Here is a 53727-nt window from a genome sequence, read left to right on the forward strand (position 1 = left end):
CAGCTTGTAGATGCCGCGCTCGACACGCCAGTGCTTGCGCGTGGTGAGCACGTAGGCGATGTAGTCGCCCAGCGGCCGGTAGGACAGGGCCAGCAGCGCCACCAGGGCGAAGGCCTGCAGAAAGCCCGCGAGGGTTGGGTTCACTAGAACTTCTCCGGACGGATCAGAGCCGCGACGAGGTAGCCGACCAGGAGGACCGACACGATCAACCCGACGATGTTGTCAGCGCTCACAGCCGCTCCACCCCCTTGACGATCAGGGCGAGGATCGCGAACACCACGACCGTCACCCCCACAAAGAACAGGTCCTGCACGGGAATCGCACCCCAATGTCGAAGATGTGTCTTGATCCGCCGGACAGATCCGGTGGCGCCGCCCGGTGGCGGCCTACGAAAGGAAACCGCACGTCAGGGGGGTGTATGTGCTTCCTTGACGGCCTCCTTGCGGGCTCCTCGGGAACCTTTGCGCCCTCTTAGCGCCGGCCCGATCGGCCGCCTCGCCGCCCGCCGTCAAGGCCGCGTCAAGGCCGGACGCGGCGGCATCAGAGCCGCGTCAACGGCCCTTTGCGCAGCTCAGTGGCGGAGGTGCACTGAAAGCACGAGATGAAACCGAGGTGCGCCATGGCTGAGCTGCATGAATCCGCCCGGATCGCGCGCGTGATCGTGGGCGTTCGCGACGAGGTCGGCGCCGTGGCGCTGCTGCACCGGGCGGCCGCAGAGGCGCGGCTGCGGCACGCGGTGCTGGTACCGGTGATGCTCTGGTCGCCCGCCGCCTACCTTGTGCTCGACGAGCTCGTGACCGACACCTTCGGGCCCGAGGAGCCGGTGCGGGTGCACCCGCTCGTGGTGCGGGCCGCGAGCCTGCCCGCCGCGGTGGCCTCGGTCGCCACCGACCCGGCGGATGTGGTCTTCGACGGGCCGGAGCACCCATCCCTGCGGGACCGGCTGCACCTGCACCCTCACCGCCCGGCGATGGCGGGCTAAGAGGGCGTAAAGAGCTCTCGCGACCGCGTCAGGACTCCATCAGGAGTGCTTCAGGGCAGGTCACAGGGTGGGGAGAGTGTGTGTTCGGCTCCGGCCCCGTCTGGTCGAGCTCCGGCACGGAACCCCGACTCCCCCACCTGAACGGAGAACTCCTATGGGCCTGCTCGAACTGGCCGCTCTACCCGTCATGATCGCCCTGCTGCTGCTCGCCCTGGGCGGCGTCCTCGCCCTCGCCCCCTCCCGCGCGCTGCGCACCCTCGGGGACGGCTTCGGCTTCGACGGCTCCGCCGCCACCCGCACCGCGGCACGCCGCGTCCCGGCGCGCGTCGTGGGTCTGGCCCTCGCCGGCTACGGACTCTTCCTGATGGCCAACACCGTCGGGCTGTTCCGCGCGTTCCACCTCTGACCGGGTCGCCCGCCCTCAGAGGTCGGTTCCGCTCACGTCAGGAACCTGGCGAGGTCCGCCGGTGTCGTGGTGAAGCGCAGCTCCAGGTCACTCTCCCCTGCAGGCCACCGACGCTCGCACTGAAGACGAGGTGCGTGGCGTGGACGGGGAGGACCAGTTCGAAGTGGGCGGCGGCGTCCGCGAGGGAGAGGTTGTTGCCGCCGGTCTGCGGGCAGACGCGGGAGTCGGTGGCCGCGATCGCCAGTCGTCCACGCGTCCTCAAGGCCGGTGCGCTCCCCCGTGAGTGATGCAGAGCAGGCTCGGGGTCGTGGCGACGCCCCGGGCGCCGATCCAACCCCACCGACCGCATCGCGGCAAGGAGCCCTCGGCCTGCACCGGATCTCGCGCACCATCTGTTCTCACAACGCCCGCGCACTACCCAGCGACCAGAAGGCCGCCTTCGTGCTGGAGGGCATCCGCGGTCATCCCGACCGCGTCGGGTCTTCTTCTCCTCCTTTTTCTTCTGCCCCTTCGTCTGCTCATCGGCGGACTCCGTTAGGTTGGCTCAAGGACACGGCGCCTCCAGGGGGTTGAGCGCTCGCCCGGCCGGGCGAGCGGTCGCCGGTGCGGCACCGGCGATAAGGCAACCCTACGCTTGACGGTGAACAGACAACCAGAGGGAATTTCTGATTCTTCCGTGTGATCCGTCGCACACTTTGCGTGACCGAGCAATTCGTCTAAGTGGCCTACGCCATGGGTACGTGCGCGCGCACGCGCGGCGCGCGCCCCTGACGTGAGGGGCCGTCAGCCGCGTTCCGTACCGATCCGCCAGGCCTCGGAGCGCTCCGCCGGGAAGGGCCCGAGGGTCGGCCAGCGGTCGAGCATCGCGGCCCGCAGGGCGGTACTGAGCCGGCCGAGCGCGGGGAGCCGCTCGGCCTCTGCCGACATCCGGCCGACCACGTCGAGACGGTGGGCCAGCCGCTGGCGGGCGGTGCCGGAGCCCCACCACCAGTCACGCCGTGGGAGTCGGGCCAGTTGGTCCTCGGTACCGCGTCGGGCCCGGGGCACGAGGGCGTCGCCGCGCAGCAGCCAGCTCGCACAGGCATCGAGCAGGTCGCCCTGGACCTCGGTGCCCGTCGCCTCCCGCCACGCGCAGCGGTACGCGGACTCCGCGGCGTCGAGCCGGTCGGGCGGCGGAACGCTGACACACCAACAGGTGGGGAACCCGATCCGCAGGTAGGCGAGTTCCATCAGACCGTTGCCGAGCGACGCCTGCTCGAAGTCGATGAAACGCACACCGTCGGTGGTGTACAGGTCGTTGCCGGGGCACGGATCACCGTGCAGCAGCGCGAGCCGGCCCGGCGTCTCGGCCAACCGCTGGACCAGCGCGGCGAGTTCGTCACGGACGCCGGTGGTCTCGGCGACCCCCAGCCGCGCCGCGAGGCCGAGGAAGGCCTTGATGTCGGCGGCGCCGGGGCCGGACCACGCGGGGAGCGGACCGTCGATCCCGGCGGCGGCCGTCGCCGAGGCGTGCAGGCGGGCCAGCGTCGAGGCGTACTCGACGAGCCGATCCTCCCCTGACTGCTGCTCCGTCACGTGCTCCAGGACCAGCACCCGTTCCACCGGTTCGGTGCCGAGGAGCCTCGGCACCACCGGCGGGTCGACGCGGGAGGCGAGCGTCAGCGCCGCGACCTCGCGGGCGTAGCGCTCGTCCGCCTCCGGCCCGTCGACCAGTTGCTTGACCACGACCGGCACGCCGGACAGCTCCGCCCGCCACACCCGCGACCGCGGGCTGCTGCCGAGCCTGCGGGCCCGGCAGGGAGTGCCGAGCTCCGCCCGCAGGCCGTCCCCGAACGGCGGTCGTGATCCCATCCCGCGATCGTCGCACGGGCACGGACGAGGACTCGACCGATTTTGTCCCCGGGCCGGGGGATGTCAGCGGGCGAGCGAGGCGAGGATCTGGTCCACCGCCTCCTCGGTGATCCCGGGGTGGACGAACGCGAGGCGGGCCACGGTCTCACCCTCCCACACGGTCGGCGCGAGGAAGCCGACGCCCTGCCGGAGCAGCCGGGCGCACCAGGCGTGGTGGTCGGCGGCGCTCCAGCCGACACGGCGGATCAGCACGACGGAGAGCTCGGGCTCGCGCACCAGCTCCAGGCCGGGCGTGCGGGCCACGCGTTCGGCCGCGTGGCGCGCCATCCGCAGGCCGTGCTCGACGGCCTCGCGGTAGGCGTCGGTGCCGTGGACGGCGAGGGAGAACCAGAGCGGCAGGCCGCGGGGGCGCCGGGTGAGGTGGTAGGCGTAGTCGCTCGGGTTCCACTCCGCGTCGCCCTCGGCGTGGATGGCGTCCAGGTAGGAGGCGTCCTGGGTGTGCACGGCGCGGGCCAGGCGCGGGTCGCGGTAGAGCAGCGCTCCGCAGTCGAAGGGCGCGAAGAGCCACTTGTGCGGGTCGATGACCAGCGAGTCGGCGTGCTCGATGCCGCGGTACTTCTCCCGCAGTGAGGGGGCGAACAGCCCGGCGCCGCCGTAGGCCGCGTCCACGTGGAACCAGAGACCGTGCTCGCGGGCCACCTGGGCGAGACCGGCGAGGTCGTCGACGAGGCCGGCGTTGGTGGTGCCCGCGGTGGCCACCACTCCGATCACCAGGCCGAGTTCGTCGCCTGCGGCCTGGTCGGCGAGCAGCGCGGCACGCAGCGCGGCGCCGGTGAGCCGGTGGTCCTCGGTGGGGACGACGAGCGGGTCGACGCCGATGATGCGCAGGGTGTTGGCGACCGACGAGTGCGTCTGATCGCTGACCGCGATCCGCAGCGGCGCGCGGGTGTCGAGGCTGAGGCGGGCCCGGGCGGTGTCGCGGGCGACGACGAGGGCGGAGAGGTTTCCTGCGGAGCCGCCGCTGACGAAGGTGCCGCCCGCCTGCTCCGGCATCCCGGCCAGGTCGGCGAGCAGCCGCAGTGCCTGGTTCTCCGCCTCGATGGCCCCGGCGGCCTCCAGCCAGGAGACGCCGTGCAGCGAGGCGGCGGAGACGACCATGTCGAACAGGGCGGCGGCCTTGGTGGGCGCGCCGGGTATGAAGGCGAGGAACCGGGGGCTGTCGCAGGAGATGACGGACGGTTCGATCTGTTCGGTGTAGCGGCGCAGCACCTCGGCGGGGTTGTTGCCGGCGGGGCCGAGCAGGCCCTTGAGGGAGGCGCGGAGTTCGGTCTCGTCGGCCGGGCGGCCGAGTGGGGCCTCGGCGAGACCCATACGGGTCCCTACGAGATCCAGCAGCAGGCGGGTCAAGGCCGGGTCGGGCTCGTGCATGAGCGCGGGCTGGGCTGGCCGTGGCTGCGGGACTTCGGAACAGTGCGCGTCAGGGCGGGGCATACGTGATCCTCCTAAGTATTGGATCCACTTTGGATCCAATACTTAGCCCGCGGACGCGAAGCGGTCCAGCAGCACCAGGAACTGCGTGTGCGCCTCGCGGAGGTGCGCCCGCATGCCCTCCTCGGCGCGGGCGGCGTCACCGGCCAGCACGGCGAGGGCGATGCCCAGGTGCTCCTCGCGGAAGACCTGGCCCAGGTCGCGCTCGGGCGGGTAGACCAGATGCCAGTCGGCCTGCAGCCACAGGGCGTTGCCGCCGACGAACATCTCGGTACGGGCGCGGGCCACCGCCTCCTGCAGCACCTCGTTGCCCGCCGCCGCACCGAGGCCCAGATGGAAGCGCGAGTCCAGCCGGTGGTAGTCGGCCAGGTCCGCGACGGGCTCGTCCAGCAGCTGCAGCAGCGCACGGCGGTCGGCGGTGCTGCCGCGCTCGGCGGCCAGCCGGGCCGTCGTCGCCTCGATGGCCTCGCGGTACTCCATGTAGTCGCGCAGCGTCGCACGCAGCGAGGCGGCGACGGCGCTCCGGTGCCGCCCGTCCAGGTCCGGCACCGCGGGGCCGGCCGGCGGGCGCACCCGGGTGCCGCCATTGCGGCCCGGCTCGGTCTCGACCAGGCCCTCCTCGGCGAGCAGGCGCAGCGCCTGACGCACGGTGTTGCGCCCGACCCCGAGCGAGGCGGCCAGCTCCCGCTCGGTCGGCAGCCGGTCCCCCGGCTCGAACCCGCCGAGCGCGATGCGCTGGCGCAGCGCGTCGGCCAGCAGCACATGGGACGGGGCGCGCAGTTCGCTGCGCTTGCTCGAAGCGCCCATGAGGACCTCAATCGCTCGACGAATGGGCTCATTGTAGATCCATACAAGGGCGTTCGCGTTTTTGGGGGCCAGGGCGACGCCAGATGAACGGCGGACAGCCGGCTCAAGAAGTCCAAAGTGGATCAACCCTGCCCACTTGTCGTGACCTTGACTCGTCGTCACAATCCCGTATGGCTCCATGCACGCGCGTAGATTTCGTGCGCCCAGGCGCGCGCCCTCGACTCGGGAGTGCCATGAGAAGATCCAGAAAACTGCTGCTGACCGGTGTCGTCAGCCTCGCCGTGCTGGTCGGCGGGGTGGAGGGCGTGGCCAACGGCGCCGGTGTCCACCCCGCGACGGGCCTCGGCTCGTGCACACTGAAGGGATACAACCCGGCGACCAGCCCGCCGAACGCCAAGAATCTGCCGGTCGGCCACCGCCCGCAGTCGTACAAGCCGGACGACTTCGACTGCACCGGCGCGAAGTTCGCCGCACCCGGCGTGGAGTTCGCGAAGTTCCCGCAGCCCAAGAACTTCAAGATATCCAACAAGACCGTCGTGAAGACGGTCGCCGGTCATCAGGCGGTCGTGGGCCAGCCCACCGCCGCGGTGAACCCGACGGCGCCGTACTTCCCGCCGTTCCAGCACTTTGTGATCATCTATCGCGAGAACCACACCTTCGACGACTACCTCGGCGACTGCGCCACCACGATCGCGGCCGGCTGCAACGGCCAGGTGGAGAGCACCAACCACATCAGCTCCGTGCCGAACCTGCACAACCTGGCGAAGACCTACTCGCTGTCCGACTCGTACAGCACCGGCGTTCAGCCGCCCTCCGGCCCCAACCACTGGTTCCTGTTCTCGGGGCAGTCCTCGTCCAGCAGCCAGCAGCAGTCGTACCCGTCGAACGGCACCCAGTTCGACCGGTTCCTGCAGAACTCCAACGGCCCCACGGACGAGGGCACCAACGCGTGCACCCCGCCGTCCGGCAGCAGCAGCGGCTCCAGTCCGTTCTCGATGATCGTGAACGGTGACATCTACTGGATGCTCAACTCCGGCAGCGGCTACTGGAAGAACCCGGCCGACGGCAAGGTCGAGGTGCTGCCGCCGAACCGTCCGGGGACGACCATCCCCGAGGAGCTGCACACCAACGAGTACACCTGCAACAACCAGAGCCTCCCCGACAGCACCATCTCCGGGGACTACCTCAACTTCATCAACCAGTACGGGATGCCGACGTACAACTACGTCGAGCTGTTCAACGACCACCCCGGTACGTACCAGGACATCCCCGGTAACGACACCGCGACGAACAACATCGTCAGCTCGATCATGAACAACGCGAACTACAAGAACAACACCCTGATCATCGTCACCGAGGACGACACCCAGAACGGCAGCAACGGCGCGGACCACGTCAGCAACACCTACCGCGTGCCGCTGCTGGTGATCGGGAACCCGGCCTACGTCAAGCAGCACTACCTCTCGCACGTGGCGTACACCACGGCGAACGTGCTGGCGGCGATGGAGCGCACGATGAACAACGTGCACTCCGGGGTCATCGACCCCAACAACAACCTGGGCGCGTCGACGTTCCCGATGACGACCGCTGACCAGGCGGCCCTCGGCGACCCGCTCGAGGACTTCTGGGTCCAGGGCTCGACCCCCCTCTCCGCCAGCGCCACCGGGTCCCCGACCACGGGCAACGCGCCGCTGACGGAGAACTTCACCGGCTCGGCCACCGGCGGCACTGCGCCGTACAGCTACAGCTGGAACTTCGGCGACGGGTCCACCAGCACCACCCAGAACCCGAGCCACACCTACAGCACCGCGGGCACCTACACCGCGACACTGACCGTCACCGACAGCGCCTCCCCCGCCAACACCGCCACCTCGCAGGTGACGACCACGGTCAACGCGGTCGGCAACCCGCTGGCGGCCAGCGCCTCGGCCACGCCGACCTCCGGTCAGGTGCCGCTCAACGTCGCCTTCACCGGCACCGGCACCGGTGGCACCCCGGGGTACAACTACAGCTGGAACTTCGGTGACGGCTCCGCCACCAGCACCACCCAGAACCCGAGCCACACCTACAGCACCGCGGGCACCTACACCGCCACGCTGACCGTCACCGACAGCGCCTCCCCGGCGAACTCCGCGACCTCGACGGTGAGCATCACGGCCTCCCCGATCGCCGCGACGGTACCGGGCGCACCCACGGGCTTGACGGGCACGGCCGGAACCGGGCAGGTCTCGCTGAGCTGGACGCCACCGTCCAACACCGGCGGTGAGAACATCACCTCGTACAAGGTCTACCGCGGCACCAGCAGCGGTGGCGAGACGCTGCTGACCAGCGGCGGCTGCAGCGGCCTGGGCTCGGTGACCTCGTGCACCGACACCGGGCTGACCCCCGGTCAGGCCTACTACTACACCGTCACCGCGGTGAACGGCGTGGGCGAGGGCGCGGCGAGCAACGAGGCCACGGCCACCCCCACGGGCAGCACCGGCTGCAAGGCCGGTCAGCTGCTGGGCAACCCGGGCTTCGAGAACGGCAGCGCCAACCCGTCCCCGTGGACCGTGACCTCGACGCACAGCCCCGTCGACGTGATCAGCAACAGCAGCTCCGAGCCTCCGCACAGCGGCAGCTACGACGCGTGGCTCGACGGCTGGGGCAAGACCACGACCGACACCATGGCCCAGAGCGTCACGCTGCCCAGCGGCTGCAGCAACTACAACTTCAGCTTCTGGCTGCACGTCGACACGGCGGAGACCTCGACCAGCACGGCCTACGACACCCTCAAGGTGCAGGTGCTGAACAGCTCCGGCACCGTCCTCGGCACCCTGGCCACCTACTCCAACCTCAACCACAACACCGGTTACGCGCAGCACACCTTCAACCTGAGCTCGTACGCGGGCCAGCAGGTGACGCTGAAGTTCACCGGCGCCGAGGACTTCGAGTACCAGACCTCGTTCGTCGTCGACGACACCGCGCTGAACGTCAGCTGAGTCTGACGCAGCACACACTGGCGGCCGGTCGGGCAGTAGCCCGGCCGGCCGTTCGCGTGGCACAGGTCACGGAACCGGATCCGGACGATCAGCGTTTCGCGGGCGACGCCGATCGGGTACGCCACCGCCGAGCGGCGGACGCCGCCCTCCTTCCGTCCCCTCAGGAGCACCACGTGACACCCCCTGCCGCCGCCCGCTTCGCGCAGCAGCTGCTCGACCCCGGTAGCTGGATCGGCTGGGACGCCCCGCCGCGCGGCAACCCGGTCTCCGGCCCCTACGCCGACACGCTGGCCCGCGCGGAGAAGCGCAGCGGCGGCGCGGACGAGTCCGTGCGGACCGGCGAGGGCCGGATCGACGGTCACCGGATCGCGCTCATCGTGGGCGAGTTCGACTTCCTCGCCGGCTCGATCGGCGTCGCGGCCTGCGACCGCCTGGTCCGCGCCGTCCACCGCGCGACCGCCGAGCGGCTCCCCCTGCTGGCCTGCCCCGCGACCGGCGGGACCCGCATGCAGGAGGGCACCCCCGCCTTCGTCGGCATGGTCCCCATCGTCACCGCGCTCGCGGCCCACAAGGCCGCGGGGCTCCCCTACCTCGTCCATCTCCGCCACCCGTGCACCGGCGGCGTCCTCGCCTCCTGGGGCTCGGTCGGCCAGATCACCACGGCGGAGCCCGGCGCCCTCATCGGCTTCCTCGGCCCCCGCGTCTACGAGGCCCTCTACGGCCACGCCTTCCCGGAGGGCATCCAACGGGCGGAACACCTCGCCCACTTGGGCGTCGTGGACGCCGTCCTCACCCCGGACGCCCTCCGGACCGGACTCGCCGACCTGCTCCCCATCCTGTCCGCCAACCGCGCGGAGCGCGGCCTGCCGGCCGGACCCGAATCCGGGGGTCCGGAGACGCCCACGAGCCCGGTCGCCTCGTCGCAGCCGCACGCGGAGGGCGGCCCGTGGGGCGACGCCGAAGGGTCCGGCGCGGAGCGCGGGGGCGATGTCTGGCGGTCCGTCGGGGTTACGCGTTCGCCCTCGCGACCTGGGCTGCGGGAGGTGTTGGCCACCGCCGATGGCGTGGTGCGGTTGTCCGGGACGCAGGACGGGCAGCGGGACGAGGCGCTGAGCGTGGCGCTGGCGCGGTTCGGGGAGGTGGGCTGTGTGGTGGTCGGGCACGACCGGGCCGGGGCGGAGGAGCAGGGTGAGGATGTCGGTCCCGGCGGGCTGCGCGCCGCGCGGCGCGGGATGAGGTTGGCGGCCGAGCTGCGGCTGCCCCTGCTGACCGTCATCGACACCGCCGGGGCGCGGCTCAGCCGGGCGGCCGAGGAGGGCGCGCTCGCGGGCGAGATCGCCCGGTGCCTGCAGGATCTGACGACGCTTCCGGTGCCGACGCTGAGCCTGCTGCTCGGCCGGGGCACCGGCGGTGCCGCGCTCGCGCTGCTGCCCGCCGACCGCGTGCTCGCGGCCGAGCACGCCTGGCTGGCGCCGCTGCCGCCGGAGGGCGCCTCGGAGATCCTGTACCGGACCACCGAGCGCGCGCCCGAGCTCGCCGTCGCCCAGCGCATCGGCGCAGCCGAGCTGCTGCGCGCCGGAACCGTGGACCGGATCGTCCCGGAGCCGGACACCGCCGACGCGTTCGTGCGGGCGATGAGCGACGCGCTCCGCGCGGAGCTGGCCGCCCTGCCAGAGCTCGCCGACCTCCACCCGGCCCGGCTCGCGGAGCAGCGGGGTCGGCGCGGCGCGCCTCTGGTGTGACCGGCTCAGCCGGCGAGGCACCGGTCGAGCCCGGGGCGTAGCCGGCCCGGCCCCAGGGCGTCGCTCACGCTCGACGCGATCGTGACCGCCGGCATCGAGCTGGTGGACGACCGCGGCGGCCCTGCACCCTCCATGCGCGCGGTCGCGGACCGGCCCGGGTGCACGCGACTGGACCCGCGCGCTGGCCGCGCTCTACGCCGACCACCACTGGCAAGCCGACGTCTCCTGGGCGCGGCCGGGCCGGAACCCTCGCCTCGGCGCTGTTCGCGCTGGCGCGCAACACCGGCCGGATGGTCGCCGACGCCCGGCACGCCGAGCGGACGGCGGGGCTGTCGGAGTGGGAGTGGTGGCAGCGCCAGTCCGCGGCGAGGACGGAGCTCGTCCCGGACTTCGCGCAGCGCTTCCCGCTCAGCGCGGGGCTCGGGGCACCGTGGCGGAGGACGATGCCGAGCGCCCCGCTCCCGAGGTGGGCTATCTGGAGCACGCGCCGTGGACGCAGCTCACCCGGTCCGTGGACCTGCTGCTCACGGGCGCGACCAGCGCACCCGAGACCGCCTCACCCGAGCGCCAGCCTGACGGCCAGTGCGATGATCACGGCGCTTGAGACGAGCGAGGTCCACAACCGGCCCTGAGGGCCTGTCAGCACCCGGCCGAGAATCGCCCCGCCACCGGCCAGGAACAGCTGCCAACTCGCGGACGCCGCGAACGCGGCGACGACGAAGAGCGTCTTGGCGACCCGGTCGGGCACGGCCCCGCCCTCCCCGGCCAGGACCAGCGCGGCGAAGTAGACCACCGTCATCGGGTTGAGCAGGGTGATCCCGAGGAAACCGAGATAGGCCCGCCCGGGGCCGGTCGGCGTCCGCGTCTCCCGCTGGGCGAGCGCCCGTTCCCGGTAGTGGCGCACGGCGGTCCGGGCAGCGTGCAGGGCGAGTGCGAACAGCACGACGACCGCACCCCAGCGCAGTACGCCCGCGAGGGGTCTGATCACGGGCGCGAGCGCCGCGCCGCCGGCCATCGCGACCGTCGCGTACAGCCCGTCCGCCGTGGCCACCCCGAGCGCGGCCCCGGCTCCCACCCGCCACGAGGTCCGTGCGGTCAGCGCCACGAGCAGGGCCCCGACGGCCCCGACCGGCATCGCGATCCCGTAGCCGGCCACCACGCCGGCGAGGACCGCGTTCACCCGCGCGGCCTGGTCGCTCCCCCTCCCGTGACGCGCTGCTGTCGGCCGGTGACCGCCACGAAGGAGACGGACGGCAAGGAGGGCAGCAAGCACGGAGAAGTCATGCGGCGATGGTGCAACCCGCCGACCGGACCGGGCAACGCCTTTTCCGCGCATCCGCGTGCGCGCGCCTCGCTTGCGTCGCACCCCCGGTGACCCCAGGGTGTTCCTGTGTCCTCCCCCACCGCCGACCCCACCGGCGCCCCCGTCAGCGCCACCGACACCGAGGCCGTCCGGCTCGTCGTGCTGCGCCACGCCAAGTCCGCGTGGCCCGACGGCGTGCCCGACCTGGAGCGCCCGCTCGCCGAGCGCGGGCAGCGCGACGCGCCGCGGATGGGGACGTGGCTGCACCAGGCCGGCGTGCGGCCTGGGCTGGTCATCTGCTCACCGGCGCGGCGGACCCGGGAGACCTGGGACCTGGTGGCGGGGCCGCTCGGCGGCGAGCCGATCGTGGCGATCGAGCCGCGCCTGTACGGCGCCGAGGTCGAGGAACTGCTGGAGGTGCTGCGCGAGGTCCCCGCGGGCGTCGGGACGGTGCTGATCGTGGCCCACTTTCCGGGTGTGCAGGGCCTGACGCTGGAGCTGGCCGCCGCGCGACACGGCGGGCACCGACACGACCTCGAGCGGGTGCGCGAGAAGTTCCCCACGGCCGGCGCGGCCCTGCTCACGCTCCCCACTGGTTGGGCCTCACTGCGGCGCGGCACGGGCACGCTGACGGCCTTCTCGGTGCCCAAAGAACTGCCCGCGGACTGACCGCGGACCGCCGGCGGACCGACTCCGGGCCGACTCCGGGCCGACTCCGGGCCGACCGCAAAACCCATATGACCTGCATAAACACCCATCCCGGTGATTTCGTGCCCCGTACACCCACACGTCTGGTCGCGCGCATAAAGCCGCCGTAAAGTTGAAGAGTGTGAGGTCCTGATCGAGCCGCTGGGAAGGGTCACGACCATGAGCAACGAATCCCCCACGCCGTCGAGCAGTCCGCTGACGGCAACCGCTCCCACTTATGCCGATCCGGCCGCTCTGGGCCTGGCCGGCTTCGCGTTGACCACGCTCGTGCTTTCGTTCGTCAACGCCAACCTCATCAAGGAGACGGCCGCGATCATCGTGGTACTGGGGCTGGCCGCGTTCTACGGAGGCCTCGCCCAGTTCATCGCCGGCGTTCTGGAGTGGCGGCGTGGCAACACCTTCGGCCTGATGGCGTTCTGCTCGTACGGCGCCTTCTGGCTGTCGTACTGGTGGCTGGTCACGCATCTGCCGCTGCGCGCGGATGTCCACCAGGCCGTCGGGTTGTACCTGATCGGCTGGTGCGTCATCACCGCCTACCTGACCCTGGCCTCGCTGCGGACCAACCTGGCGGTGACCGTGGTCCTGGTACTGCTGACCATCACGTTCCTGTTCCTGGCCATCGGCGCGTTCCAGAACGGCCTTCCCGGACCGGACACGATGACCAAGGTGGGCGGGTGGTTGGGCATCTTCACCGCCGCTGCCGCCTTCTACGCCTCGGCCGCCGTGGTGGTCAACGCCACGCACAAGCGGGACGTGCTGCCGCTGCCCACGCTGCCCGGCCGCTGACGTCCGGATCCGTCCGACAGGAGGGAGCACACAGACATGGCTGCGGAAGAGGCGGCACCCGGCACCCCGCAGGGAGCCGGAGCTCAGGAGACCCTCTCCAACCTGCTGCACGAAGGGCGCCGCTTCGCTCCGCCCGCCGCGCTCGCCGAGGCCGCGAACGTCCGCGCGGACGCCTACCAGGCGTCCCGCGCGGACCGTCTCGGCTTCTGGGCGGAGCAGGCCCGGCACCTGCACTGGGACCGCGAGTGGGACCAGGTCCTGGACTGGAGCGGGGCGCCGTTCGCCCGCTGGTTCACCGGCGGGCGGCTCAACGTCGCCTACAACTGCGTGGACCGCCACGTCGAGTCGGGCCACGGGGACCAGGTGGCCCTGCACTTCGAGGGCGAGCCCGGCGACCGACACTCCGTCACCTACGCGGAACTGCAACGCGAGGTCTGCCGCGCCGCGAACGCGCTGACCGAGCTCGGCGTGCATGCCGGGGACCGCGTCGCGATCTACCTGCCGATGATCCCCGAAGCCGTGGTCGCGCTGCTCGCCTGTGCCCGCATCGGCGCGCCGCACTCGGTGGTCTTCGCCGCCTTCTCCCCCGGCGCGCTGCGCTCGCGCATCGACGACGCGCAGGCCAAGGTGCTGATCACCGCCGACGGCTACCACCGCCGCGGCTCGGTGGTGCAGCTCAAGCCCAATGCCGACGAGGCCCTGCAGGCCGACGGCGGGGCCCAGAGCATCGAGCACGTGCTGGTGATCCGCCGCAGCGGTCAGGAGGTGCCGTGGACCGAGGGCCGGGACCTGTGGTGGCACGAGACGACGGAGCGTCAGTCCGACCGGCACACGCCGGAGGCCTTCGACTCCGAGCACCCGCTCTTCATCCTCTACACCTCGGGCACGACGGGTAAGCCGAAGGGCATCCTGCACACCACCGGCGGCTACCTGACCCAGGTCTCCTACACCCACCGCGCGGTCTTCGACCTGAAGCCGGACACGGACGTGTTCTGGTGCACGGCCGACATCGGCTGGGTGACCGGCCACTCGTACATCGTCTACGGGCCGCTGGCCAACCGGGCCACGAGCGTCCTCTACGAGGGCACCCCGGACACCCCGAACCAGGGCCGCTTCTGGGAGAACGTGGACCGGTACGGGGTCAGCATCCTCTACACGGCGCCGACCGCGATCCGCACCTTCATGAAGTGGGGCACCGAGATCCCGGCCCGCTACGACCTGTCCTCCCTGCGGGTGCTGGGCAGTGTCGGCGAGCCGATCAACCCCGAGGCCTGGATCTGGTACCGGGAGAACATCGGCCGCGAGCGGTGCCCGATCGTGGACACCTGGTGGCAGACCGAGACCGGCGCCATCATGATCAGCCCGTTGCCCGGCGTCACCGAGACCAAGCCCGGCTCCGCGATGCGGCCGCTGCCCGGCATCTCCGCGGAGGTCGTCGACAGTGACGGCAACCCCGTGCCGAACGGCGCGGGCGGGCTGCTGGTGCTGGACCAGCCGTGGCCGTCCATGCTGCGCGGCATCTGGGGCGACGAGGAGCGCTACCGGCAGACCTACTGGGAGCGCTTCGCGGACCAGGGCTACTACTTCGCGGGCGACGGCGCGAAGAAGGACGAGGACGGCGACATCTGGCTGCTGGGCCGGGTGGACGACATCATGCTCGTCTCCGGCCACAACATCTCCACCACCGAGGTCGAGTCCGCGCTGGTCTCCCACCCGGCGGTCGCCGAGGCGGCGGTGGTCGGCGCGACGGACCCGACGACGGGTCAGCGCATCGTCGCCTTCGTCATCCTGCGCGGCGGCAGCGAGGAGGTGGCCACGCTCGCCGAGGAGCTGAAGACACACGTCGCCAAGGAGATCGGACCGATCGCCAAGCCTCGGCAGATCCAGGTGGTCGCGGAGCTGCCCAAGACCCGTTCCGGCAAGATCATGCGCCGGCTGCTGCGCGACGTGGCCGAGGACCGGGCGCTGGGCGACACCACGACGCTCACGGACGCGTCGGTGATGGACCTGATCGCGGCCAAGCTGCCGCACGCGACCGAGTGAGCGACCGCCGTCGCTGACGCGAGCCGGCCCGGGGCAGCGCGCTCCGGGCCGGCTCGCGTCCGTCGCCTCGCGGGCGCCGGGAAATCGTCATAGCGTCGGATTTCCCGACTCCGAGCAGGAAGGCCGGCTGATGACGCGACCCTCTCCCTCCCGGCAGGCGCTGCTGAGCGGCGCGGTCCTCGCCGCCGCCGTCGCCCTCGCCCCGCCCGCGAGCGCCGCCGAGAACGCCGGACACTGGCACACGCAGCCGTGCGACCAGGGCCAGGCCGCGTTCTGGGAGCCGCTCAACCACACGCCCGGGATCTTCCTGCAGTGCGACCGTCCGGAGGACGCGGCGAGCGCGGTGACCACGGGGATGCTGAGCACCCAGTTCCAGCGCGCGAACGCGATCGCGGCGCAGCTGCAGCAGGACCACGATCTCGCGCTCAGGACCGAGGTGCCGTGCCGGGTCGGCGATCTGGCGTCCGTTCAGGGGCGCTTCGGGCAGTGCGTGCGCTGACGCGTGGGGAACGCCGCGCTGTCGCTCCTTCGGCCCAGCCCACGTCGTGTCCGCGCCGATGACGGCGGGTCAGCCCGCACCCTGGTGACCAGGCGGCCGACTCGCGGCCGCGCGGAGCAGGGAGGCGGGCGCATGGTGAACAACGGGCGTGGGTGGCGGACACTCCTCGCGGTGACCCTCGGCACGGTCGGCGCGATCGGACCGGCGACGGCCGCCGCGGCGACGCCCCCGCTGCCCCCCAAGAAGCCGCGGCTGGTGCTGGCCGCGCAGCCGCTGGTGGCGATCCGGTCCGGCGGGCGTTCCGTCGTCCACGAGGAGCTGTGGAACCTCGGCAACGCACCCGAGAGCACGCCGGTGGTCCTCGACGTCAGCCTGCCGCCGGGCGTGTCCGTCACCAACCTCCCGGCCAACTGCACGCCGCAGCCCCACGGCCACATCGCCGACTGCCTCTTCCCCGCCGGGCTGAAGCCCAGCCACGCGGACCGCGTCGACTTCCCGATCATCGCCGACCACGGCCTGAAGCCCGCCGTCCTCACCGGCCAGGAACGCGCCGGAGCCAAGGGCGTGCAGGCCCTCGGCAGCCCGGCGAAGTTCTACGTCGTCGTGCTGTCCTAGGCGCGCGGGTCAGTCATCACCGGCTTGCGGGGAACCCGCCGTGCCTGGACCAGTCGTCGGCGAGGACCGCCAGGACGTGGGCGTCGACCCAGGCTCCCTGCCAGTGCAGCGCCTGACGCTTCGTGCCCTCGTGGACGAAGCCGACCCGCTCGTAGACGTGCCGAGCGCGTGGATTGAAGTCGAAGACCTCAAGGCCGACCCGGTGGATACCGACAGCCTCGAAGGCGTGGGCGAGGATGAGCCGGGTGGCCTCGGTGCCGTAACCACGGCCGAAGGCACGGGGCCCGACCAGGGCGATCCGGAACGAACACGACCGGTTGTCGGCATCCAGATCTTCCAGCACCACCTCGCCCAGGTACTCACCCGTGGCCGGCTCCACGACCGCCAGATACAGCTCGTCGTCCTCCGCCGCCTGAGCGGAGTACAACGCCTCGGCGCGTTCCAGAACCCCGGGGCGGACCTGCCCATGCGTCCCCGTCAGCCGCCGTACGTCCGGGTCGTTCAGGAGTTCCACGAGCCCTGGGGCATCGGCGACCGTGACCGGTCGCAACAGCACCCGCTTCCCGATCAACGTGGGCTTGGCAACGAACGAGGGCGTGGGAGACGTCATGACCTCGATCATGCCGAACACGGAGCCACCTGCGCGAACGCATAACCGGGGAGAGAGGACGGCGTCAGAACTTGGTCTGCGCGGAGAGGATCGCCTCCCGGATGCGGTGGTAGGTGCCGCAGCGGCAGATGTTGCGGATCTGGTCGAAGTCCGCGTCACCCAGCTGCTGCCCGGCGGCGCGTGCCTGGAGCACCTTGGCGACGGCGGCCATGATCTGGCCGGGCTGGCAGTAGCCGCACTGCGGAACGTCCATGTCCAGCCAGGCCTGCTGCATGGGGTGCAGCTCCTGGCCGACCGTGGCCGGCAGGCCCTCGATGGTGGTGACCTGGTCGGTGGCCTGCAGGTCGCCGACCGGGGTGCAGCAGGGGTTGAACGCCTTGCCGTTGACGTGGCTGGTGCAGGCCTGGCAGACGCCCAGCCCGCAGCCGTACTTCGGCCCCGTGACGCCCAGGATGTCGCGCAGGACCCAGAGCAGTCGGACGTCGTCCTCGACGTCGACCGTGACCTGCTGCCCGTTGAGGACGAAGGTGTGCGTAGGCACGCGAGAGCTCCTGCTGTTCGGAGGGCTAGTAGGCGCGGCTGAGACCGTCGGTGGGCGACTGCGGGATCGGGGGGACCGTCGGCAGCGGTGTGAACGCGAGCGGCGCGTCATGGTTGATCGGGAAGGTGGTCGGCATGGTGCCGGTGGCCCGCCCGTAGGCGCAGGCGACGGCGGCCATCGAGCCCGCGACGGCCAGCTCGCCGGCCCCGCCCGGCGTGCCGGTGGTCGGCGGCATCACGTAGATGTCCAGCTCCGGCGGGGTGTTCCACTGGCGGGTGTAGAAGTAGTTGTCCCAGCTGCCCTCCTGGAAGTACCCGCCGTTCAGGTGCAGGCTGGAGGTCAGCGTGACGGCGATGCCGTCCATGATGCCGCCCATCATCTGGGCTTCCAGGCCCTTGGGGTTGACGGCGAGGCCGACGTCGACGGCGCAGACCACCTTGGTGACGCGCGGTCCGGTGACGGCGTCCGGGATCTGCCGGTTGACGGTGGCCGGGGTGCAGTCGATCTCGGCCAGGATCGCGACGAAGCCGTGGTACTCGGGGTGGATCGCGATGCCCTGGGCGGTGCCGGGCGCCATGGTCCGTCCCCAGTTGCCCTCCTGGGCCACCTTGTCGAGCACGGCGATGGCGCGCTGGTCCTTCAGGAAGCCGCGCCGGAAGTGGTACGGGTCCTGGTTCATGGCGGCGGCGAGCCGGTCCACGATCAGCTCCTGGGCGCAGCGCACGTTCGGCGAGTAGATGTTGCGCATGCTGCCGGTGTGGAAGCCGTTGTCGACCTCGGTCAGCAACTGCGTGGTGACGCCGAAGTTGTACGGCGTCTGCTGCGTCATCGAGAAGATGGTCTCGGAGAAGGTCAGCCCGCCCACCGGCAGCTTGGCGGCCTCGGCGGTGATGATCTCGCCGAGTCCGTGCCCGAACTCGGTGGCCACGGAAGTGTGCCGCTGGTCCAGGGTGAGCACCTGGCCCAGCGAGTAGGTGGCCCGCACCCGGGAGATGGACATCGGGTGCGCGCGACCGTGCCGGAAGTCGTCGGTGCGGTGCCACATCAGCCGCACCGGCTTGCCCATCGCCTGCGACACCTCCGCCGCCTCCAGCGCGGCGTCGTGGAAGAGCTTGCGTCCGAACGAGCCGCCGCCCTGGGTGACATGGACGGTGACGGCGCCGACGGGCAGGCCGAGCTTGGCCGCGATCTCCTCCTGGGCCGTGATCGGGGCCTTGACGGAGGCCCAGATCTCCGCGCTGCCGGAACGCACGTCGGCGACGGCGCAGTTGCTCTCCAGTGCGCTGTTGCTGGCGAAGTGGAAGGTGAAGCGGGCGTCGACCGCCGCCGTCAGCAGCGGCAGCGGCGGGGTGACCAGCGGGTTCTCCGCGGCCCTCAGCTCGGCGAGCACGGTCGCGTCGGTGGCCGCGTCCTCGCTGCCGGGGCCCCAGGTGACCTGCAACGCCCGCACCGCGTCGATGCACTGGCCGAAGGTGCGGCCGCGCACGGCCACGCCGGTGGAGACCACGGCCACGTCGGTGATCCCGGGCATGGCCGCCACCACGGCCTGGTTCTGCACCGAGACGACGGTGCCGTTGATCGTCGGCGGCCGGCAGATCATGGCCGGCATCGCGTTCGGCACCTGCACGTCCATCGCGAACTTCTTGCGTCCGGTGACGGCGTCGAGCGCGTCGATGCGGTTCTGCGGCGTGCCGATGACGCTGAACGCGGAGGCCGGCTTCAGCGTGACCGACACCTGAAGGTTGGTCAGGCTGGCGGCCTTGACGGCGAGTTCGGCGTAGCTGAGGGAGCGGCCGTCGGGGGCGGTGATCACGCCCTGGAGTGCGGACAGCGCGGAGAGCGGCACGCCCAGCTCGGTGGCCGCGGCCTCCAGCAGTTGCTGCTTGGCGGTCGCGGCGGCGACGCGGACGGGTGTGTAGGTGGAGATGGTGGTGTTGGAGCCGCCGGTCAGCTGGTTGAAGAGCAGCTCGGGCCGGGCGTCGGCGAGGGAGACCTGCACCTTGTCCAGCGGCAGGTCCAGCTCCTCCGCGATGAGCATGGCGGTGGAGGTGGTGATGCCCTGGCCGACCTCGGTGCGCGGCAGCGCGAAGGAGGCGGTGCCGTCCGCGTTGACGGTGATGGTGATGAGGTTCGCCGTCGCGAGCGTGGCGTCCGTCAGCATGTCGTTGAGGTCGTACAGGTCGGCCGGCTCCGGCACGCCCGGCACGGCGGCCTCGGCGCGCGGCGCGGCGGCGCCCTCGCCGAGCTGCGCCGCGACGGTCAGCGTGGAGGCGGCGAGCACGTAGCCGAGGAAGCGCCGCCGCCCGATGCCCGAGGGCTCCTGCTCGCCCGAGATGTCACCCATGCAGCGATCTTGTCGGGTCCGCGGCGTGTTGCGCTAGAGCTTCAACCAAAGGCGTGCGGAAAAAGTTGTTCCAGGCTACGAACGGTCTGCGCACTGTCGGTGTGGTGCAGGCCCCGGATGCCCAGGCGCGCGGCGCCGTCGAGGTTCTGCTTCAGGTCGTCGATCATCACGCAGTCCTCGGGCGCGACGCCGAGGCGCTCGCAGGCGATCGCGTAGATCCGGCGGCTCGGCTTGCGTTCGCCGACCTGGCTGGAGATGACGGCGACGTCGCACAGCGTCTCCAGGTCCACGTCGCGGTAGAGGTCGTCGCCGAGGGCGTTGGAGACCAGCGCGACCGGGACGCCGCTCTGATGGAGCCTGCGCACGGCCGCCAGCATCCGTTCGTCGGGCCGGATCTCCGCGGCGAGCGCGTCGAGCAGTCCGTCCGGCGCGACCTCCACGCCACGGGCGCGCAGCGCACCGGCGAGCGCCTCCTCGAAGCCCGCCTGCGGCAGCAGACCGCGCTCGTGCGCGACGAGGGCGCGAGAGACCTCCTCGTCCCCGCGCAGCAGCCGCTCGACGGCGAGCGGGTCGCCGGTGAGCCGGGCGGAGCAGGCGCGGAAGGAGACGAAGATGTCCGTGGTGAGCACGCCGCCGTAGTCGACGAGCACGGCCTTCGGCGGCGCGGGGTCGGCCTCGGTGGTCGACGTCATGTCAGGTCCCCCTGCGGGTGCGGTTCCGGGGCGGGCAACGGCGGGAAGGCGGGGGCGCGGCGCTCCAGGTAGCTGGCGACGCCCTCGCGCACGTCCGGACGGGCGAAGCCCTCCAGCATCAGCGCGTCCGCCTCGGCGACGGACGCGGCGAAGCCGCTGTCCAGGGCACGCCGCACCTGCCCCTTGATCATCTGCATCGACCAGGGCGAGCACTGCTCGGCGAGCTCGGTGGCGTAGGCGACGGCGGCGTCCAGCAGCCCGTCGGGCTCGACGACGAAGTCCACCAGGCCCATGGCCAGGGCCTCTTGGCCGCGCACGACCCGGCTGGAGAGCAGCAGGTCCATGGCCCGGCTCGCGCCGACCAGGCGCGGCAGCAGCCAGGCGATGCCGTACTCGGCGATCAGGCCGCGCCGTGCGAAGGCGGTGGTGAGCTTGGCGTCGGGCGCGGCGAAGCGGATGTCGCAGTAGAGCGCCTCCACCAGGCCCAGCCCGGCCGCCGCGCCGTTGACGGCGGCGATGAGCGGCTTGCGCAGCTCCAGCGGCCGGGTGCGCGGACGGCTGCGGGCGGGGAGCTTGGCGAGAGTCTCCGGGTCCGCGTTCCCGGCGGCCTCAAGGTCCTCCAGGTCGGCGCCGGCGCAGAAGCCCCGCCCGGTGCCGGTCACCACGACGGCGCGGACCTCCGGGTCGGCCTCGGCCTGGTCGAGCAGGTCGAAGTAGCGGTCCTCCAGGGCGTAGGTCCAGGCGTTGAGCCGCTCGGGGCGGTTCAGGGTCAGCACCAGGACGGGTCCGCGGCGCTCCGCGAGCACCGTGTCCGTGGCGAGTGAGGTCTCCATGACGCGCATCTCCTCCCGAACGACTCAGGCCTGGCGGTACTTGGCGAGTTCCTGCTTGGCGATGGCCGCCTTGTGGACCTCGTCCGGCCCGTCGGCGATCCGCAGCGTGCGCAGGTGGGCGTAGGCGCTGGCGAGCGGGAAGTCGTCGGTGACACCGGCGGCGCCGAAGACCTGGATGGCCCGGTCGACGATCTTCAGGGCGACGTTGGGCGCGGCGACCTTGATGGCCGCGATCTCGGTGCGGGCGGCCTTGTTGCCGACGGTGTCCATCATCCAGGCGGCCTTGAGGGTCAGCAGCCGGATCTGCTCGATCTCGATGCGGGCCTCGGCGATCCAGTCCTGGATGTTGCCGCGGTCGGCGACCGGCTTGCCGAAGGTGGTGCGCGACAGCGCGCGGCGGCACATCAGCCCCAGCGCCCGCTCGGCCATGCCGATGGCCCGCATGCAGTGGTGGATCCGGCCCGGCCCGAGACGCGCCTGGCTGATCGCGAAGCCCTCGCCCTCACCCTTGAGCACGTCGGCGAGCGGCACCCGCACGTTCTCGAAGGTGATCTCGGCGTGGCCCTCGCGGTCCTGGTAGCCGAAGACGGGCAGCCCGCGCAGCACGGTGACGCCGGGGGCGTCGATCGGGACGACCATCATCGACTGCTGGCGGTGGCGCTCGGCGGTCGGGTCGGTCTTGCCCATCACGATCATCACCGTGCAGTGGGCGTGCAGCGCGTTGGAGGCGAACCACTTGCGGCCGTTGAGCACGTAGTGGTCGCCCTGGCGCTCCATGCGCAGCTCGATGTTGGTCGCGTCGGAGCTGGCGACGGCCGGCTCGGTCATGGCGAAGGCCGAGCGGATGGTGCCGTCCAGGAGCGGCTTCAGGTACTTCTCCTGGTGCTCCTCGGTGCCGAAGAGGGTGAACACCTCCATGTTGCCGGTGTCGGGCGCGGCGCAGTTGGTCGCCTCCGGCGCGAGGTGGGCGCTGCGGCCCATGATCTCGGCGAGCGGCGCGTACTCCAGGTTGGTCAGGCCGGCGCCCCACTTCGGGTCCGGGTGGAAGAGGTTCCACAGCCCGCGCCGGCGCGCCTCGGCCTTGAGCTCCTCGATGACCGGCGGCTGGAAGTGCGGATCGCCCGCGGCGCGCATCTGCTCCTCGTAGACGGCCTCGGCGGGGTAGACGTGCGTGTCCATGAAGTCCAGCAGTTCGGCCTGGTACTTCTGGGCGCGCTCCGACAGCTCGAAGAGGGACATCAGGGGCTCCTGCCGTGAGGGTTCGACCTTGTACGTCATCCTTTCTAGTTGAATCCAACGTCAAGTTCAAGTACTCGCGGGCCGCGGGCACCCGTACACCGGGCAACGCGAAGGGGCCCGACGTGAGAACGTCGGGCCCCTTCTGGTCGACCGTGGAACTACTGCGGAGCGTGGCCGCCCGGCTCGCGCAGCTGCAGGGCGTTGCACCAGATCTGGTTGAGCGTGCCCACCAGCCGCTCGAAGGCGAAGCGCTGCTCCAGCACGTAGACCATGTACGCCATCCGGCTCACCATGTGCGACAGCGCGTGAGCCGTCACCAGCGGGTCCAGCGAGGGGTCGGCCTCGCCGCGCTCCTGGAGCTGACGGATCAGCTTGGCGTTGCGCTGCGCGAAGGCGTTGCCGCGCTGGATGCGCAGCGCGCGGAAGGTCGGGTCGATCTGCGCGACCTGCTCGAACAGCGCCATCAGGCGGGCGTTCTGCTTGTAGGAGCGCAGGTACTCGCGGTTGGAGGCGTCGATCAGCTCGCGGGCGTCGGTGATGCCGGTGCGCTCGCGCAGGTGCGGGTGGAGCATCTCCTCCTGCACCTGCTCCACGACGGCCGCGAAGATCTCCTCTTTGTTGTTGAAGTACGTGTAGAAGGAGCCGGAGGCGACGCCCGCGGCCTTGGAGATGTCGGTGATCCGCGCGTCCAGATAGCCGTCGCGCTCGAAGACCTCGCGGGCGCCCGCGACGAGCGCCTTCCGGGTCCGCTCGCCGCGCGCGCTGCGCGGCGTCATGATCCGCACGTTCGAGCTGTCGCCGGTCGGGATCTGGTCTGCCACGCGTATCCCTCCGAGCTTCGACCTGGCTTTCTGCCTGGGATGATAGCAATCCGCCCGCCCGGGGCCGGATCAGCCGGCCTTCTCCGCGCTGTGCTGTTCGACGACGCGCGCCAGCGACTCCGCCACCACGATCGGCTTCTCCCCGCCCTCGCGCTCGACGACGTGCTGCGCCCGCAGCTGGATGCCGCCGGGGACGGGGTCGGCGGCCAGCAGGGTCAGCCGCATCCGGATCCGCGAGCCGACCGGCAGCGGCGCGGGGAAACGTACCTTGTCGTAGCCGTAGTTGAGCCCGTGCGCGAAGCCGTCCAGGGCCAGCAGCGTGTAGGAGAAGGCCGGGCCGAGGGCGAGGCTGTAGAGGCCGTGCGCGATCGTGCCGCCCAGCGGGCTCGCCGCGGCGCGCTCGGGGTCGACGTGGATCCACTGCTTGTCGCCGGTGACCTCGGCGAAGGCGTCGACGCGCTCCTGGGTGACGTCGTGCCAGTCCGTCGGGCCGATCTCCTGGCCGATCAGCTGCTGCAGCTCGGCGAGGTTGGTCGGGCGGACCGGGAGGACGCTGGTGTCGATCATCTGCGGGGCGGGCCTTTCGTCGGAGGGTGGCTCGTCAGGGGGTGGCTCGTCAGAGGGTGCCGAGGAAGTCCAGCAGCGCCGCGTTGATCTCGTCGGGGCACTGCTGCTGGATCCAGTGGCCGGCGCCGTCGAGCACGAGGTGCCCGCGCTGGTCGGTGAGGACGCGGTCGAGGCGGTCGGTGGCGCTGAACCTGCCGACCGGGTCCTTGGAGCCGATCGCGAAGAAGGAGGGCTGGTCGACGGTGCGGCCGTCCAGCGGCTCCATCAGCTGCCAATTGCGGTCGATGTTGCGGTAGTAGTTGAGCCCGCCGGTGAACCCGGTCGCCTCGAACGTCTCGACGTAGAGCGCGAGTTCGTCCTCGGTCAGCCAGCCGTAGCGCGGCTCGGCGGGTTCGCCGCCCGCCGCCCAGGCGGCCGTGGGCGCCTGGCGGCTGAGCAGCGTCCGCCGCACGTCCGCGCGCAGCGCGGTCTCGGGCTCGGGGGTCTGGAACCAGTTGATGTAGAAGTCCTCGCCCATGCGCGAGCGCAGGATCCCCAGCGGCGGCACCGGCGCGCGGGGCGCGGGCGGGACGCTGAGCCCGGCGACGGCGCGGACCCGGTCCGGGTGCAGCAGGGCCATGTGCCAGACCACGACCGCGCCCCAGTCGTGGCCGACGAAGACGGCGTCCGCGAGGCCGAGCGCGTCCAGCAGCCCGGCCAGGTCGGCGCAGAGAGTGACGATGTCGTACGCGACGGGGTCGGCGGGCCGGGAGCTACCGCCGTAACCGCGCAGGTCGGGGACGATCACGTGGTGGCCGGCCTCGGCCAGCGGGGTGATCTGGTGGCGCCAGGAGAACGCCAGCTCGGGGAAGCCGTGGCAGAGCACGACGGGCGTGCCCTCGCCGGCCTCGTAGGTACGGAGCTCGATGCCGTTGGTGGCGACCTGGCGCGGGACCAGCTTCTCCCACGCGGCGAGTGCGGTGCTGTCGGTGGCCATGGCACCGAGGCTAGTCAAACTTGACGTCGGATTCAAGAACTTGCCGAGGTGGCCGTCCGGCGTATTGAACTCGACTTCTGATTCATCTATACCGGGGGTCAGCCGCACCGGATCCGCGATGAAGCAAGCTCCGGAAGGAGACCCATGTCGAATGCCGCGCAGCCCGTCTGGGACCACGCCGCCTCCGCCCCCGACCGCACCGCCCTCCTTGGAACCGCAGGTCAGCGCTGGTCCTACGCCGCGCTGCGGGACCGCGCCGCCGCCGTCGCCACCCGTCTGCGGGCGGCCGGGGTCGGGGCCGGGGACCGGGTGCTGCTGATCGCCCCCTCGGTGCCGGAGTTCGTCGGGGCCTACTACGGCGTGCTGTCGATCGGGGCCGTCGCGGTCACCGCCAACACCATGGCGACCACGCCGGAGCTGGAGTACATCGGCTCGGACGCCGGGATCTCGCTGGTGCTCGGCTGGCACGCGGTCGCCCCCGCCCCGGCCGCCGCCGCGGAGGCCGTCGGCGTCCCGTACTGGCCGCTGCACGCGGAGCTGGCGGGCCTGGCGACGCCGATCGCGACGCCGGAGACCCCGCTCGACATCGCCGCCGACGAGACCGCGGCCATCCTCTACACCTCGGGCCCCACCGGCCGTCCCAAGGGCGCCATGCTCACCCACGGCAACCTGCACGCCTGCGCGTCGATCTACCAGCGGATCCACCGCCTCGGCCCCGAGGACCGCGCCGGGACCGCGCTGCCGCTCTTCCACGTCTACGGCCAGGCCTGCATCCTCGCCACCACGATGCGCGTCGGCGCCTCGCTCTCGCTGCTCCCCCGCTTCGACCCGCGCGAGATGCTGGCACTGATCCGCGACCACCGGCTCACCACCACCGCCGGCGTGCCGACGATGTGGAACGCGCTGCTGCACGCGTCCGACGACGCCGACCCCGCCGACTTCGCCTCGCTGCGCCTCGCCTCCTCCGGCGGCGCCTCGCTGCCGGGCGAGGTCAAGCGGACCTTCGAGGAGCGGTTCGGCTGCACCATCCTGGAGGGCTACGGCCTGACCGAGACCACGGGCTCGGCCACGGTGCAGGTGGCCGGGCGCGCGTCGGTCGGCTCGGTCGGGGCCGCGATCCCGGGCTGCGAGGTCGAGATCCGGGCGCTGGACGGTGCGGCCGTCGCCGCCGGCGAGATCGGCGAGGTCCACGTGCGCGGGCCCGTGGTGATGAAGGGCTACTGGGGCCGTCCCGAGGCCACCGCCGAGGTGCTGCACGACGGTTGGCTCGCCACCGGCGACCTGGGCCGGATCGACGAGGCCGGGGAGCTGTACATCGTCGACCGCAAGAAGGAGCTGGTGATCCGCGGCGGCTACAACGTCTACCCGCGGGAGGTCGAGGAGGTCCTCTACGAGCACCCCGACGTCGTCGAGGCGGCCGTCGTCGGGGTGCCGCACTACCACTACGGCGAGGAGGTCGCCGCCGCCGTCGCGCTGCGCCCCGGCGCCACGCCCGACGCGGCGGCGCTGCGCGCCTGGGCCAAGGAGCGGCTCTCCGCCTACAAGGTGCCGCATCTGGTGGCCTTCGTCGACACGCTCCCCAAGGGCGCGACCGGCAAGATCCTCAAGCGCGCCATCGACCGCTCCCTCTTCGACGGCGTGGGCGAGTGACCGTGCCGCTCCGGGCGGGGCCTGCCTGCCCGGAGCGGCACGGTCAGCCGTGCTGGGCTACCACATGACGGGCAGCCGCTCCGGCAGGCGCTTCATGTAGCCGGTGCGCCAGACCAGTTGCTCGATCGGCACGGCCAGCTCCAGCTCCGGCATCCGCTCCAGCACGGTGGTGACGGCGATCTCCGCGTGCTTGCGGCCGAGCGCCGTCGCCGGGCAGTAGTGCTGCCCGCCGCCGAAGGAGAGGTGGGCGGAGCTGTTGTCGCGGGCCGGGTCGATCGTCAGCGGGTCCGGGAAGGCGTCCGGGTCGTGGTTGGCGCCCTCCACCAGGACCAGCACCAGCTCGCCGGCGCGAACCAGGACGTCACCCAACTGCACGTCCTCCAGGGCGAGTCGGGGCAGCCCGTCGCCGATGGAGAGGTTGACGCGCAGCAGTTCCTCCACCGCCGCAGGGACCAGCTCCGGCTCGGCGCGCAGGCGGGCACGCAGCTCCGGGTTCTGAAGCAGCGTCACGAACGCCATGCTGAGGAAGCCCGCTGTGGAGACCACACCGGCGCCGAACATGGTGACGCCCACGGTGGCGAGCATCTCGTCGGTCAGGTGGTCGTACTCCCGGTCCAGCCGCAGGGCCGCGAGCTCCGCCATCAGACCCGTGGTCGCCGGGTCGTCCAGCCGCTCCGTCATGTAGGAGATGTCGCGGTCCCAGTTGAGCTTGGCGCCCGCGATCGGGCAGGCCGAGTTCATGAACGCGATGTCCAGGCTGGCCGCCAGCTTCGGCGCGTCCGCCAGCGGAATGCCGAGGATCCGGCAGTGCATGGCCTCCGAGTACGGGTTGGCGAAGCCGTGCCGCAGATCGGCGGGCGCGCCCGCCGCCAGCAGGCCGTCGACCAGGGTCGCGGCCTGCTCGCGCATCCACGCCTCCAGGCCGGGGGCCTTGGGGTTGATCGCCTTGAGCACCGCCTTGCGCAGGCCGGCCCCGGTGATGTTGCCCATGTTGTTGACGACCTCCGGCGGGATCGTCAGCGCGTACTGGCGCGGCACGCCCGGGGCGGAGGTGTCCTTCAGGCTGAACCGGCGGTCCTCCAGCACCTGCTTGCACAGCGCGTGCGAGGACACCAGCCAGGCCGGGTCCCCCGCGATGGTCCGCACCCGCTTGACGGGCTCCGCGCGCAGCTCCTCGATCTCGTCGGGCAGGCGGTCGCCGCGCCAGGAGAACGGGAAGGCGGGCAGGTCCGCCGGCTCGATCGGCAGTGTCTCAAGCGACATTCTGGTGTCCCCCTTCGGCGGCCGGCGTGACGATCGCGTGGCCCTGGTTGCGTGAGGCGCGCAGGCCCGAGCCGCGCGAGTAGAGCAGCTCCGCGAGCGGCAGCAGCTGGTGGTAGCAGTTGAGCGAGGACGGCACGTCGAGGATCGCCGGGCTGTCCAGGAAGAGCGGCGCCTCCGCGCAGATGTAGCGCAGACACACCTCACGCTGCAGCGACGTGGCGGCACTGCCGTCCGCCAGCACCTTGGCGGAGAGGAACACCCCCACCAACTCGTCGATGACGGACCGCAGTTCGGCGTCGGTCTCCAGCCGCTGCCAGAGCTCGTCGTGGAGTTGGCGGTAGGCGGCGTTGGCCAGGAAGTCCGACATCGCATGGGACCGGATCCGTCCCGTGCCGTCGTCGGTCTCCTCGACGGCGGTGCGCACCTTGGCGCGCACGCCGCGCAGGTTCTTGACGGCCTTGCGCCGGGCGTCGTCCGCGCCGTAGCCGAGCGCCTCGTACATTTCGGCCACGTACAGGTCGGTGTGGACGAGGTCGACGCGCTCGAAGTTCTCCGCGCCCCAGCGGGCGAGATCCAGCAGGCGCTGCTGGGAGAAGTAACTGTTGCCCGGCGAGACCCCGATCACCGCGTGATCGCCCTCGGCCTGGATCAGGGCGCAGTGGGCCGTATAGGGCCTGACTTGGAATAAGGTCTCGGTCGCTGTTTGCAAGATCTGCAAGAGAGGGAGGGTCCTTTGCGCCGCTAGTCCCGTGGAGCCTCGTGCTCCAGGTGTGGCGGCGACACGCAGTCAAACTTCCCACACGCTCCGCTGTCAACGCCCGTCCCGTGAGGTGAGATCCGCATCCGAACCACATGGCATGGGAGGATCGGCGACGTGGCGGATGCGCAGGTGAACAGGCAGAAGGCGGCACGTTACCGGGAGCTGGCGGCAGCATTGCGGGAGGATGTCCAGAGCGGCGTCTACGGCGAGGGCGGCCGCCTGCCGAGCGAGGAGGCGCTGGCCGCCTCCCACGGCGTCTCGCGCGGCACCGTCCGTCAGGCGCTGGCACTGCTGCGCGCCGAGGGCGTGGTCACCTCCCGGCGCGGCACCCGCCGCGTCGTGCTGGAACAGCCGCGCGTGCAGAGCTTCGCGGAGCTGTCCAGCTTCACGCGCTGGGCGCGCTCGCTCGGCGAGGAGCCGGGCGGCTCCGTCCTCGACCTGCACTGGCGCGCGGCCGACGCGATCGAGGCGGACCGGCTGCGCCTGGCTCCGGGCACCCGGGTCCTGTGGGTGCTGCGGCTGCGCACGCTGGGCGGCGAGCCGGTGATGGTCGAACGGACCGTCTATCCGGAGCCGGTTGGCGCGTTGGTGGCGGCGATGCCGGCGGACACCGTCTCGGTCACCGAGCTGCTGGAGGCCCGGGGCGTGGTCCTGGCCGACGCCGACCACACCGTCGACCTCGCCTTGGCCGACGCCGACGACGCCCGCCTTCTGGACTGCGCCCCGGCCGCTCCCCTGCTGCGCGAACGCCGCCGCACCAGCGACCCCACCGGCCTCCCGGTCGAGTGGTCGGAGGATCGCTACCGCGCGGGCACGGTGGCCTTCACCGTCCACAACTCCCTCGCCACGACGGCGCTGGCGCGCACGCGCAGCGAGGGTTAGTCAGGCGGTCTGCGGGCGGAAGACGGCAGCGTGGTCGTCGGCCCAGGTGGCGAAGGGCAGCGCCGGACGGCCGAGCAGGCGGTGGACGGTGTCGGTGGTGGGACCCGGGTGGTCGACACAGGTGCGCTGGTAGCCGAGGGCGCGGTCGGGGGCGTCGGCGGGCACGCCCTGGGCGAGCATCGCCCGGCGGACGGCCTCCGGGGTGACCTCCACGAAGTCGAGCGGCACGCCCACGGCCTCGCCGATGATCCGAACCCGGTCGCGCTGGGTCAGCGGCGCGGGGCCGGTGAGCGCGTGGGCGGCGCCCGCGTCCTCCGGGTGAGCACCCGTCAGCGCCCGTACGGCGACGGCGGCGACGTCGCGTTCGTGGATCGGCGAGGTGGTCGCCTCCGGATAGGCGCCGCGCACCACTCCCGTGGCCCGGATCTGCGGGGCCCAGGCGAGGCTGTTGGCCGCGAAGTCGGCGCAGCGCAGGAAGGTCCAGGGCAGCCCGGAACCGGCCGCGGCCTGCTCGACGGCGCGGAACCCGGCGGCGAAGCGCTCGTAGCCGCCGCCGTACTCGACGGTCACCGCGGAGATCACCACCACCCGCTTCGCTCCGTGCCGCGCGGCGAGCTCCAGCAGCTCGCCCGTGGCCTCCCCGACAGCGCGCGGGCTGATCAACACGGCTTCCAAGCCACCGAGTTCAGCCAACCCCTCGGCGAGCGAGGCCGGCCGGGACGGATCACCCCCGACCAGCCGGACACCCTCGGGGAGCCCGGCACTCTCCCGACTGCGGGTGACGGCAGCGACCGGCTGCCCGGCCTCGTGGAGCAGTTGGACTGCCACCCGCCCGATCGTGCCGGTGGCTCCGGTGATGACGAACATGACGCACTCCCTCGCGACGTGCGGATCCAGACGTACATTACGAGAACCGTATCATATGGATCCCGTAATACATCTCCTGCGAAGGCACTCCTCCGGGCCCGCCAAGCCCCTCGACACGCGAGGCAGTCTCAGCGGCCGGGCGCGCCGCCGTCGGTGAGCGGGAGCTTCGAGAGGACGGCGGCCGGAATGCCCGCGGCGGATTCGCCCCCGAACAGAAGCGGGAACAGGACGAGCACGACGAGACCGGCCGGAATCGGCCACTTGAACCGGACTCCGGCCCACAACACCGCGCCGACCACGGCAGCGCCCACGACCAGTCGCAGGATCCCGATGACCGCGGATGCGTCCCGGGCGGGCGTCAGTCCCTTGAGGTATTTCTTCGGCAGGAGCGCCCCCGTGCGTCCCTCGGTGTGATTCACCCCTATGGAGACCAGCAGCACGGCGAGTTTGCGCACGGCGCTCTCCGGGTCCGAGTCGAGACCCGCTGCCGCCCGCCGCAGAGCGGCGACAACCAGTCGAGCGTGCTCGGCCAGGCCCCGATGACGGAAAGAACTCCAGCGCACGGTGCCCCGCCTCCGGTGGGCGCGCAGGACCTCCCGCTCGACGTACCTGAGCCGCTCGTCGATCGCCCGCAGCTTCGCCGGCTGATCCTTCGTGCGAGCGGCGCGGAACTCGGCGCATGCGACCACGGCGCCGACCGTGGCCCGGGTCAGCCCGTAGCGGTACTGATAACTACGCCCTGGAGCCGCCCAGTTGAACAGCCGGAAGCCCTGAATGGTGCCCACCACCGCCGCCACGTTCAGGCTGACTCGGGCGACGTGTTCCGACATCGCGAACCCGAAACCCAGTAGATGACGCGTGTCGCCCAGGATCGAATACAGGACAACGGCAAGCAGGAATGTACGCCTGGCTGCCCAGTCAGCGGCAAGCCCGAAGTGGAACATCCATGTGCCGACCCTCAGGGCTCCAGGCGCCTTGTCCATCCCGAGCACCGGCAGCGCCCGTTCCAGCGTCCGCATCTGCTCCGCCACGGGCCCCGAGGCGTGCTCCTCCATCCGTCGCCGGGTACGCCGGCGGACCATCGCCGCACAGTGGCGAATCGCCGTACCCGCGCGCTTGCGCTGCATTGGCCCCCCTGGGCGCTCGAGGATTTACCAGAGCATGCCACAGTGGACCATCTCCCTTGTCTCTCCGAGGCTTTGACCTCGGAGGTTCGTGGTGTGCGCCGCAGTGATCGCCGCGGCGGGAGGGGGCGGCCGCCGTGGGGCCGTGGCCGCAGTGAGCGTGCTCAGCCGCCCGCGAGCTGCGTCAGCATCCCCCGGTAGTGGTCGAAGCCCGGCACCGCCGCGCTCGCGTCCTTCGCCGCGTCGTCCCAGCGGCGCAGGCGGACGGCGTCGGCCGCGTGCGGGTCGGCCGCGAAGGCGGCGGACCCGGCCGGGTTCATCGGGCCGCCCTGGAGGGAGAGGGTGTGGACGGAGGCCGGGGACAGGAGGGCGAAGTAGGACGGCTCGGTCGCGCAGAGGTAGCGCTTCGCGGCGACGTGGAGGCGGATGGGCTCGGTGACGGCCGGGCCGAACCAGGGGGCGAGCCACTCCGCGCCCTGGTGGCTGTGGCGGTTGTCGCGGGCGCCGGACATCAGCTCGCGCCCGTGGACCGCGCCGCGGAAGTGGCCGACGTCGTGGAGGAGCGCGGCGGCGACCAGCGCCGGCGGGGCGTCCTCGGCGGCGGCGAGCGCGGCGGCCTGGAGCATGTGCTCGGCCTGGGTGACGTCCTCGCCGAGGTAGTCCTCGGCGCCCTCGCCCTCGAAGAGGGCGGCCAGGGTGTCCACGACCTGGTACGGCGTCAGCATGCCTGCGCCTCCTTGCGGCGCAGCACGGCGACCGTGCTGAACAGGCCGTCCAGGTCGGCGTAGCAGCCCTGGAGGTGCCGCGCGCCGCCGCGCGCGAAGGCGGTGCGGGCGTGGAACAGGCGGGTGTTGTCGAAGATCAGGCAGTCGCCCGGCGCCAGCCGGAAGTCCAGCTGCCGATCCGGTTCGAGCAGCAGCCGCGCGAACGCGCGGTAGCCGGCGTAGAAGGCCTCGGTCTGCGTGGCCGGGAGGCGGAGCGTGCCGAGCCCGCGGTTGTTGAACCGCACCTCGCGGATGCGGCCCGCCGGGTCGGTGCCGATCAGCGGGCGGTGCGCGCTCAGCTCGGTGACGTCGTCACGGAAGACGAACGGCACCACCGTGCCGGTCAGCGCCGCGAAGGCGTCGGCGTCCCGCTCGCGCAGCGCCGCAGCGGCCGCGAAGCCGTCGACCAGGCCGGAGTCGCCGCCCTCGGCGTCGTTGACCAGGCAGTGCAGCAGCTGCAGCGTCGGGACCGGGTCGCGGTAGGGGTTGTCGGTGTGCGGGGTGATCGCGACGTTGGTGAAGGCGAGGTTGTTCGGCCGCTCCTCCTCGCGGACCTCGAACTGCGCGCCGTAGTTGGTCTCGCGCACGTAGCCGAAGCTGCGCGCCACCTCCCGCGACTGGCCGTCGCGCACCGGCACGTCCCGCAGCAGGCAGAAGCCGAGCCGGGCGACGGCCTCCAGCATGCGCAGCCGCTCGGCGTCGTCGGCGAGGTACGCGTCCCAGGACGCCTCGGGCAGGCCCTCGGCCAGGGACGCGGCGCTCCCCCACAGGTCCTTGGCGTCCTCGGTGCGCGGGTCCGGCTCGGCGGGGCGGCCGAGCCACTCGGCCGAGTAGCGGGAGACGTGGCCGTCGGGCGCCCAGACGACCTCCCAGCCCTCGACGCCGTCCAGCTCGCGGACGGTCCCGAGAGCGAGTGACTCCGGCAGGTCGGTGATCTGGTGGAGCTTCTGGCCGGTCAGCGGATCACGGCAGTCCGGACAGGCGCAGTTGTCCCGCAGCCACAGGGCGGGGACGTCGGCAGGCAGCATGGGCCCTCCTCGGGTCGGCCAAGTTGTATAGCCAACTTTGCCTCGGCGCCGACGGCCACAGCAAGGAACGGCCGAGTGAACGACAGGCCAAGCCGTGGCGAAGCGCACGGCTGCTCAGAGCCCGCAGACCCGCACCGCGTTGCCGCCCGCCCAGCCCGTCGCGTAGTCGACGGCCAGCCGGTCTCCTCGGGCACGCGGACCGTCTACACCAGCACCGTCGCGTCCGCTCCGGCCGGTGCGAGGGACTCACAGCTGCCACACCACCGGCAGACCGGCGTCCGCGCCGTCGGTGGAGTAGTCGTGGACGACGTCGAGCAGCTCCGCCATCCGGGCCTGCCAGGCGGCGTTGACGGGCAGCTTCTCCAACTCGGCCAGGAGGCGCGGGTAGTCCTCGACCTCCAGCAGGTGGAACAGCTCGGTGCCGCTGCGCCAGATCGTCCACTCGCTCGCGCCCGCGGCGCGGATCGCGGCGGTGAGCTCCGCCGGGACCTCGCGGTGGGCCTGCTCGTACGCCTCGATCCGGTCCGCACGGACGCGGGTGTGCAGGGCGACTCTCAACTCGGCTCCTTCGCTTGCTCGTCGGGCTGGTCCGAGGTGGGCACGGGCACGTCCGGCGGCAGCAGGCCCTCCGCGCGCAGCGCGGCCCACAGCGCGGCGGGCACCGGGGTGCGCAGCAGCGCCGCCGCGTCCCCGATCTCGGCCGCGCTGCGCGCCCCCACCAGCACGCCCGCGACGGCCGGGTGCCCGAACGGGAAGCGCAGTGCGGCCGCCCGCAGCGGAACGCCCGCCGCCTCGCAGACGGCCCGCATGCGCAGGGCCCGGTCCAGCAGTTCCGGTGCGGCGGGCGCGTAGTCGAAGGTCGCACCGGGCCTCGGGTCGGCCAGCAGGCCGGAGTTGAAGACCCCGCCCGCCACGACGGAGACCCCGCGCCGCGCCGCCTCGGGCAGCAGGCCGGCCAGGCCGGACTGGTCCAGCAGGGAGTAGCGCCCGGCGAGCAGCACGACGTCCACGTCGGTGTCGCGGACGAAACGCTCCAGCATCGCGGCCTGGTTCATGCCCGCGCCGATCGCCCCGACCAGGCCCTCGGCGCGCATCCGCTCCAGCTCCGGATAGGCGGCGTCGAAGGCCTCGCGCTCGTGGTCGTCGGGGTCGTGCAGGTAGACGATGTCGACGTGGTCGAGCCCGAGCCGGGTCAGGCTCGCCTCCAGGCTCGCGCGGACGCCGTGCGCGCTGAAGTCCCAGACGCGCTCGTGCGTGCGCGGCACGGCGAAGCCGTCCGAGAGGTCGTCGCCACTCGTCTCGGGCAGCGCCCGCAGCAGGCGGCCGACCTTGGTCGACACCGCGAACTCCGCCCGCGGCCGCCCGCTCAGGGCGTCCCCGAGCCGCCGCTCGGACAGCCCGAGCCCGTAGTGCGGCGCGGTATCGAAGTGCCGCACTCCCGCGCCCCAGGCCGCGTCGACGGCCTCCCGCGCCTGCACGTCGCCGACTTCGGCGAACAGATTCCCGAGCGGCGCCGCCCCGAACCCGAGCGCACTGACCTGCACTCGACTGCGCCCGATCCGTCGCCCCTGCGGCATTGTCAGCTCCCCGACGGGCGCAGGCGCAAGCCGGCCATGCCGCCGTCGACGGCGAGGGCGGTGCCGGTGGTGGAGCCGGACGTGGGGGAGGCGAGGTAGGCGATCGCGCCCGCGATCTCGTCTGCGGAGACCAGGCGGCCGTGCGGCTGGCGCGCCGCGAGCGCGGCGCGCTCGGCGGCCGGGTCGGGGGCGGCGTCGAGCAGGCGGCCGACCCACGGGGTGTCCGCGGTGCCGGGGTTGACGCAGTTGACCCGGATGCCCTCACGGACGTGGTCCGCGGCCATGGCCAGGGTCAGCGAGAGCACCGCGCCCTTGCTGGCGGAGTAGAGCGCGCGCTGCGGCAGCCCGGCGGTCGCGGCGACGGAGCAGGTGTTGACGATGGCCGCGTGCGCGGAGCGCCGCAGGTGGGGCAGGGCCGCGCGGGTCACCCGCGCCACGCCGACGACGTTGATGTCGAGCACCCGGTGCCACTGGGCGTCGTCGTTGTCCTCGACCGTCCCGGCCGCGCCGATGCCGGCGTTGTTGACCAGGATGTCCAGGCCGCCGAGCGTCTCCGCCGCTGCCGCGACCGCCGCGCGGACGGAGTCGTCGTCGCCGACGTCCGCGGTGAAGCCGTGCAGCGGCTTGGGCAGTTCGGCCACGGCGAGGTCGAGCACGGCCACCTCGGCGCCGCGCTCGGCGAGCAGACGGGCGGCGGCAAGGCCGATCCCGGACGCACCGCCGGTGACGAGGGCGCGCAGGCCCGCGAACTCTCCCCTGGTGGTCTCGCTCATACACGCGCTCCTGACGGCAGGTCGGCGGCCCAGAAGCCGCCGGACGGATAGGTGTAGGCGGCGATGGAATCCCCACGCATCTGCGCGGAGAAACCCGGCGCGGTCGGCGCGAGGTACCGGCCGTCGCGGATCACGGTGGGCGCGAGGAAGTGCTCGTGCAGGTGGTCGACGTACTCGATCACCCGGTCCTCGTACGTCCCCGACAGTGCCACGTAGTCGAACATGGACAGGTGCTGCACCAGTTCGCACAGCCCGACGCCGCCCGCGTGCGGGCAGACGGGCACGCCGAACTTGGCGGCGAGCAGCAGGATCGCGAGGTTCTCGTTGACGCCGCCGACCCGGGCCGCGTCCAGCTGCAGCACGTCGATGGCGCGGGCCTGCAGCAGCTGCTTGAAGACGATGCGGTTCTGCACGTGCTCGCCGGTGGCGACCTTGACCGGCGCGACCGCGACGCGCACGGCGGCGTGACCGAGGACGTCGTCGGGGCTGGTGGGTTCCTCGATCCAGTACGGATCGAACTCGGCCAGCGCCTTGGTCCAGCTGACCGCCTCGGCGACGTCCCAGCGCTGGTTGGCGTCGAGCGCGATCCGGACGTCCGGGCCCACGGCGGCGCGGGCGGCGCGACAGCGGCGGATGTCGTCGGCGAGGTCCGCGCCGACCTTCAGCTTGATCTGGGTGAAGCCGCCGGCGACGGCCTCGCGGGCGAGCCGGGCCAGCTTCTCGTCGCTGTAGCCGAGCCAGCCGGGCGAGGTGGTGTAGCCGGGGTAGCCGCGGGCGATCAGGTCCGCGGCGCGTTCGCCGCGCCCCTCGCGGGCCCGGGCCAGCAGTGACAACGCCTCCTGCGGGGTCAGCGCGTCGGAGAGGTAGCGGAAGTCGACCTGGGCGACCAGCCACGCGGGATCCGCCTCGGCGAGCAGCCGCCACAGCGGCAGGCCGGCGCGCTTGGCCGCCAGGTCCCACACGGCGTTGACGACGGCGCCGACGGCCATGTGCATCACGCCCTTCTCCGGCCCGAGCCAGCGCAGCTGGCTGTCACCGACCAGCGCCCGGTTCAGCGAACCGGGGTCGTCGCAGACCTCGGCGACGGAGCGTCCGACCACGTGTGCGCGCAGCGCCTCGATCGCGGCCACCTGCACGTCGTTGCCGCGGCCGATGGTGAAGGCGAAGCCGTGGCCCTCCAGCCCGTCACCGGCGTCGGTGCGCAGCACCAGGTAGGCGGCGGAGTAGTCGGGGTCGGGGTTCATCGCGTCCGAGCCGTCCAGCGAACGGGAGGTCGGAAAGCGGATGTCGTAGGTGTCGAGGGCGGTGATCCGCGGGGTGGGGCTTGGCATGCCGGCGCCTCTCAGGCCTCGGACGAACGGAAGACCTGGCACGGGCGGAAGGTCCGGCCTTCGTCATCGGACACGGCGGGCGGTTCGGCCCCGGGCGTCCCCAGTCGCAGCAGTCTCATGCGATGCGGTCCTCTCCTGAGCACACGTCGGACGTGTGAGTGGCGGCGAACGGACCATAAGCGCGCCGGGCCGAGGGCGACAAGTAGTCATCGGATGTCACCTGAGCACACGTCATCTGAGAGATCTTCAACTTCCCAGTTCAGAGCGATGATGGCTGATCTGAAACACGGCAGGGTTCCTCACTTGGGCCGAATTCATCCGACGAGACATCTTGTCTCCGGCCCCGGGCAGTCGTAACGTCCTGGCCGCCGGACAGCAATCCGATGAATCACCGGCGGTCCCCTCAACCCCCGCCCACCCGGAGTGATCCGCCATGAACCTGCGTTCCTCCCGCGTCGCCTCCGCCGTCGTACTCGCGGCCGCGCTCGGCACGCTGCTCACCGCCTGCAACCGCGGCAGCAGCACCGGCTCCAGCTCCGCCGCCGCCGGAAAGCCCGCGATCGGCATCGACCTGCCCAGAGCCGACTCCGACTTCTGGAACTCCTACGCGCAGTACCTCAGGGGCGACATCAGCAGCCAGGCCCTGAACACCCTGCCGATCAGCTCCTCGCAGAACGACATCACCAAGCTCGTCGCGAACGTCCAGGTCTTCGAGAACACCGGCGCCAAGGCCATCGTGATGGCTCCTCAGGACACGGGGGCCATCGCCTCGACCCTCGACCAGCTGGCCGCGAAGAACATCCCCGTCGTCAGCGTCGACACCCGCCCGGACAAGGGCAAGGTGTACATGGTGGTGCGCGCCGACAACCGCGCCTACGGCACCAAGGCCTGCCAGTTCCTCGGCCAGCAGCTGCACGGCAAGGGCAAGGTCGCCGAGTTCGAGGGGGATCTGACCTCGGTCAACGGCCGCGACCGCTCCGAGGCCTTCGCCTCCTGCATGAAGCAGAACTTCCCCGGCATCCAGGTCTTCCCGCTCACCACCAACTGGGACGGCTCGGTCGCCTCCAGCAAGCTGCAGACCACGCTCGCCCAGAACCCGGACCTGAACGGCATCTACATGCAGGCCGGCGGCGTGTTCCTGCAGCCGACCCTGGCGCTGCTGCAGCAGAAGGGCCTGCTCAAGCCCGCCGGTACCCCCGGGCACATCACCATCATCTCCAACGACGGCATCCCGCAGGAGTTCGACGCGATCCGCAAGGGCCAGATCGACGCGACCATCTCCCAGCCCGCCGACCTCTACGCCAAGTACGCGCTCTTCTACGCGGAGGCCGCCGCGGCGGGCAAGACCTTCCAGCCCGGCCCGACGGACCACGGCTCCACCATCATCCAGCTGCCCAACGGCCTGGAGGACCAGCTGCCCGCTCCGCTGGTGACCAAGGCGAACGTGGACGACAAGAGCCTGTGGGGCAACAGCGTCACCGGCTGACGGATCCTCACCATCCCTTGAAAGGACGGCACCCATGGGGGTACCGGTCGTCGAGGCGGTCGGCGTCACCAAGCGCTTCGGCGCGACCGTCGCCCTGCGCGAGGCGGGCATCACCGTCGAGGCCGGCGAGTCGCACGCGCTGGTCGGCCGCAACGGCGCCGGCAAGTCGACGCTCGTCTCGCTGCTCACCGGCCTGCAGCAGCCCGATGCGGGCAGCATCCGCTTCGCGGGCGAACCCGCTCCGGCCGTCGGCGACACCGCGGCCTGGCGCGGCAAGGTGGCCTGCGTCTACCAACGGTCCACGGTGGTCCCGGATCTGACGGTCGCGGAGAACCTGTTTTTGAATCGGCAGAGTGTGAATCGGCAGAGTTCGAATCGACAGGGCGGCAGCGCCCTGCGCCCGATCCGGTGGCGCGCGCTGCGGGCGCGGGCGGCCGAACTGCTCGCCGAGTACGGCGTGGACGTGGACCCGGGCGCGCGCATCGCCCGACTCACGGTCGAGCAGCGGCAGTTCGTCGAGATCGCGCGGGCGCTCTCGTTCGGCGCGCGGTTCATCGTCCTCGACGAGCCGACCGCCAAGCTGGACGCCCGCGGCATCGAGCGGCTCTTCGCCAAGCTGAGGGAACTGCAGGCGCAGGGTGTCGCGTTCCTGTTCATCTCGCACCATCTGCAGGAGGTCTACGACCTGTGCACGCGCGTCACCGTGTTCCGGGACGCGCGGCACATCCTGACCGCGCCGGTCGCCGAGCTGGGCCACGACGCCCTGGTCGAGGCGATGACGGGCGAGAGCGGCGCTCCGGCGCCGGCGGGCACCGTGGGGATGGTGCGCGCCGGGCGGTCGGACGCCGGGAGGGGGGCCGCGCTGCTGGAGGTGGACGGGCTGACACTGCCCGGCAGCTTCGCGGACGTCTCCCTCACCGTGTGCGCCGGCGAGGTGGTGGGACTCGCCGGTGCGACGGCCAGCGGCTGCGTGCAGCTCGGCGAGACCGTCGCCGGGCTGCACCGGCCGCGCGGCGGCCGGATCGCCGTCGGCGGCCGCGGCCTGCGACCGGGCGACATCCCCGCCGCGCTCTCGGCCGGGGTCGGCTTCGTGCCCGAGGACCGGCACCTGCAGGGCCTGGTGGCCAACCGCAGCGTGGCCGAGAACGCCACCCTGACCGTCACCGACCAGCTCGGCCCGTACGGCACGGTGCTGCCCGCGCGCACCCGCGCCTTCGCCCGCCGGATGATCGACGACCTCGACATCCGCACGCCCGACGCCGTCACGCCCGTCGCCGCGCTCTCCGGCGGCAACCAGCAGAAGGTCGTCGTGGCACGCGCGCTGGCCACCGAGCCACGCGTGCTCGTCGCGATCCGCCCCACCAACGGTGTCGACGTGAAGTCCAAGGAGTTCCTGCTCGGCCGCTTCCGCCGGCACGCCGACGAGGGCCACGCGGCGCTGATCGTCTCCGACGAGCTGGACGACCTGCGCGGCTGCGACCGCGTCGTGGCGATGTTCCACGGTCGCGTCGCCGCCGAGTTCCCCGCCGGCTGGAGTGACGACCAGGTGGTCGCCGCCATGGAAGGCCTCACCACCAGCGAACAGCACGAGACGAAGGAGAGGTCTGCCCATGGCGGCCACGACTGACGCCGGTTCCACGGCCTCCGGCGCGGCCGCGCCGAGCGCGGCGACCGCCACGGCGGCGGCGCCCACCGGGCGCCGGATCGACCTGGCCCGCTACCGGGACCTGTCGCTGGTCCCGGTCCTGCTCGTGCTGGGGGTGATCGGCTTCATCGTCTCCCCCGCCTTCCTCACCTCCGCCAACCTGCTCGGTGTGGCCCAGCAGTCCACCGAGCTCAGCCTGTTGGTGCTGGGCGAGGCACTGATCCTGATCACCGGCAAGATGGACCTGTCCCTGGAGTCCACCATCGGCGTCGGGCCGGTGGTGGCGATGTGGCTGGTTCTGCCCTCCCACGGCGGCCGGTTCCAGGGCCTCGGGCTGCTGCCGACCTGGACCGCGATCCCGCTCTGCCTGCTGACGGGCGCGCTGATCGGGGCCGTCAACGGCTTCCTCATCCTCAAGCTGCGGCTCAACGGCTTCATCGTCACCCTCGGCGGACTGACCATGCTGCGCGGCCTCCAGGTCGCGCTCTCCCAGGGCCAGTCGATCGTCGAGGTTCCGAACTCCTTCCTGTACCTCGGCGAGACGTCCTGGCTGGGCGCCCCGGCCGCGGTCTGGATCTGCCTGGTCCTGTTCGCGGTCGGCGGCGCGGCGCTCGCCTGGCTGCGCCACGGCCGCGCACTGTACGCGATCGGCGGCAACGCCGAGGCCGCGCGCACGGCCGGGATCCGGGTGGACCGGATCACCTGGAGCGTGCTGGTCGTCGGCAGTGTGCTGGCCGCCTTCGCGGGCGTCCTCTACACCGGGCATTACGGCTCGATCTCCGCCGACCAGGGCAGCGGTTGGATCTTCCAGGTCTTCGCCGCGACCGTCATCGGCGGCGTCAGCCTCAACGGCGGCAAGGGCACCCTCTTCGGCGCGCTGACCGGTGTGCTGACGCTGCAGCTGGTCGTCAACGTGATGACGCTGGCGGGCGTGCCGCCGCTGTGGAACCAGTTCCTCAACGGCGCGATCATCATCGTCGCGCTGGTCATCTCCCGTTACGCCTCGGGCGAGAAGCAGGAGTGAGCGTCTTGTCGACTCATCGTCGAATCGGCACATGGACAACGGTGTTGGCCGCGGGAGCCCTGCTGCTCCCGCTGGCCGGCCCGGCCTCGGCGGCCTCCGGGACGGTGCTGTACGCCTCCCCGGACGGCACCGGCAGCGTGTGCAGCCTGGCATTGCCGTGCGGCCTCACCGAGGCGCGCGACGCCGTCCGCGCCGCGGACGGCGCGATGGCCTCGGACATCACCGTCTACCTGCGCGGCGGGACCTACCGGCTGCAGCACACCCTCACCCTCGACAACCGCGACTCCGGAACCGACGGCAACACCGTGCACTGGGCCGCGTACCCCGGCGAGACGCCGGTGCTGAGCGGAGCGCGGCAGGTCTCCGGCTTCCAGCTCTACGACAGCGGCCGTGGCGTCTACCGCGCCCATGTGCCGGTCGGCACGCAGAGCCGCCAGCTCTTCGTCAACGGCGTGCGCGCCGAGCGGGCGCGCACCGCGCTGAACCCCGGCGGCTTCACGCTGTCCGGCTCGTCCTTCACCACCAGCGACCCGTCCTACGCCACGCTGACCAACCAGAGCCAGGTCGAGGTCGTCGACGACAACGACTGGAAGCAGATGCGCTGCCCGCTGCAGAGCATCACCGCCACCAGCGGCGGCGGTTCCAGCCTGAACGTCGACCCGGCCTGCTTCGCCGACAACAACACCAGCGTCCCCAACCCCGGCTACCCGCTCAACGGCGCGGGTCTGCCCCGGCTGGACAACGTCAGCTGGATCGAGAACGCCTACCAACTGCTCACCCAGCCGGGCCAGTTCTACCTCGACGGGAACGCCGGGTACCTGTACTACATCCCGCGCGCCGGTGAGGACCTGGCCACCGCCGACGTCGAACTGCCGGTGACACAGGAGCTGCTGGACCTCTCCGGCACGCCCGGCCATCTGGCGCCCGTCGACGACACCGACCCGAACGCCGCCTACACCGGCTCCTGGGCGACGAACTCCGGTCGCCCCTACGGCGATCTGGGCGCGGGCGTGCACTACACCACGAACAACGGCGACTCGGCGAGCTACACCTTCACCGGTACCGGCGTCCAGGTGCTCTCGGAGACCGCCCCGGACGAGGGCGGCATCGACGTCTACGTGGACGGCGTGCGCACCGAGTCCGTCTCGGCGTACGGCGCGACGCGGCTCGCCCAGCAGCCGGTGGTGACGGTCTCGGGCCTGGCCCAGGGCCGGCACACCGTCAAGCTGGTGAAGACGTCCGGCACTTATATGCTGGTCGACGGCTTCACCGTGGTGCCGGACGCCGTGCAGCCGGTCCACGACGTGAGCGTCGAGGGCCTGACCTTCGCCTACACCACCTGGAACCAGCCCACTTCCTCCGGCTACGTGGACAACCAGGCGGGCGTGCTGTGGGCACCGGGCACGCAGACGCCGATCCGCATCCCGGCCGCGGTGCAGGTGCACCGCGGTTCCGGCGTCACCTTCAGCGGCGACACCTTCACCCACCTCGGCGGCACGGCTGTGGACCTGGCCGACGGCACCCAGCGGTCGACGGTGGCGGGCAGCGTCATCGCCGACACCTCCGGCGGCGGCGTCTCGCTGGGCGAGGTCGACGACTACTACCAGAACCGCACCGACCTGATGACCTCGGGCGACTCCGTCCACGACGACACGATCACCGCGGTCGGACAGGACTACCACGACGCCGTCGGCGTCTGGGCCGGCTACACCCGCGACGCCGTCATCGCGCACAACGAGATCGGCTACACGCCCTACTCGGGCATCTCGCTGGGCTGGGGCTGGGGTTGGGCCTCCTGCACGCTGATCGCCACCGACTGCCACCACGGCACGATCTACGCCGGCGGCAACGAGATCACCGGCAACTGGGTGCACGACGTGATGCGCGTCCTCAACGACGGCGGCCCGATCTACACCAACGGCGGCCAGGGCGGCGGCGGCCAGACCTCCGTGCTGGCCGACAACCTGGTCGCCGAGGGCAACCACACCAACAACATGCTCTACCAGGACGAGGGCAGCTCGTCCTGGGACACCCACGACAACGTCGTGCGCTTCGGCGGCTCCAACTGGATCTGCATGTGGATCGCGACGATCCACGACATCACCATCCACGACAACTGGTCCGACAACGCGCACTACTGCGACAATGGCACGAACGTCAGCTTCCAGCAGGCGACGGTGGTCAGCGGAGGTGCCTGGCCCGCGGCGGCGCAGCAGATCATCGCGGCCGCCGGCCCCGCGCAGCGCTACCGTGCCACGAGCGGTCCGATCGACGACGACAGCACCGCGGTGAGCTACACCGGCTCGTGGTTCAACTCGGCGATGCGCGGCTATGGCGACTACTGGGACGGCGTGCACGCCACCACGGACAACGGCGACAGCGCGACGTTCTCCTTCACCGGGACGGGGGTCGCGTTCCTGACGGAGACCAACACCGACGAGGGCCTGATCCAGGTCGCCGTGGACGGCGTCGCCAAGGGGACGGTCAACGCGTACAGCGCGACGCGTCAGGCGCAGCAGAAGCTGTACGCCGTGAGCGGCCTGCCCTCCGGCCCGCACACGCTGACGCTGACGAAGGCGGGCGGCTCCTACCTCGTCGTCGACCGCTTCGACGTCGGCTGAGCGCCGTCGTCCGTCTACCCTGATCCCAGCCCCTCCCCGCCTCCCGCAGGAGTCCGCCTCGATGGCCCTGACCGACGACGCGATCGACACGATCAAGTCACTGATCATCGCGGGCGAATTCCCGCCGGGCTCCCGCCTGCCCCGGGAGGAGGACCTCGCCCAGCGCCTCGGCCTCTCGCGCAGCTCCCTGCGGGAGGCCGTGCGCGCCCTGACCGCCATGCAGATCCTGGTCACCAAACAGGGCGACGGCACCTACGTCTCCAGCCTGGAACCGCATCTGCTGCTGGAGAACCTCTCCTTCGTCGCCGACGTCTCCCACGGCGAGACCGCGATGCAGCTGCTCCAGGTCCGTCGCCTGCTCGAACAGCAGGCGACGGCCCTGGCCGCGACCCGCATCACCGACGCGGACGTCACCCGCCTCGACGCCATCCTCGCGCGCAGCCGCCGGGCGGCGGACGCCGAGGACGTCGAGGAGTTCATCCGCTGCGACATGGAGTTCCACCGGAGCATCGCCGCCCTCGTCGGCAACCCGGTCCTCGCCATGCTGCTGGAGGTCCTCTCCACCCAGACCCAGCGCGTCCGCATCCTGCGCGGCACCCGCGTGGGCCGCGCCATCGAGCACGTCCACCGCGAACACGAGACCATCCTCGCCGCCCTGGCCGCCCGCGACGCCCAACTCGCCGGCGCGGCCGCCGCAGTTCACGTCGCGGCGGTGGAACGCTGGTTGGCCGAGAGCCAGACTGTCCGGGAAAGACCCTGACAGCGGTCGCCTCGTGGAATGATCGTGTCCGAACGCGTACGACTGGAGCCAGGAGGAGGCGAGCGTGTCCGAGGAGCGGCCCGTGGTGCGGGAGATGCGACTGGTCGTGACCGCCGAGGACTACGACTCCGCGTTGAGGTTCTACCGCGATGTTCTCGGCCTGCCGGAGCGCGCGGCGTTCGCGTCGCCTGACGGACGGGTGACGATTCTGGAGGCCGGGCGGGCGACACTCGAGATCACCGACCCCGGGCACGCCGCGTTCATCGACGAGGTCGAGGTGGGCGAGCGGGTGGCCGGGCGGATCCGGGTGGCGTTCCAGGTGGACGACTCCCCCGCCGTCACCGCCACCCTGGCCGCCGCCGGGGCGCAGGTGCTGGCCGAGCCGACCAGGACGCCCTGGAACTCGCTGAACTCCCGCCTGGAGGCCCCGGGCGCGCTGCAGCTGACCCTCTTCACCGAGCTGGACGACTTGGGCGACTGACCGCAAAAAACCTTCGACCCACCCCCAACCCGCACGCCACCCCACCTCATCGATAGAGATGGAACGGAGCAGGGCGAACGATGGGGGTTGCAAGGGTGCACAGGGACGATCCGGAGCTGAGGGAGTTCCTCAGCCATCGGCGGCACGCGCTGCTGCGCAGCGCCTACCTGATGTGCGGGGACACGCACGCCGCCGAGGACCTGGTGCAGACGACGCTGATCAAGGTCGTGATGGCGCGGCGCGGGCGGCGGCGGATCGATCATCTCGACGCGTACGCGCGGCGCACCCTGGTGAACACCTTCATCGCGTCGCAGCGGCGGTTCTGGCATCGGGAACGGCCGCACGGCGAGCTGCCGGACGCGCCCGTGACGGGCGCGGACGCGGATCTGGGGCTGGCGGTGCGCGCCGCGCTGCAGCGACTGGCGCCGCGTCAGCGGGCGGTGCTGGTGCTGCGCTTCTTCGAGGACCAGAGCGTCCAGGCGACCGCCGAACTGCTCGGAGTGGCCGAGGGAACCGTGAAGAGCCAGACCGCACGCGGTCTGGAGGTGCTGCGCGCGCACCTGCGGGACGTCGTGGGTGACGCGGTGGGCGAGGTCGTGGACGAGGAACTGACGCACATGCACGGGGTCAACCGATGACGGACTACACAGTGAGGGAACTCATGGACAAGGCCCTGGACGGGCTTCGGCCACCGAGTGAGGACATCACCGAGGCGGTGCTGGCGCAGGCGTCACGCCGGCAGAACCGGCGCCGCGCGGGCGCGCTGCTGGCGACGAGCGCGGGACTGGCGCTGGTGGCCGGGCTCGTCGTGGCACTGCCGCACACCGCGAACGGCGCCGCCGGCGCCGCGAAGAAGCCGGGGCCGGTGAGCGCCACCACGCACGCGGCGGCGCCGAAGCCGCTGCGGGATCCGGCCGCGCTCGTGCAGAGCCTGCTGCCGCCGGGGACGGGCACGGTCACGAAGATCAAGGACCTGCCGCCCACCTCCCCGCCCCCGGGCGCACCGCGGACGACGGTCTTCCCGAAGTCGCGGCTGGACGGCACCTACCTGGTCACCAAGGACGGCAAGGTCGCCGCGCTGATCGTGCAGACCTACGACCCCAAGGCCGTCCCGGCGCAGTGGCGGATGACCGCCTCGCCCGCCAACGTGTGCAACGAGATCCCGGCCTCCTGGGACTGCAAGGAGAGCGTGCTGCCGGACGGCGTCCAACTGGTGCAGACGACGGAGCCGCCGGGCAACTGGGGCGAGCACGCCGGCACCGTCGGTAACGTCTCGGTCGCCTACCCCGACGGGCGGGTCGTCAGCGTCGACGCGCTGGCGGAGACGCACGGACTGCGGCCCACGAACTTCGGGCCGGGCTGGGCGAACCCGCCGCTGGACCGGGCCGAGCTGGCCGCCTTCGCGGAGAGCCCGGCCTGGTTCTCCTGAGGCAGGCCTCGGGCCGCGGGCGGCGGGTGCGGACGGCCGGGGGGCCGCCCGCACCCGCACCGCTGGAACCGCGGAGCGCCCCTCCGGCGTTGGCCTGTTGGCAGCAGCGCCGACGCGGGGAGGACCGATGGACCGAGGACCCGACTGGTACCGGGGCGACTGCCACGTCCACTCCGTGCACTCCGACGGCGAGCTGACGCCGGAGCAGCTGACGGCGGAGGCCCTCGCGGCCGGACTGGACTTCCTGGCCACCACCGAGCACAACACCGCTGCCGCGCACGGCGCGTGGGACTGCGCGCGGAAGGCGGGCCTGCACGTCGTCGTCGGCGAGGAGGTGACGACGTGGACGGGGCACTGGCTGGCGCTCGGCATCGAGCCGGGGCAGGTCGTCGACTGGCAGTACGGCGTCCGGGAGGACGTCATCGGGCGGCACCTGGCCGAGGCGCGTCGGGCGGGCGGCGTCTGCGTCGCCGCGCATCCCCACGCGCCCTACCCCTCGGGCGACTTCATGTTCCCGCTGGAGTACTTCGACCTGGTCGAGGTGTGGAACGGCCTGTGGCGTTCGGACCGTCCCTGGAACGCCGACAACGAGGCCGCCGTCGCCGAGTGGGGCCGTCGGCTGGCCGTCGACGTGCAGGCGACCGGCGGCTTCCAGCCGGCGATCGGCAACAGCGACGCCCACCTCCCCGGCCAGCTCGGCACCCCGCAGACGGTGGTGTTCGCGCCGTCGCCGCGCACGCCGGACCTGCTGGCGGCGCTGCGCTCGGGCCGCAGCTGGATCGCCGAATCGGCGGCGGTGGGGCTGGAGTTCACGGCGGAGGCGGACGGCCGCAGCGCGGGCGTCGGCGAGACCCTGGTGACGCGCGGCGCGACGGCGACGGTCCGAGTGGCGGTGACGGGCGTGCCGGAGGCGACGGTGCGTCTGCACACCGACCGCGGCAAGGTCCACCACGGGGGCCCCGCGACCCGGTGGACCACCACGGCGGAGGAGTCCCTGTTCGTCCGCGCGGAGATCCGCCACCCGGACGGCCGGATGGCCGCGCTGACCAACCCGATCGTGCTGACGCCCTAAGGGCCGGCGGGCGCGAGGCGGTTCGTCGGCTGGCCGGCGGGCTCCGCCTCCGTGTCGAGCTCCGCGAGCATCTGCCGGGTGAAACCGAAGAAGTACGTCGCCAGGAACCCCACCGCGTAGCCGACCAGCAGTCCGCCCGCGTAGATCAGGACGGCCGCGCCGAGGCCGTGGGAACTGCGGAGGAGCGGGAGGAGGGCCCAGCCGGAGGGGCCGATCGCCGTCGAGCCCACGGTGGTGCCGAGCATGTCGAACAGGCCGACGAACGCGCCACCGGCGGCGCCGCCGACGCAGGCGGTGACGAAGGGCCGGCCCAGCGGCAGCGAGACGCCGTAGATCAGCGGCTCGCCGACGCCCAGGAACCCGGCCGGCAGCGCGGACCTGATGGTGGCGCGGATCGAGGCGTTGCGGCGCAGCCGGACGTGGACCGCGAGGGCGCAGCCCACCTGGCCCGCGCCCGCCATCGCCAGGATCGGCAGCAGCACGGTGGAGCCCTGCTGCTCGATCAAGGTGGTGTGGATGGGGATCAGGGCCTGGTGCAGCCCGAGCATGACCAACGGCAGGAACAGCCCGCCGAGGACCAGCCCGGCGAACGCGCCGCCGTGCGCGAGCAGCCAGGTGGCGCCGGTGCCGATCGCCGTGGAGACCTCCCCGGCGACGAACATCAGGCCGAAGAGCGTGACCAGCCCCGTGATCAGCAAGGTCAGCGTCGGGGTGACGAGCACGTCGAGCGCCTGCGGCACCCACCCGCGGCACCACCGCTCCACGACGACGGCCAGCGCCGCCGCGGCCAGCGCGCCCAGCACCCCGCCCTGGCCGGGCACCAGCTTCTCGCCGAGGACGGAGACGTCGGCCACCCCCGGGTAGACGACGACGGCCGCCGCCGCGCCGCCGAGGATCGGCGTGCCGCCGAACTCCTTGGCGGTGTGGTAGCCGACGAAGACGGCGATCAGGGACATGAAGCCGGAGGAGATCGCGGTCAGCGCGTGGCTGATCGCGGGCAGCCGGTGCAGGGTGACGAGCAGTCCGTTCGCGCCCGCGACGACGCCGGCGCCGATCAGGGCCGGGATCAGCGGCACGAAGATGTTCGCGATCCGGCGCAGGAGCAGCTTGGCCGGGGTGGCGTTCTTCGCCCCGCGCGCGGCGCGCATCGCCTCGCCCCGGGCAGCCAGCCCGGCCGCGGTCACCGCGTGCCCCTCCTCGGCCACCCGTTGCTCGAACTCCGGCGCCACCCGGGCCACCGTGCCGGGGGTGAGCACGATCTGGCAGGTGTCGCCGTCCCCGACCACGCCCAACACGCCGGGGACCGCCCGGAGTGCGGCCTCGTCGACGAGCGAGCGGTCGCGCAGGCCGAGCCGCAGCCGGGTCATGCAGTGGGCGACCGTGCCGACGTTGTCGGCGCCGCCCACGAGCGGGAGGATCGCGGCGGCTGTGACGAGGTGCCCGTCGTCGGGCATGGTCCTGGCCTCTCCGAGAGGGGTGGTTGCCGAGAAGCGCACGACCCGGTTGCCGCGAGCAGCGCCTCACGGAGCCTGCCGTGGTGCTCGGCGAGCAGCCGGGCGGCGGCGGGGGCGTCGACCTGGCCCAGGACGACCAGGATCGCGTTCTTGGCCTCGCCGCCCGTCGCCGCGAGCGCCTTCTCGACGACCGCGTCGTCGGCGCCGGTGGCGAGGGAGACGATGCGGCGGCAGCGGGCGCGCAGCTTCTCGTTGCTCGCGCGGACGTCGACCATCAGGTTTCCGTAGGTCCGGCCGAGGCGGATCATGGTGATGGTCGAGATCATGTTGAGGACCAGCTTCTGCGCCGTGCCCGCCTTGAGCCGGGTCGAGCCGGCGAGCAGCTCCGGTCCGACGACGACCTCGATGCCGTGTTCGGCGGCGGCCGCGAGCGGCGAGCCCGTGTTGCAGGACAAGCCGACCGTCAGCGCGCCGAGCGAGCGGGCGTGTTCGACGGCGGCCACGGCGTAGGGGGTGCGGCCGGAGGCGCTGACGCCGACGACGCTGTCGTCAGCGGTGAGACCGAGTGCGTCCAGATCGGCGACGGCGAGGGCCCGGCTGTCCTCGGCGCCCTCGACCGCGCCGACCACCGCCCGCGGGCCGCCCGCGATCAGGCCGACGACCCGGCCGGGCGCGGTGCCGAACGTCGGCGGACACTCGGCGGCGTCGAGCACGCCCATCCGCCCGGCCGTCCCGGCGCCCGCGTAGACCAGCCGCCCGCCGCGCGCCATCCGCTCCGCCACACTGTCCACGACGGCGGCGATCACGGGCAACTGCGCGGCGACGGCCTCCGGGACGCCGCGGTCCTCGGCGTTCATCAACGCGGCGATGGCGAGCGTGTCGAGCCGGTCGAGCTCGGCCAGTTCGGGCCGGTGGGCCTCGGTGGCCAGCTGCTCCAGCGCGCGGCGCAGCTCCGCCGAGGGGGCGGCGCCTGCGGGGCCGGCCGGTGTCGCGCGGCTCACGGCGGTTCAGCTCCTCTTCGTCGAGGTCGACCATGACGACGCGGAGTCCGCCCCGGAGCCGGGCGCCGAGCGGTGTGCCTCCTCGGCGCTCCGGCTCGGCGCTCCGGCTCTGCGTTCCGGCCCCGGGGCGGGTGCGTGTCGTCAGCTCTCGCGTGGGGCGAAGACGCCGAAGGTCGCACCCTGCGGGTCGCGGATGACGGCGAGGCGCGGGCCGTTCTCCATCTCGACGTCCACCGGGCCGTGCAGCACCTCGCCGCCGAGCTGCCCGGCCTTGGCCGCGGTCGCGTCCACGTCGCTCACCAGGAAGAACGGGTTCCAGTGCGAGGGCACCTCCGGCGGGAACATCTCGCCCATCTCCATCACGCCGCCGAACATGGTGTCCGACAGACCGACCATGGGGTACTGCTCGTTCGGCCAGACCTGCCAGCCGAGCGCCTCCCGGTAGAAGCCCACCGCGGCCGCGACGTCCCGCGTCGACAGGTCGACCCAGCCGAGGGAGTTCGGCTCGTCCGCGACGCCGAAGCCGCTGAACTTCTTGGCCTCCCACAACGCGAAGGGCGCGCCCGTCGGGTCGCTCAGCAGCGCCCAGCGGCCCAGGTCGCCCACGTCCATCGGGCCCATCCACACCTGGGCGCCGGCGCCCTTGGCGGACTCGGCCGCCGCGTCGACGCCGGGCGTGGCGAAGGAGAGCAGCCACATGACCGGCTGCTGCGGGTTCATCAGCGGGGCCACGGCCGCGGCGGGCCTCCCGCCGAGCGAGAAGGTCGTGTAGCCGCCGTACTGGGGGTCCGGGTCGGTCTCGGCGGTCCAGCCGAAGAGCTGACCGTAGAACTTCTGCGCCGCCTCCGAGTCGCGTGCGCTCAGCTGCGCCCAACAGGGGGCGCCCGGGAGGTTGCCGATCACCTTCAACGCGGTTCCTCATCTCGTGTGCGGCCCGCCTCCAACAGCTGCCTGAGGCGCGCCAGATCCTTGGTGTTGGCCCGCCGCATCGCCGCGGCCATCATCGGCGCGGCGACCTTGGCGAAGCCGGACGGCTCGCCGCGGTTGCGCAGCGTCATGCGGGTGTGGGTGGCGTCGACCGGGTCCCAGGTGTAGGTGGTCTCCATCGGGAACGGGCCCTGCTCGGTGCGCATCACCATGCGCTCGGGCCCGTACTCGACGACCACGTAGGTGTAGCTGAGGGTCCGGCCGAGGAAGTTCGCCACGAAGTCGAGCCTGGAGCCGACCCCGAGCGGCGGCTCGCTGCGCCACCGCACCGACGTGATGTTCTCGTACCACTCGGGCGCGTTGTCCGGGTTCCCGGCATACGCGGCCACCTCGTCGCGGGGACGGGCGATCTCGGTCTCGGTCAGCACGTCGACGGGCACGGTTGGTCTCCTGCGCTCGGTCCCTCCCGCCATGGTGCCCCCGGACCACCCCGCCCCCGGGCGGCGACGCGCCGTCGGATCCGGTGGACGTGGCCGAGAGCCACGCTCTCGGACCAGCCGGTGTCCGGCAGCATGTCCTACGCGGACCTCTACCCCGAGCCCGCGGGCAGGGCTCCCACCGGGCCGCTCTGGAACGACCCGACGAACTACGGCGATCCGGCGGCCTTCACGAGGCTCCACATCACCCTGCTGGGCGCGGATCCGTCCCGATGGACGACAGGCGTGCTCGGCCCCTGACAGCGCCTCAACTCCCGGCCAGCTGCGCGGTGAGCGCGTCGCTGAGCCAGGAGTTGACTGTGCCGAGAGTCGGGACCGGGGTCAGTTCACCGGCCAGCGCCCAGTAGCGCTGCATGGCGGGATGGTCCCCGGCCGAGAGGTCACGGCCGAGTTCGCGGCGGAAATCGGGGGTGTCGCGGCGGTCGTGGGCGCGGGCGTGGGCGGCGACGAAACAGTCGAGCGCCTCGCCCGCGGCAGGGCCGCGCCCGGCGAGGAGGGCGGGCGCGGCCAGGTCGTAGGCCTCGCGCAGGCCGTCGTAGAGCAGGTCCGGCTTGGGCGGCGAGGGACGGTGGTCGACCAGGCAGGCGTCGTTCGCGACGCCGGTCAGCTCGTGCAGCCGCGCGAAGGCCAGCACCTGCGCGGGCGCCGGCTGCTCCGGCAGCGGCGGCACGGCCGCCTCGACGATCGCGGCGACCAGCCGTGCGGGGAGCCGCAGCGGCAGCAGCCGGCGCCAGTACCGGACCATCGTGTCCGTCCTGGGAGGCGTCCCGAGTGCGCCGACCAGCCGCAGCAGCTCGGCCCGCTCCCCCGGCGCGGCCTCGTGCAGCAGCCGCAGCGCCGCCTCCCGCCACCGCAGCGCGGCCAGCTCCGCCCCGAGGCTGTCCAACTGCCGCGCCACGACGTCCCCGAGGCCGTCACCACCCGCCTCCTCCGCGACGACCCGGGCGATCTGCGGCAGCGGCACGTCCAGCGCGCGCAGCGACCGGATCAGCCGCAACCGCTCCAACGCCTCCGGCGCGTACCGGCGATGCCCGCCACCACTCCGGTCAGCCTCGTGCAGCAGCCCCTGGTCGGAGTAGAAGCGCACCGCCTTCACACTCACCCCGGCCCGTCCGGCCAGCTCGCCGATGCTCAGCAGGTCGTCCGGCAGCAAGACTGAACCTCCCGTCAGGGGTGTTGGACACCTCCGAGCCTAGCCGGGAGCCGATCCGCGCACGTGCTCCGACCTGGAAAGCCTGGCCGCCATGACGCGACGGATGCACGGCAAGGGGCCTAGGTGCAGCGGCAGGCTCAGCGCTTGAATCTCCCGTTAGGGGAGTTCCTACTGTTGCCGCATGCGAAACGATCACGACATCACGACGGCGTTCATCCTGGCCTCCGGCCCGTTCACGGGCGGGCTGCTGTGGGAGCGGGTGGGCGGGAAGCTGCGGGAGGCGGGCGCCGAGGTGCACGCCGCGACGCTGACGGGGGCGGGCGGCAACGGGGCGCCGGCCGAGGACGAGGACGGGGGCGAGGTGGAGCTGGAGACCCATATCGCCGATCTGGTCCGGTTGATCGACCGGGTGGACGCGCCGGAGGTGGTGCTGGTCGGGCACGACTACGCCATCCATCCCGTGCTGGGGGCCGCGCAGGAGCGGGTGGAGCGGGTGGCCCGGATCGTCTACCTCGACTGCGGGCTGCCGCAGGACGGGGACCTGCCGCTCGCGCTGGTGCCCGACACGGACGTGCAGGCGCTGCTGCGGGAGACGCCGGACGCGAGCGTGCCCGTGCCGCAGCCCGCGGAGTGGCGGAGGTGGGGCGACACGACCGGTCTGTCCGGCGCGGATCTGGAGCGGCTCTCGGCGCTCGCCGCTCCGCAGCCCGGCCGCACGCTGACCCGGCCGCTGCGGCTGACCGGCGCGCTGAGGGGCGTGCCGACCAGCGGGATCCTGTGCACGGCGGCCGGGCTCACCATCCGGCTCGTGCAGCAGATGGTGACCTCGGGCATGCCGCAGTTCCAGGTCCTGGCCGACCCGCAGGTCGGCTTCTTCGAGCTGGAGACGGGCCACTGGCCGATGCTCTCCTGCCCGGACGAACTGGCGGCGACCCTGCTGCGCGCCGCCGCCGGCGACGGCCACCGGCTGGCCCCGGCAGACAGCAGCCGACCCTTCCAGGGGCGCCCGTTCCTGCTCGACGTGCCCGAGGCGGCGCGGGAACGGGTCGGCCGCGTCGACCTGCACCTGCCGGACGCCGCGACGCCGCAGGATCCGCGTCCCGCGATCCTCTTCGTCCACGGCGGTCCGCTCCCCAGGGACCTGGTGCCCGCGCCCCGCGACTGGCCGCTCTACGTCGGCTACGCCCGCCTCGCGGCGAGCGAGGGCGTGGTCGGCGCGGTCGTTGCGCACCGGCTCCACGCGCCGTCCGACTACCCGGTGGCCGCGGCGGACGTCGCCGAGGCGCTGGAGGTGCTGCGCGCCGATCCGCGCGTCGACGCGGAC

General features: G+C 72.2%; 52 protein-coding genes. 22 read left to right on the top strand and 30 right to left on the bottom strand.

What is annotated here, in order from left to right; all coding sequences use genetic code 11:
• Window positions 1-143: 143 nt before the first annotated feature.
• A complete protein-coding gene (gene kdpF / locus DN069_RS22140) occupies window positions 144-233 on the bottom strand; it encodes a K(+)-transporting ATPase subunit F (RefSeq protein ID WP_111499333.1) in 90 nt (29 codons plus the stop codon).
• 386 nt (window positions 234-619) lie between these two features.
• Between kdpF and DN069_RS22145 the strand changes: the two genes are divergently transcribed.
• Together DN069_RS22145 and DN069_RS22150 are read left to right on the top strand one after the other, a co-directional pair.
• Window positions 620-982 (top strand): hypothetical protein, encoded by a 363-nt coding sequence (locus tag DN069_RS22145; RefSeq protein WP_111503473.1) that lies wholly within the window; start codon window positions 620-622, stop codon window positions 980-982.
• A gap of 154 nt (window positions 983-1136) precedes the next feature.
• Complete coding sequence (locus DN069_RS22150; RefSeq protein ID WP_111503475.1) at window positions 1137-1388, top strand: hypothetical protein; 252 nt, start codon at window positions 1137-1139, stop codon at window positions 1386-1388.
• Window positions 1389-1425: 37 nt separating this feature from the next.
• Here DN069_RS22150 and DN069_RS39490 read toward each other — a convergent pair whose 3' ends face one another.
• From DN069_RS39490 to DN069_RS39495, 4 genes are all read right to left on the bottom strand, one after another.
• On the bottom strand, window positions 1426-1650 hold the full coding sequence (locus DN069_RS39490) for a hypothetical protein (RefSeq protein WP_133260010.1): 225 nt from the start codon (window positions 1648-1650) through the stop codon (window positions 1426-1428).
• Window positions 1651-2171: 521 nt separating this feature from the next.
• Window positions 2172-3239 carry a phosphotransferase family protein gene (locus DN069_RS22155; protein WP_111503477.1) on the bottom strand — a complete coding sequence of 356 codons (1068 nt, stop codon included), beginning with the start codon at window positions 3237-3239 and terminating at the stop codon, window positions 2172-2174.
• Window positions 3240-3302: 63 nt separating this feature from the next.
• Window positions 3303-4667: a pyridoxal phosphate-dependent decarboxylase family protein gene (locus tag DN069_RS22160; protein WP_111503479.1), complete on the bottom strand. Its 1365-nt coding sequence runs from the start codon at window positions 4665-4667 to the stop codon at window positions 3303-3305.
• Between the two features lie 105 nt (window positions 4668-4772).
• Window positions 4773-5534 (bottom strand): FadR/GntR family transcriptional regulator, encoded by a 762-nt coding sequence (locus tag DN069_RS39495; RefSeq protein ID WP_207892226.1) that lies wholly within the window; start codon window positions 5532-5534, stop codon window positions 4773-4775.
• Between the two features lie 233 nt (window positions 5535-5767).
• On the opposite strand from DN069_RS39495, the gene DN069_RS42445 reads away from it, so the two are divergent.
• Window positions 5768-8515, top strand: a complete 2748-nt coding sequence (locus DN069_RS42445) for a PKD domain-containing protein (RefSeq protein ID WP_165845595.1) — start codon at window positions 5768-5770, stop codon at window positions 8513-8515.
• 173 nt (window positions 8516-8688) lie between these two features.
• Complete coding sequence (locus DN069_RS22180) at window positions 8689-10257, top strand: carboxyl transferase domain-containing protein (RefSeq protein ID WP_111503483.1); 1569 nt, start codon at window positions 8689-8691, stop codon at window positions 10255-10257.
• A gap of 556 nt (window positions 10258-10813) precedes the next feature.
• Here the strand turns inward: DN069_RS22180 and DN069_RS22185 are convergent.
• A complete protein-coding gene (locus DN069_RS22185; protein ID WP_111503557.1) occupies window positions 10814-11392 on the bottom strand; it encodes a LysE family transporter in 579 nt (192 codons plus the stop codon).
• A 255-nt stretch (window positions 11393-11647) separates the two neighbouring features.
• Here DN069_RS22185 and DN069_RS22190 point away from each other — a divergent pair, with 255 nt between their 5' ends.
• The 5 genes from DN069_RS22190 to DN069_RS22210 all read left to right on the top strand — a co-directional run bounded on the left by DN069_RS22190 (window position 11648) and on the right by DN069_RS22210 (window position 16211).
• Complete coding sequence (locus DN069_RS22190; RefSeq protein ID WP_207892228.1) at window positions 11648-12229, top strand: SixA phosphatase family protein; 582 nt, start codon at window positions 11648-11650, stop codon at window positions 12227-12229.
• A gap of 198 nt (window positions 12230-12427) precedes the next feature.
• Window positions 12428-13054: an acetate uptake transporter gene (locus DN069_RS22195; protein ID WP_111503485.1), complete on the top strand. Its 627-nt coding sequence runs from the start codon at window positions 12428-12430 to the stop codon at window positions 13052-13054.
• Between the two features lie 36 nt (window positions 13055-13090).
• The gene (gene acs, locus DN069_RS22200) at window positions 13091-15097 is read left to right on the top strand and encodes an acetate--CoA ligase (RefSeq protein WP_111503487.1); all 2007 of its coding nucleotides are present in this window, start codon (window positions 13091-13093) and stop codon (window positions 15095-15097) included.
• Between the two features lie 130 nt (window positions 15098-15227).
• Complete coding sequence (locus DN069_RS22205; protein ID WP_111503489.1) at window positions 15228-15596, top strand: hypothetical protein; 369 nt, start codon at window positions 15228-15230, stop codon at window positions 15594-15596.
• A 132-nt stretch (window positions 15597-15728) separates the two neighbouring features.
• A complete protein-coding gene (locus tag DN069_RS22210) occupies window positions 15729-16211 on the top strand; it encodes a hypothetical protein (RefSeq protein WP_111503491.1) in 483 nt (160 codons plus the stop codon).
• Window positions 16212-16227: 16 nt separating this feature from the next.
• On the opposite strand, the gene DN069_RS22215 is transcribed toward DN069_RS22210, so the two are convergent.
• The 9 genes from DN069_RS22215 to DN069_RS22255 form a co-directional block, all read right to left on the bottom strand.
• On the bottom strand, window positions 16228-16821 hold the full coding sequence (locus DN069_RS22215; protein ID WP_243639565.1) for a GNAT family N-acetyltransferase: 594 nt from the start codon (window positions 16819-16821) through the stop codon (window positions 16228-16230).
• 64 nt (window positions 16822-16885) lie between these two features.
• The gene (locus tag DN069_RS22220) at window positions 16886-17362 is read right to left on the bottom strand and encodes a (2Fe-2S)-binding protein (RefSeq protein WP_111503493.1); all 477 of its coding nucleotides are present in this window, start codon (window positions 17360-17362) and stop codon (window positions 16886-16888) included.
• Between the two features lie 25 nt (window positions 17363-17387).
• Entirely contained in the window at window positions 17388-19706 is a 2319-nt protein-coding gene (locus tag DN069_RS22225; protein ID WP_111503495.1) for a molybdopterin cofactor-binding domain-containing protein, read from the bottom strand.
• A gap of 41 nt (window positions 19707-19747) precedes the next feature.
• The gene (locus DN069_RS22230) at window positions 19748-20398 is read right to left on the bottom strand and encodes an HAD family hydrolase (protein ID WP_111503497.1); all 651 of its coding nucleotides are present in this window, start codon (window positions 20396-20398) and stop codon (window positions 19748-19750) included.
• Window positions 20395-21231: an enoyl-CoA hydratase-related protein gene (locus DN069_RS22235; protein WP_111503499.1), complete on the bottom strand. Its 837-nt coding sequence runs from the start codon at window positions 21229-21231 to the stop codon at window positions 20395-20397. The genes DN069_RS22230 and DN069_RS22235 overlap by 4 nt, the downstream gene beginning before the upstream one ends.
• Before the next feature lie 24 nt (window positions 21232-21255).
• Window positions 21256-22470, bottom strand: a complete 1215-nt coding sequence (locus DN069_RS22240; RefSeq protein ID WP_111503563.1) for an acyl-CoA dehydrogenase family protein — start codon at window positions 22468-22470, stop codon at window positions 21256-21258.
• 158 nt (window positions 22471-22628) lie between these two features.
• Window positions 22629-23291 carry a TetR/AcrR family transcriptional regulator gene (locus DN069_RS22245; protein ID WP_243639567.1) on the bottom strand — a complete coding sequence of 221 codons (663 nt, stop codon included), beginning with the start codon at window positions 23289-23291 and terminating at the stop codon, window positions 22629-22631.
• A gap of 69 nt (window positions 23292-23360) precedes the next feature.
• A complete protein-coding gene (locus tag DN069_RS22250) occupies window positions 23361-23858 on the bottom strand; it encodes a MaoC family dehydratase (RefSeq protein ID WP_111503501.1) in 498 nt (165 codons plus the stop codon).
• A 49-nt stretch (window positions 23859-23907) separates the two neighbouring features.
• Complete coding sequence (locus DN069_RS22255; RefSeq protein WP_111503503.1) at window positions 23908-24834, bottom strand: alpha/beta fold hydrolase; 927 nt, start codon at window positions 24832-24834, stop codon at window positions 23908-23910.
• 144 nt (window positions 24835-24978) lie between these two features.
• Here DN069_RS22255 and DN069_RS22260 point away from each other — a divergent pair, with 144 nt between their 5' ends.
• Window positions 24979-26484 carry a long-chain-fatty-acid--CoA ligase gene (locus tag DN069_RS22260; RefSeq protein ID WP_111503505.1) on the top strand — a complete coding sequence of 502 codons (1506 nt, stop codon included), beginning with the start codon at window positions 24979-24981 and terminating at the stop codon, window positions 26482-26484.
• A 57-nt stretch (window positions 26485-26541) separates the two neighbouring features.
• Here DN069_RS22260 and DN069_RS22265 read toward each other — a convergent pair whose 3' ends face one another.
• Window positions 26542-27747 carry a cytochrome P450 gene (locus DN069_RS22265; RefSeq protein ID WP_111503507.1) on the bottom strand — a complete coding sequence of 402 codons (1206 nt, stop codon included), beginning with the start codon at window positions 27745-27747 and terminating at the stop codon, window positions 26542-26544.
• Entirely contained in the window at window positions 27737-28465 is a 729-nt protein-coding gene (locus tag DN069_RS22270; protein ID WP_207892229.1) for a cyclodityrosine synthase, read from the bottom strand. The genes DN069_RS22265 and DN069_RS22270 overlap by 11 nt, the downstream gene beginning before the upstream one ends.
• 171 nt (window positions 28466-28636) lie before the next feature.
• On the opposite strand from DN069_RS22270, the gene DN069_RS22275 reads away from it, so the two are divergent.
• Complete coding sequence (locus DN069_RS22275) at window positions 28637-29389, top strand: GntR family transcriptional regulator (RefSeq protein WP_111503567.1); 753 nt, start codon at window positions 28637-28639, stop codon at window positions 29387-29389.
• On the opposite strand, the gene DN069_RS22280 is transcribed toward DN069_RS22275, so the two are convergent.
• From DN069_RS22280 to DN069_RS22315, 8 genes are all read right to left on the bottom strand, one after another.
• Window positions 29390-30256, bottom strand: a complete 867-nt coding sequence (locus DN069_RS22280) for an NAD(P)H-binding protein (protein ID WP_111503511.1) — start codon at window positions 30254-30256, stop codon at window positions 29390-29392.
• A gap of 128 nt (window positions 30257-30384) precedes the next feature.
• Window positions 30385-31311, bottom strand: a complete 927-nt coding sequence (locus tag DN069_RS22285) for a hypothetical protein (protein WP_111503513.1) — start codon at window positions 31309-31311, stop codon at window positions 30385-30387.
• Between the two features lie 233 nt (window positions 31312-31544).
• Window positions 31545-32105, bottom strand: coding sequence for a phosphonate degradation HD-domain oxygenase (locus tag DN069_RS41775; RefSeq protein WP_111503515.1), 561 nt, complete (start codon window positions 32103-32105; stop codon window positions 31545-31547).
• A complete protein-coding gene (gene tmpA, locus DN069_RS22295) occupies window positions 32099-33172 on the bottom strand; it encodes a 2-trimethylaminoethylphosphonate dioxygenase (protein ID WP_111503517.1) in 1074 nt (357 codons plus the stop codon). Before tmpA ends, DN069_RS41775 begins: the two co-directional genes overlap by 7 nt.
• A 246-nt stretch (window positions 33173-33418) precedes the next feature.
• Window positions 33419-33730 (bottom strand): L-rhamnose mutarotase, encoded by a 312-nt coding sequence (locus DN069_RS22300; RefSeq protein ID WP_111503519.1) that lies wholly within the window; start codon window positions 33728-33730, stop codon window positions 33419-33421.
• A complete protein-coding gene (locus DN069_RS22305; RefSeq protein WP_111503521.1) occupies window positions 33727-34749 on the bottom strand; it encodes an aldo/keto reductase in 1023 nt (340 codons plus the stop codon). Before DN069_RS22305 ends, DN069_RS22300 begins: the two co-directional genes overlap by 4 nt.
• Window positions 34750-34751: 2 nt before the next feature.
• Window positions 34752-35522 carry an SDR family NAD(P)-dependent oxidoreductase gene (locus tag DN069_RS22310; protein WP_111503523.1) on the bottom strand — a complete coding sequence of 257 codons (771 nt, stop codon included), beginning with the start codon at window positions 35520-35522 and terminating at the stop codon, window positions 34752-34754.
• A complete protein-coding gene (locus tag DN069_RS22315; protein WP_111503525.1) occupies window positions 35519-36853 on the bottom strand; it encodes an enolase C-terminal domain-like protein in 1335 nt (444 codons plus the stop codon). The genes DN069_RS22310 and DN069_RS22315 overlap by 4 nt, the downstream gene beginning before the upstream one ends.
• 433 nt (window positions 36854-37286) lie before the next feature.
• Between DN069_RS22315 and DN069_RS22320 the strand changes: the two genes are divergently transcribed.
• The 9 genes from DN069_RS22320 to DN069_RS22360 all read left to right on the top strand — a co-directional run bounded on the left by DN069_RS22320 (window position 37287) and on the right by DN069_RS22360 (window position 47371).
• Window positions 37287-38339 (top strand): sugar ABC transporter substrate-binding protein, encoded by a 1053-nt coding sequence (locus DN069_RS22320; RefSeq protein WP_111503527.1) that lies wholly within the window; start codon window positions 37287-37289, stop codon window positions 38337-38339.
• Window positions 38340-38373: 34 nt separating this feature from the next.
• On the top strand, window positions 38374-39966 hold the full coding sequence (locus tag DN069_RS22325) for a sugar ABC transporter ATP-binding protein (RefSeq protein WP_111503529.1): 1593 nt from the start codon (window positions 38374-38376) through the stop codon (window positions 39964-39966).
• Complete coding sequence (locus DN069_RS22330) at window positions 39950-41008, top strand: ABC transporter permease (RefSeq protein ID WP_111503531.1); 1059 nt, start codon at window positions 39950-39952, stop codon at window positions 41006-41008. The genes DN069_RS22325 and DN069_RS22330 overlap by 17 nt, the downstream gene beginning before the upstream one ends.
• A 44-nt stretch (window positions 41009-41052) precedes the next feature.
• Complete coding sequence (locus DN069_RS22335; protein WP_111503533.1) at window positions 41053-43629, top strand: hypothetical protein; 2577 nt, start codon at window positions 41053-41055, stop codon at window positions 43627-43629.
• 61 nt (window positions 43630-43690) lie between these two features.
• A complete protein-coding gene (locus tag DN069_RS22340; protein ID WP_111503535.1) occupies window positions 43691-44389 on the top strand; it encodes a FadR/GntR family transcriptional regulator in 699 nt (232 codons plus the stop codon).
• A 94-nt stretch (window positions 44390-44483) separates the two neighbouring features.
• Window positions 44484-44870 carry a VOC family protein gene (locus tag DN069_RS22345; protein ID WP_111503569.1) on the top strand — a complete coding sequence of 129 codons (387 nt, stop codon included), beginning with the start codon at window positions 44484-44486 and terminating at the stop codon, window positions 44868-44870.
• A gap of 95 nt (window positions 44871-44965) precedes the next feature.
• Window positions 44966-45508 (top strand): SigE family RNA polymerase sigma factor, encoded by a 543-nt coding sequence (locus DN069_RS22350; protein ID WP_243639570.1) that lies wholly within the window; start codon window positions 44966-44968, stop codon window positions 45506-45508.
• Window positions 45505-46299, top strand: coding sequence for a hypothetical protein (locus tag DN069_RS22355; RefSeq protein ID WP_133260013.1), 795 nt, complete (start codon window positions 45505-45507; stop codon window positions 46297-46299). Before DN069_RS22350 ends, DN069_RS22355 begins: the two co-directional genes overlap by 4 nt.
• A gap of 127 nt (window positions 46300-46426) precedes the next feature.
• The gene (locus DN069_RS22360; protein ID WP_111503541.1) at window positions 46427-47371 is read left to right on the top strand and encodes a CehA/McbA family metallohydrolase; all 945 of its coding nucleotides are present in this window, start codon (window positions 46427-46429) and stop codon (window positions 47369-47371) included.
• Here DN069_RS22360 and DN069_RS22365 read toward each other — a convergent pair.
• The 4 genes from DN069_RS22365 to DN069_RS22380 all read right to left on the bottom strand — a co-directional run bounded on the left by DN069_RS22365 (window position 47368) and on the right by DN069_RS22380 (window position 51193).
• Window positions 47368-48825 carry a PTS transporter subunit EIIC gene (locus DN069_RS22365; protein ID WP_111503543.1) on the bottom strand — a complete coding sequence of 486 codons (1458 nt, stop codon included), beginning with the start codon at window positions 48823-48825 and terminating at the stop codon, window positions 47368-47370. The genes DN069_RS22360 and DN069_RS22365 overlap by 4 nt on opposite strands.
• Window positions 48735-49826, bottom strand: a complete 1092-nt coding sequence (gene murQ, locus DN069_RS22370; protein ID WP_111503545.1) for an N-acetylmuramic acid 6-phosphate etherase — start codon at window positions 49824-49826, stop codon at window positions 48735-48737. The genes DN069_RS22365 and murQ overlap by 91 nt, the downstream gene beginning before the upstream one ends.
• 141 nt (window positions 49827-49967) lie before the next feature.
• On the bottom strand, window positions 49968-50729 hold the full coding sequence (locus tag DN069_RS22375) for a VOC family protein (protein ID WP_243639572.1): 762 nt from the start codon (window positions 50727-50729) through the stop codon (window positions 49968-49970).
• 2 nt (window positions 50730-50731) lie between these two features.
• A complete protein-coding gene (locus DN069_RS22380) occupies window positions 50732-51193 on the bottom strand; it encodes an SRPBCC family protein (RefSeq protein ID WP_111503549.1) in 462 nt (153 codons plus the stop codon).
• A 120-nt stretch (window positions 51194-51313) separates the two neighbouring features.
• Here DN069_RS22380 and DN069_RS40220 point away from each other — a divergent pair, with 120 nt between their 5' ends.
• Complete coding sequence (locus tag DN069_RS40220; protein ID WP_165845597.1) at window positions 51314-51490, top strand: hypothetical protein; 177 nt, start codon at window positions 51314-51316, stop codon at window positions 51488-51490.
• Between the two features lie 7 nt (window positions 51491-51497).
• Here the strand turns inward: DN069_RS40220 and DN069_RS22385 are convergent, their stop codons facing one another.
• Window positions 51498-52403: a MerR family transcriptional regulator gene (locus DN069_RS22385; RefSeq protein ID WP_111503551.1), complete on the bottom strand. Its 906-nt coding sequence runs from the start codon at window positions 52401-52403 to the stop codon at window positions 51498-51500.
• Between the two features lie 181 nt (window positions 52404-52584).
• Between DN069_RS22385 and DN069_RS22390 the strand changes: the two genes are divergently transcribed.
• Window positions 52585-53727 (top strand): alpha/beta hydrolase family protein (locus tag DN069_RS22390; RefSeq protein WP_111503553.1); only part of this gene is annotated, 1143 nt, incomplete at its 3' end.

This window comes from Streptacidiphilus pinicola (assembly GCF_003258295.1).
GTDB classification, from domain to species: domain Bacteria; phylum Actinomycetota; class Actinomycetes; order Streptomycetales; family Streptomycetaceae; genus Streptacidiphilus; species Streptacidiphilus pinicola.

Coding starts and splice junctions, on each gene's coding strand:
- DN069_RS22145 (WP_111503473.1), top strand. CDS start 620: ATGGCTGAGCTGCATGAATCCGCCCGGATCGCGCGCGTGATCGTGGGC.
- DN069_RS22150 (WP_111503475.1), top strand. CDS start 1,137: ATGGGCCTGCTCGAACTGGCCGCTCTACCCGTCATGATCGCCCTGCTG.
- DN069_RS22155 (WP_111503477.1), bottom strand. CDS start 3,239: ATGGGATCACGACCGCCGTTCGGGGACGGCCTGCGGGCGGAGCTCGGC.
- DN069_RS22160 (WP_111503479.1), bottom strand. CDS start 4,667: ATGCACGAGCCCGACCCGGCCTTGACCCGCCTGCTGCTGGATCTCGTA.
- DN069_RS39495 (WP_207892226.1), bottom strand. CDS start 5,534: ATGGGCGCTTCGAGCAAGCGCAGCGAACTGCGCGCCCCGTCCCATGTG.
- DN069_RS42445 (WP_165845595.1), top strand. CDS start 5,768: ATGAGAAGATCCAGAAAACTGCTGCTGACCGGTGTCGTCAGCCTCGCC.
- DN069_RS22185 (WP_111503557.1), bottom strand. CDS start 11,392: ATGCCGGTCGGGGCCGTCGGGGCCCTGCTCGTGGCGCTGACCGCACGG.
- DN069_RS22195 (WP_111503485.1), top strand. CDS start 12,428: ATGAGCAACGAATCCCCCACGCCGTCGAGCAGTCCGCTGACGGCAACC.
- acs (WP_111503487.1), top strand. CDS start 13,091: ATGGCTGCGGAAGAGGCGGCACCCGGCACCCCGCAGGGAGCCGGAGCT.
- DN069_RS22205 (WP_111503489.1), top strand. CDS start 15,228: ATGACGCGACCCTCTCCCTCCCGGCAGGCGCTGCTGAGCGGCGCGGTC.
- DN069_RS22210 (WP_111503491.1), top strand. CDS start 15,729: ATGGTGAACAACGGGCGTGGGTGGCGGACACTCCTCGCGGTGACCCTC.
- DN069_RS22215 (WP_243639565.1), bottom strand. CDS start 16,821: ATGACGTCTCCCACGCCCTCGTTCGTTGCCAAGCCCACGTTGATCGGG.
- DN069_RS22225 (WP_111503495.1), bottom strand. CDS start 19,706: ATGGGTGACATCTCGGGCGAGCAGGAGCCCTCGGGCATCGGGCGGCGG.
- DN069_RS22230 (WP_111503497.1), bottom strand. CDS start 20,398: ATGACGTCGACCACCGAGGCCGACCCCGCGCCGCCGAAGGCCGTGCTC.
- DN069_RS22235 (WP_111503499.1), bottom strand. CDS start 21,231: ATGGAGACCTCACTCGCCACGGACACGGTGCTCGCGGAGCGCCGCGGA.
- DN069_RS22240 (WP_111503563.1), bottom strand. CDS start 22,470: ATGTCCCTCTTCGAGCTGTCGGAGCGCGCCCAGAAGTACCAGGCCGAA.
- DN069_RS22250 (WP_111503501.1), bottom strand. CDS start 23,858: ATGATCGACACCAGCGTCCTCCCGGTCCGCCCGACCAACCTCGCCGAG.
- DN069_RS22255 (WP_111503503.1), bottom strand. CDS start 24,834: ATGGCCACCGACAGCACCGCACTCGCCGCGTGGGAGAAGCTGGTCCCG.
- DN069_RS22260 (WP_111503505.1), top strand. CDS start 24,979: ATGTCGAATGCCGCGCAGCCCGTCTGGGACCACGCCGCCTCCGCCCCC.
- DN069_RS22265 (WP_111503507.1), bottom strand. CDS start 27,747: ATGTCGCTTGAGACACTGCCGATCGAGCCGGCGGACCTGCCCGCCTTC.
- DN069_RS22280 (WP_111503511.1), bottom strand. CDS start 30,256: ATGTTCGTCATCACCGGAGCCACCGGCACGATCGGGCGGGTGGCAGTC.
- DN069_RS22285 (WP_111503513.1), bottom strand. CDS start 31,311: ATGGAGGAGCACGCCTCGGGGCCCGTGGCGGAGCAGATGCGGACGCTG.
- DN069_RS41775 (WP_111503515.1), bottom strand. CDS start 32,105: ATGCTGACGCCGTACCAGGTCGTGGACACCCTGGCCGCCCTCTTCGAG.
- tmpA (WP_111503517.1), bottom strand. CDS start 33,172: ATGCTGCCTGCCGACGTCCCCGCCCTGTGGCTGCGGGACAACTGCGCC.
- DN069_RS22305 (WP_111503521.1), bottom strand. CDS start 34,749: ATGCCGCAGGGGCGACGGATCGGGCGCAGTCGAGTGCAGGTCAGTGCG.
- DN069_RS22310 (WP_111503523.1), bottom strand. CDS start 35,522: ATGAGCGAGACCACCAGGGGAGAGTTCGCGGGCCTGCGCGCCCTCGTC.
- DN069_RS22315 (WP_111503525.1), bottom strand. CDS start 36,853: ATGCCAAGCCCCACCCCGCGGATCACCGCCCTCGACACCTACGACATC.
- DN069_RS22320 (WP_111503527.1), top strand. CDS start 37,287: ATGAACCTGCGTTCCTCCCGCGTCGCCTCCGCCGTCGTACTCGCGGCC.
- DN069_RS22325 (WP_111503529.1), top strand. CDS start 38,374: ATGGGGGTACCGGTCGTCGAGGCGGTCGGCGTCACCAAGCGCTTCGGC.
- DN069_RS22330 (WP_111503531.1), top strand. CDS start 39,950: ATGGCGGCCACGACTGACGCCGGTTCCACGGCCTCCGGCGCGGCCGCG.
- DN069_RS22340 (WP_111503535.1), top strand. CDS start 43,691: ATGGCCCTGACCGACGACGCGATCGACACGATCAAGTCACTGATCATC.
- DN069_RS22345 (WP_111503569.1), top strand. CDS start 44,484: ATGCGACTGGTCGTGACCGCCGAGGACTACGACTCCGCGTTGAGGTTC.
- DN069_RS22355 (WP_133260013.1), top strand. CDS start 45,505: ATGACGGACTACACAGTGAGGGAACTCATGGACAAGGCCCTGGACGGG.
- DN069_RS22360 (WP_111503541.1), top strand. CDS start 46,427: ATGGACCGAGGACCCGACTGGTACCGGGGCGACTGCCACGTCCACTCC.
- DN069_RS22365 (WP_111503543.1), bottom strand. CDS start 48,825: ATGCCCGACGACGGGCACCTCGTCACAGCCGCCGCGATCCTCCCGCTC.